The following is a 57,671-nucleotide window of genomic DNA, read 5'->3' as shown; positions in this document are numbered from 1 at the left end:
ACGTGATGCACTTTTAGCCAAAGAACTTTCTGAAGATAAAAAAGAAAATAGTGAACACGTAATGCTGGTTGATTTAGCACGAAATGATTTAAGCCGAAACGGACACAACGTGAATGTTGAAAAATACAGAGAAGTTCAATTTTTCTCTCACGTAATTCACTTAGTTTCAAAAGTGACGGGATATTTGCACGATAAAGCAACAACAATGCAGGTAGTTGCCGATACTTTTCCTGCTGGAACTTTGAGCGGTGCGCCAAAACACAGAGCGATGCAATTGATTGAAGACTACGAAAAAACAAATCGTAATTTCTACGGAGGAGCCATAGGCGTTATGGATTTCGACGGAAATTTTAACCACGCTATTATGATCCGAACTTTCCTTTCTAAAAATCATCAATTACATTGTCAAGCCGGTGCCGGAATCGTAGCAAGTTCTGATGAAGAAAGCGAAATGCAGGAAGTTTATAACAAATTAAGAGCATTGAATACAGCACTTGAAATGGCAGAAAAAATATAAGTTTTCTTTGTTTCAGGTTTCATGTTTCAAGTTGTTGGAACGTACAGCAAACCTGAAACCTGAAACTAAAAACTAAAAACAAAAAACCACAAACTATGAAAAAAGCAGCATCAATTTTAATTTTAATCATTTGCATGACATCTTGTAATTCTGAAAAAACACACAATCCAATTGAAGGAACCTGGCGTTTAATATCAGCTGAAACAACAGAGAAAGATTCGACTTTTTCGACTTTCAATCCAAAAACAAAAATGATAAAAATTATAAATGAAACACATTTCGCTTTTTTCAATCATGATTTAAACAATGGCAAAGATTCGATAAATGCGGTATTTCATGGCGGAGGCGGAAAATACACTTTAAAAGACAGTGTTTACACAGAAAACTTAGAGTACTTCAACAACCGTCAATGGGAAAATGGAAAATTTGAGTTTGTGGTAAAAATTAAAAACGACACCTTAACTCAAAAAGGAGTAGAAAAAGTAGAAAAATTAGGAATCGACCGTATTATTACAGAAAAGTACGTTCGAGAAAAATAGAAAATTTAGTTTCAGGTTTCAAGTTGGTTGAAACGGGAAACTTGAAACTTGAAACAAAAACAACACAATGAAAAAAATATTAGTTATAGACAATTACGATAGTTTCACTTACAATTTAGTACACTATTTAGAAGATTTGAATTGCGAAGTAACCGTTTACAGAAACGATGAATTCGAAATTGATGAAATCGCATCTTTCGAAAAAATATTGCTTTCGCCAGGACCTGGAATTCCAGATGAAGCAGGTTTATTAAAAGCAGTAATCGAAAAATACAGTCCAACGAAAAGTATTCTTGGCGTTTGTTTAGGACAACAAGCCATTGGAGAAGTTTTTGGCGGAACGCTTTCTAACCTTGACAAAGTGTATCACGGAGTTGCAACGAATGTAAAAACGGTTGTTTCAGATGAAATTTTATTTGAAGGTTTAGGAAACGAATTTGAAGTTGGAAGATATCATTCATGGGTTGTTGACGCCAATTTGCCTGATACTTTAGAAGCAACTTCGGTTGATGAAAATGGACAAATTATGTCATTAAGACACAAAAAATTTGATGTAAGAGGTGTTCAGTTTCATCCTGAAAGTGTTTTGACACCAAACGGAAAAAGGATTTTAGAAAATTGGATTAAGAGCTAGTTTTTTTGTTTCAGGTTTCACGTTTCAAGTTGTTGGAACGCGAAACCTAAAACCTGAAACAAACCTTAGCATCTCATAATTTTAGCAACTTAGAACCTTAAAAAATGGAAATAACAATTTCAGAATCCAGAGAAATCAGCATCGAAGACATTTTAGTTTTATATAAAGCAAATGAATGGAGTTCTGCCAGTAAACCGAATGAACTTTACAACGGATTATTAAATTCGGAAACTCTTGTGACGGCTTGGGAAGGAAAAAAGTTAATCGGACTCGGAAATGCGATTTCTGATGGATTTTTAACCGTTTATTATCCACATTTATTGGTACTTCCGGATTATCAGGGAAAAGGAATTGGAAAAATGATTTTGGACAAAATGCAGGAGAAATACAAACACTTTCACATGCAAATGCTGACTGCAGACGGAAGATCAGTTGACTTTTACAAAAAAAATGGTTTTGAACGCGCCGGAAAAACAGAACCAATGTGGATTTATCAAGGCAATGAACATTAAAATTTAGTTTCAAGTTTTATTTGTTTCAAGTTTCAAGTTGTTGGAACGTGAAACTTGAAACCTGAAACAAAACCTTAGCATCTTAGAACCTTAGCAACTTAGAATCTTAAACAAAATGAAAACTATATTAAATAAATTAATCAACCACGAAGTCCTTTCAAAAGAAGAGGCAAAGAACGTTTTGATTAATATTTCAAGCGGTCAATACAATCCAAGCCAGATTTCGGCATTTTTGACTGTGTTTATGATGCGAAGCATTACAATTGATGAACTTTCTGGCTTTCGCGAAGCTTTATTAGAATTGTGTATTAGAGTTGATTTATCAGCTTATAACACGATCGATTTATGTGGAACGGGCGGTGACGGAAAAGACACTTTCAATATTTCGACTTTAGCATCATTCATTTCTGCCGGAGCGGGAATAAAAGTGGCAAAACACGGAAATTACGGTGTTTCATCGATTTCAGGATCAAGCAACGTGATGGAAAAAATGGGAATCAAATTCAGCAACGAACCCGATTTCTTAGAAAAATGTATCGATCAGGCTGGAATTTGCGTTTTACACGCTCCCCTATTTCACCCTGCAATGAAAAATGTTGGACCAATCAGAAAAGAACTAGCAGTAAAAACGTTCTTCAATATGTTGGGACCAATGGTAAACCCATCATTTCCACAAAATCAATTAGTTGGCGTTTTCAATTTAGAATTAGCGAGAATGTATGCCTATTTATATCAAAATACAGATGTAAATTTCACAATCCTGCATTCGCTTGACGGTTACGACGAAATTTCTTTGACCGGACCAACAAAAATCATTACCAGCCATATGGAAGGCATGATCAAACCCGAAGATTTTGGCGTTCGTCTTTTATCTCAAACTGAAATCGAAGGTGGTACAACAATAGAAGAATCGGCTGAAATTTTCATGAATATCATTTCTGGAAAAGGAGACGAAGCGCAGAACAATGTTGTTTGTGCCAATGCCGCAATGGCAATCGCAACGGTTAACAAATGTTCTCCGCAAGAAGGATTTGAATTGGCAAAAGAAAGTCTATTCTCTGGAAAAGGGCTTCAAGCTTTAAAAAAATTACAGGAATTAAGTAAAATTTAGTTTCAAGTTTCAAGTTATTTTGAACGTTCTACAACTTGAAACCTGAAACCTGAAACGTGAAACAAAACAACATGAATATCTTAGATAAAATAATATTAGACAAAAAGCGAGAAGTAATTCTGAAGAAATCAATCATTCCGATTTCTCAATTGGAAGCTTCGGTATTTTTTGGAAAACAAACTATTTCTCTTAGCCAGAAATTAAGAGAAAGTAATTCCGGAATTATCGCAGAACACAAACGCCGATCTCCTTCAAAATCAATTATCAACAATAATTTTACAGTTGAAGAAGTTGTAAAAGGATACGAAAATGCCGGTGCTTGCGGAATTTCTGTTTTAACAGATGGAAAATATTTTGGTGGATCTTTGGACGATTTACTTTTAGCAAGAGCTTCAGTAAATATTCCGCTTTTGCGAAAAGAATTTATAGTTGATGAATATCAGATTTTAGAGGCAAAAGCGCATGGAGCCGATTTGATTTTATTAATTGCTGCTGTTTTAACACGCGACGAAATCAAATCACTATCAGAGTTTGCAAAAAGTTTAGGTTTAGAAGTTCTTTTAGAAGTTCACAATCAGGAAGAATTAGAAAAATCAATTATGCCGACTTTAGATATGATTGGCGTAAACAACAGAAATTTAAAAACGTTTGAAGTAAGTCTGGATTTCAGCAAAGAACTAGCATCGCAAATCCCAAATGATTTTGTAAAAGTTTCAGAAAGCGGTATTTCATCCATCGAAGCCATTCAGGAATTAAAACCTTACGGATACAAAGGTTTCTTAATTGGAGAAAACTTCATGAAAACCGATAACGCCGGCCAAGCAGCTACTGATTTTATTAGTCAGCTGTAGACTTAAAAGTTTGCCACGAATTTCACTAATTTCTACTAATCCAATTTGTACTAATTTGTGTAATTCGTGGCAACAAAAGAAAAAACTTAGTGTCTTAGCGCCTTCGTGGCAAAACAAATAAAAAAAATGAAACTCAAAATATGCGGTATGAAATATCCCGAAAATATCCTCGAAGTAGGCGCACTCCTACCCGATTATATGGGATTTATTTTCTGGGAAAAATCCGCTAGATATTGCAACGGGAATGTTCCCGAATTGATAAAAACAATCAAAAAAGTGGGTGTTTTTGTCAACCAAAGTCAGGAAGAAATTCTGGAAAAAGTAGAAAAATTCAATTTACAAGCCGCTCAGTTACACGGAGAAGAATCAGTTGAATTTTGTGCTGCATTAAAAGAAAAACTTCCAAAGAAAATCGAAATTATTAAAGTATTTTCGGCTGATGAAAATTTTGATTTTGAAACCATTAAACCTTTTGAAAATGTCTGCGACTATTTTCTGTTTGATACAAAAGGAAAACTTCCGGGCGGAAACGGAACAACTTTCGACTGGAGCATATTAAAAAAATACAATTCGAAAAAACCGTTTTTTTTAAGTGGCGGAATCGGGATGAACGAATTAAAAGCCATTGAAGAAATTTCGAAAACCAAACTACCTATTTATGCTGTTGATGTAAATAGCAAATTTGAAATCGAACCCGGGCTAAAAAATAAAAATCTATTAAGCAATTTCAAACGAAAATTTGATGTTGCCAACTTTTAAAATTTAAATAAAATGAGTTTTAACGTCAACGAAAAAGGATATTACGGAGAATTTGGAGGAGCCTACATTCCTGAAATGCTGTATCCAAATGTAGAAGAATTACGTCAAAAGTATTTAAGCATAATGGATGAGCCCGATTTTAAGGCAGAGTTCAATCAATTATTAAAAGATTATGTAGGACGGCCTAGTCCGCTGTATTTTGCAAAACGTTTGTCTGAAAAATACAATACCAAAGTTTATCTAAAAAGAGAAGACTTAAACCATACCGGAGCGCACAAAGTAAACAACACAATCGGACAGATTTTGTTGGCAAAACGTTTAGGCAAAAAAAGAATCATTGCCGAAACTGGCGCTGGTCAGCATGGTGTTGCAACGGCAACGGTTTGCGCTTTAATGGGAATTGAGTGTATCGTTTATATGGGTGAAATCGACATTGCGCGTCAGGCACCAAACGTGGCTCGTATGAAAATGTTGGGCGCAGAAGTTCGTCCGGCACTTTCGGGTTCTCGTACTTTAAAAGATGCAACAAACGAAGCTATTCGTGACTGGATCAATAATCCTGTTGATACACATTATATTATCGGATCGGCAATTGGACCGCATCCTTATCCAGATATGGTAACGCGTTTTCAAAGTATTATTTCTCAAGAAATCAAATGGCAGTTAAAAGAAAAAGAAGGACGTGAAAATCCGGATTATGTTGTAGCCTGCATTGGAGGAGGAAGTAATGCTGCCGGAACGTATTATCACTTTTTACACGAGCCGGAAGTTGGAATTATTGCCGTTGAAGCAGCCGGAAAAGGTGTTGACAGTGGTCATAGCGCAGCAACAAGTAAACTAGGAAAAGTAGGTGTTATTCACGGTTGTAAAACGCTTTTAATGCAAACTCCAGACGGACAAATTACAGAACCGTATTCTATTTCTGCAGGATTAGATTATCCGGGAGTTGGGCCTTTGCACGCGCATTTGGCACAAACAGGAAGAGGTGAATTTTTCTCTGTGACCGATGATGATGCGATGAATGCTGGTTTGCAATTAACTAAATTAGAAGGAATCATTCCGGCTATTGAAAGTGCACACGCTTTTGCAGTTTTGGATCAAAAGAAATTCAAACCAACAGATGTTGTGGTAATAAGCCTTTCAGGGCGCGGCGATAAAGATTTAGATAATTATATCGACTATTTTAAATTGTAATAAAAATCGTAATTTGGGCGTTCCCTACGGTCGGGCTGTCCGCTATATTCCCGATTAACAAAAACTACGGCTAAAAAGCCTTGTTTTTCTAAATCGGGAGATGCCGCTCCCATCCCTAACGCATACAAATAACGAGAAAAATAATAATTATGGAACAGTTATTCTCTTACGGAACCTTACGTTCAAAACAGATTCAAATGCAGGTTTTCAATAAAGTATTAACGGGCACTGCAGATCAATTACTGGGTTACAAATTAAAAAGCCTTCAAATTGAGGAAGAATTTGGAATGGCCGATTATGTTGTGGCGGTAGCAAGTGAAAATCCTTCTGAAATTATACATGGTATGGTTTTCAATGTTACTCTAGCAGATTTAGCCAAAGTTGATTTATTTGAATCTAACGCCTACAAAAGAGTTCAGGTAACGCTAAAATCTGGAACTGTGGCTTGGATTTACATGGAAAATTAATTTTATAGAAATGATTTTAGCTGCGGCACAAACCAAACCAAAACGCGGAGATATATCTGCCAATTTATTGAATCATTATCAGCTTATTGAATTGGCTGCTCAAAATGGCGCCAATTTGATTGCTTTTCCGGAATTGTCAATTACGGGTTATGAAAGAGAAAATGCGGCACCGCTAGCTTTTACAAAAGACGATTACAGAATTGATCATTTAAAAGAATTGGCTGTCAAAAACAATATTATCATTATTGCCGGAGCACCTATTCAAGTTGAAAATGAAATGTTTATTGGGGAATTTATAATTTCTCCGGACAATTCGGTTTCTATTTATACGAAGCAGTTTTTACATGAAGGCGAAGATGAATTTTTCCAATCGTCTTTCCATTATAATCCAATGATTACGATTGAAAATCAGAAAATCTCATTTGCAATTTGCGCAGATATTGATAATCCGAAACATCCGGAAAATGCTAAGAACAGAGATACAGATATTTACATTGCCAGCATTTTCTTTTCGCCAAACGGGATTCCGAATGCGTATAGAGACTTGCAAAATTATGCTCAAAAACATAAAATGAATGTTTTGATGTCGAATTTCAGTGGAGAATCCTGGGGATCGCCATCGGCAGGACAAAGCGCATTTTGGAACAATAAAGGAGAATTAATTGGCCAAATGAATTATTCAGATTCCGGATTATTATTGGTTGAAAACAAAAATGATACTTGGACAAGTAAGGTTTTAAAATTTTAAAAAAATAGGCCACAGATTTTACAGATTTTCACAGATTAAATTATTCAAAAATCATTGAAATCTTTTAATCTGTGGCACAAAAAAAAATATAATGATGAATAGAATAACTCAAAAATTACAAGAAGATAAAAAGATATTATCAATTTATTTTTCTGCAGGATATCCTAGTTTGAATGATACAGTTCAAATTATACAGGATTTAGAAAAAAACGGAGTGGATTTAATTGAAATCGGACTTCCGTTTAGTGATCCTTTGGCAGACGGGCCAACAATTCAGGCGAGCTCGACGCAGGCGCTTCATAACGGAATGACAACTCAAATTCTTTTCGATCAACTAAAGAATATCCGCGAAAGCGTAAAAATTCCGTTGATTATTATGGGGTATTTTAATCCGATGTTGCAATACGGCGTTGAAACTTTCTGCCAAAAATGTGCTGAAATTGGGATTGACGGTTTAATTATTCCAGATCTTCCGGTTGATGTTTATGCTGATGAATACAAAGCGATTTTCGAAAAATATGGTTTAATAAACGTGTTTTTGATTACGCCTCAAACTTCTGACGAACGTATTCGTTTTATCGACAGCGTTTCAAACGGATTTATTTACATGGTTAGTTCTGCAAGTGTTACGGGTTCGCAATCTGGTTTTGGAAACACTCAGGAAACTTATTTTGAAAGAATTGGAAACATGAATTTGAAAAACCCACAAATCGTAGGTTTTGGAATTTCGAATAAAGAAACTTTTAATCAAGCAACAAAATATGCAAAAGGTGCTATTATTGGAAGTGCTTTTATCAAACATTTAAGTGAAAAAGGAAGCGGAAAAATTGAAGAATTTGTTGGTGAGATAAGATAATTGTTTCTTTCAAAATATTCAATAAACGTCTGTTTAGTAATTCCTAAAATGACAAAACATACTAAAAAAGCTGAAATACTAATGTATTTCAGCTTTTTTTTGCTCAAAATCATCGAAACCGTTTTACGTTAATATTATGTTAAAATAAAATTAAACAAGCGTTTAAATTAAACAACTGTTTAATTTTGTACTCGATTAGAAACAATACCATGTCAAACATCGAATTAAACGATAAAAAAATTCAGATTCTTGAAGTAGCAGAAAGTCTTTTTTCTGAGAAGGGATTTGAGGGGACGTCCATTCGGGACATCTCAAAAGAGGCAAAAATCAACATTGCCATGGTGTCCTATTATTTTGGGTCAAAAGAACGGCTTCTGGAAGCTTTAATTCTTCATAAAACCACCGATTTAAAATTACAACTCGAAAATTTATTGCAGGAAAACATTGAACCGCTTGACAAAGTCAATAAATTAATCGAAATTTACATTAACAGAATTTGCCTTAACAAAGGCATTTACAGGGTTTTACATTTTGAATTAAACAATAAAAAAAGAGAAAAAAGCCTGAATGCTTTTACAGAACTTAAAAAAGGAAATTTAAAATCTGTTGAAAGTATTATTAAACAGGGACAAGACCAGGGCGTTTTTAGAAAAGATGTAAATATTCCGCTCATTACGCCAACGATTATTGGAACCTTTTTCCACTTTCATATGAATCGTTCTTTCTTCGAAGAATTATTGGATTTAAAAACCGAGGAAATGTTTAACAATTACATTAAAAACAATCTTACAAAGCACATTCAACAAACTATAAAAGCGCTACTTGTTTATGAAAATTAGTCAATTAATGCTCTTTGGAGTTTTCTTCATCGGAATATCTTCAATTGAAGCACAAGAAAAAACAAGTTTAACCTTGGACGAAGCCGTTAAAATGGCTTGGGAAAAAAGTAACGAAGTTACGCTTGCCAACACTAAGGTAAACACAAAAAAATACGAACTAAAAACCGTAAAAAATAATCAATATCCGGACATTAAGGTTTCTGGTCAATATCAGCGACTTACAAAAGCTTCGATTGATATGCCAAATCAGGGCGAAAGTGCTTCTTTAGCATCTCCTGACAGAGCTATGTTGGGTATGGCAAATTTAAGTCTTCCAATTTTTGCCGGATTTAAAATCCAAAACAGCATCGACGCCTATGATAACATGTACGAAGCTGAAAGTGCAAATGCGGAAAAAACTAAAGAAGACGTTGCTTTAAAAGTAATTACTTATTATACTGCATTATACAAAGCTCAAAAAACTTTAGATGTTTTAAATGAGAATCAAAAAAGTGCCAAACAACGTGTTACTGATTTTATAGAATTAGAGAAAAACGGAATTATTCCGAGAAACGATTTATTGAAAGCTCAGTTATTGGTTTCAAAAACGCAATTATCTATTGATGAAGCAAATAACAACATCAATAATATCAACTTTTATCTTACTACTTTACTAAAATTAGATCCTTCTGTAAAAATTGAGGTAAATGAGCAGGATTTCTTTAATCTAAAAACAACCAACTCAATAACATCTGACGCTGTTGCATTGGAAAGCAGAAAAGATTTGGAAGCAATTAGATTACAAGGAAAAGCTTCAGAAGCTAATGTTAAAATAGCAAAAGCTGGATATTATCCTTCACTCTCATTACTTGGAGGCTATACAGCATTTGATCTTAAAGACATTATTACGGTAAAATATGCTATGAACTTCGGGATTGGTTTATCGTATGACTTATCTGGAATTTTGAAAAATAACGTTCATGTAAAAGAGGCAGAAAGCAGAGCTTTGGAAGTAAAAAATACTGAAGCTATTATGACGGACCGCATTAAAGTTGAAGTTCAAAAATCTATTGAAGATTATGATTTGGCAATCAACCAAAGTGTAGTTTATGAAGAAGCGCTTCAGCAGGCAGCGGAAAACTACAGATTGGTAAAAGATAAGTTTGACAACGGACTTTCAGACACTAATGACTTGGTTGAAGCTGACGTAGAACATTTAAATGCCAAAATTCAAACTGCTTTATCTAAAGCAACTATTATTCAAAAATATTACGAATTACTTTCAGTATCAGGACAATTATCACAATCATTCAATCTTTCTAAAATATAATCGATAGCTCTCATGGAAAAGAAAAAGACAAATACAAAATTCATCATCATACTTGCAGTTCTGATTTTAGGAGGCGGTAGTTACGGAATATCAAAATACTTACACTCTCAGGCACACGAAGAAACGGATGATGCTCAAATCGAGAAAAAAATGAATCCGATTATTCCTAGAGTATCAGGATATATCAGTAAAGTTTATGTAAAAGACAATGATTATGTAAAAAAAGGAGATACTTTATTTACTATAGACAAGAGAGATTATCAATTAAAAATCGATGAAGCAAACGCTGCATTACTAGGTGCCGAAGGTCAATATGAGGCAGCTAAAGCAGATATTGGAAGCGCTTACGCAAGCATCAATGTTTCTGATGCTCAAATGAAATCTGCAAGCGGTTCTATCGAAAGTGCTAAAATCAGATTGAGACAGCTTACGAACGATTATAACCGTTACAATAACTTGTACAAAACGCACACCATTACAAAACAACAATATGAGCAGGCTTTAACAGCAAAAGAAGAAGCTGAAAACCAAGTACGTGTTTTAGAACAACAACAAAAAGCTACTTCTTACCAAAAATCGGTTATTCAGTCAAAATCTAAAGTTTCTGATAAACAAACAGAAGTTGCAGCTGCAAACATTAAAAAAGCACAAACAATGCTTGATGTTGCTAAATTGAATCTTACTTATACTGTGGTAACTGCAGCAATTGATGGTCAGGTTTCTAAAGTTGATATCCAGCCAGGACAGTTGGTTCAGCCAGGACAATCTTTATTTTATATCATCAATAATAACGAAGCTTGGGTTGTAGCTAACTTTAAAGAAACGCAATTAAACAAAATGGTTGTGGGACAAAAAGTAAGCTTAAAAGTTGATGCTTATCCTAATTATGAGTTTAAAGGAATTGTAACTTCTTTTTCTCCAGCTACTGGATCTCGTTTCTCTTTATTGCCTCCTGATAACGCAACAGGAAACTTCGTAAAAACAATCCAGAGATTACCAGTAAAAATTAGTTTAGATCCTTCAAACGATCCTGAAAAAGTAAAATTATTACGCCCGGGAATGAATGTTGATGTAGACGTACATTTGAAATAAAATAAATGGCAACAGCAGTACAAGCAGAAGACGATTTAGTAGAATACGGCTACAGACGTGTGATCATTACGATTACGGCAGTACTTTGTGCACTGTTGGAAATTGTAGATACAACGATTGTAAACGTAGCGCTGACAGATATGCGAGGAAGCCTTGGCGCTACCCTGACTGATGTCGCGTGGGTAATTACAGCATACGCAATTGCGAATGTTATTGTAATTCCGATGACGAGCTGGTTATCACAGCAATTTGGAAGACGTAATTATTTTGTGGCTTCTATCATATTATTTACGGTTTGTTCCTTTTTATGCGGAAACGCCAGTAATATTTGGGAACTTGTAGCCTTTAGATTCTTTCAGGGAATGGGTGGAGGTGCGTTACTTGTAACCGCACAAACAATTATTACCGAAAGTTATCCGGTTGCAAAACGTGGTATGGCACAGGCAATCTATGGAATGGGTGTAATTGTAGGTCCAACTTTAGGTCCGCCATTAGGAGGATATTTAGTAGATAATTACTCTTGGCCTTACATTTTTTACATCAACATTCCATTAGGAATTATTGCCACAATTTTAGCGCTTACTTTTGTAAGAAGTCCGAAATATGGTGAAAAACTAAAAGCAAACCAGGTTGACTGGTGGGGCATTATCTTATTGAGTGCCTTCATTGGTTCATTACAATTTGTTTTAGAACACGGACAACAAGACGACTGGTTTAATGATTCACTAATTGTAACATTAAGTGTTGTAACCGTTCTTGGATTGGTATTGTTTATTTGGAGAGAGCTTACCTACAAACATCCAATTGTAAATTTAAGTGTTTTAAAAGATGGAAATTTAAGAATTGGGACAGTTTTATGTTTCATTCTAGGTTTCGGTTTATATGGATCAACTTTAATTATCCCAATTTACACGCAATCTATTTTAGGATGGACCGCAACTGATGCAGGTTTATTATTAATCCCAGGGTCGATTACGACCGCGATTATGATGCCATTTGTGGGTAATATGATTCAGAAAGGTGTTCCGCAAGGTTATATGGTTGGAGTAGGATTTTTAATTTTCTTCTTCTTCACTTTTATGATGCAGACACGAATGACGCCCGATACAGGTGTAGAACATATGTACTGGCCGTTGATTTTAAGAGGAATTGGTTTAGGATTGCTTTTTGTTCCTATTACCACACTTTCACTTTCAACTTTAAAAGGAAAACATATTGGTGAAGGAGCAGCTTTCACCGGAATGATGAGACAATTAGGAGGTTCTTTTGGTATTGCAATTATTACCACTTTTATAACACGTTTTAGTCAGGAACACAGAGTAAATCTGATTAATAATTTGGATCCTGCAAAATTCGATGTTCAACAACGCATTTCAGGAATGCAGCATGCTTTTATGGCGAAAGGCTATAGCGCCGATGTGGCACTCAAAAAAGCTTATCAGGCAATAGATTACTCTATCATGAAGCAAAGCACCGTAATGTCTTACATGGATATTTTCATGTATTTAGGAATTATGTTCTTATGCTGTATCCCAATCATCCTTTTTATTAAAAAAGGAAAGAACAAAATTAGTGCAGCCGACGCAATGCATTAATAATAATAATTTTATAATACGCAGAAACGCCGAATTCATCTTTAGAATTCGGCGTTTATTTTTTAGTTTAACCGCAAAGCACGCAAAGAATTTATTCTAAAAGGTTAAAAAAAACGCAAGGTTCGCAAAGCTTTATGTAAAAACTTTGCGAGCCTTGCCTAAATCATTGCGCCTTTGCGGTTAAAAACCTTAGTCCCGATAGCTATCGGGATAGCCACTTAGAACCTTAGTATCTTCAAATTACCTTGTAAAAACCAAATGATTCCCTTTAGAAAGATTAGCATCAAACTGATATCCTTCGTAATTAAAACCTTTTAAGTCATCAATTGTTTCAGCATTTGTATCGATTATATAACGAACCATCATACCTCTCGCCTTTTTCGCAAAAAAACTGATCATTTTTAATTTTCCGTCTTTATAATCTTTAAAATCTGGAGTAATTACCGGAACTTTCAAGGCTTTTACATCGACAGCAGAAAAATATTCGGTGCTTGCTAAATTCACGAATAATTCACCTTTTTTCAATTCCTTATTCAACGCTTTAGTAACCGTTGGTTTCCAAAAATCGTGTAGGTTTTTAAACTCGGCAACTGGCATTTTAGTTCCCATTTCTAGACGATATGCCTGCATCAAATCAAGCGGTTTTAAAAGTCCGTAAAGTCCTGACAAGATTCTTAATTTATCCTGCAAAACATCTAATTTTTCTAACGGAATTGTATAAGCATCTAGTCCTGTATAAACATCGCCGTCAAAAGTATAAACCGCCGGGCGCGCATTTTCAGGTGTGAAAGGTGTTTTCCATTCCTGATTTCTTTTCCAGTTTAAATCGGCTAGTTTGTCTGAAATTGACATTAATTCTGATAATTCAGCTGGCTTTTTTTGTTTAACCACTTTGTGAACTATTCTCGCTTCTTTTAAAAAAGAAGGCTCAGTATATTGAGATGTTGGTAATTCTTTTTCGAAATTCAATGATTTCGCTGGCGATATAACAATTTTCATTTGTACGTTTTTCTATGTTTCAAAAATACAAATTGAATTTCTAAAAACAGATTACCTCAATTGATTTGTTCTATTGTTGCATTTTTTTTCGCCACTCCCGATAGCTATCGGGATCACGAATTTTCAATAATTATTGTTTGACTCAGATTGCGAGGATTTTTTGCCACAGATTACAAAATTAACGCAGATTTTTTAATCCTTTCAATCTTGTAATCTGTGGCAGAAAAAAAATAAATTCGGGTAATTAGTATAATTCGTGGCAAACCTTTTGTCTTTTCACAAAAATCAACATCAAAAACTATTAATTTCTTCAAAAAAGTGTGCTTCAGATTATAATAGGCATTTTCTATGTTGTAAATTTGCATGCATTTTATTTCATCTGAAATTCAAATTGCATTTTTACTCAAAAATTAGTGAATTCGTGGCTATACAAACAAATTATAAATCTGCTTTACAAAACAAAATCTTCGATATCATTTCGAAAGCTTCTCAGGAATTAAACGTTGACTCTTATGTTATAGGAGGATTTGTTCGTGATTTGCTTTTAAACCGAGGTTCTAAAAAAGACATCGATGTTGTTGCTGTTGGAAGCGGAATCGAATTAGCTTTAAAGGTTTCTGATTTACTTCCGAACAAACCAAAAGTTCAGGTTTTTAAAACTTACGGAACGGCAATGCTTCGTTTTGAAGATACTGATATTGAATTCGTAGGCGCCCGAAAAGAATCCTATAACCGCGACAGCCGAAATCCAATTGTAGAAAACGGAACACTTCAGGATGATCAAAACCGTCGTGATTTTACAATAAATGCGTTGGCTTTATCTTTAAATGAAAATAATTTCGGAGATCTTTTAGATCCTTTTGACGGTTTAGCCGATTTAGAAACCAAAACAATCAAAACGCCTTTGGATCCGGATATTACCTATTCTGATGATCCTTTACGAATGCTTCGCGCGATTCGTTTTGCAAATCAATTGAATTTTAAAATTGAGGAGAATTCCTTAAATGCAATCACAAAAAATGCAGAGCGCATCAAAATTATTACAGGCGAAAGAATTGTAGACGAATTGAATAAAATTCTTTCTACAGATAAACCTTCAACAGGATTTTTACTTTTATACAAAACCGGACTTTTAGATTTAATTTTACCTGAATTAACTGCGTTGAATCAGGTGGAAGAAATAGAAGGCCATACGCATAAAAACAACTTTTATCACACTTTAGAAGTTGTAGATAATATTTGTCCAAATACTGATGATGTCTGGTTACGCTGGTCGGCTTTATTGCATGATATTGGAAAAGCGCCAACAAAACGTTTCAATAAAAAACAAGGTTGGACTTTTCACGGACATGAATTTCTTGGTGGAAAAATGGCAAAAAAAATCTTCGAACGTTTGCATATGCCTTTGAACCAAAAAATGAAATTTGTGCAAAAAATGGTCATTATGAGTTCGCGTCCAATTGTTTTGGCGCAAGATATCGTCACAGACAGCGCCGTTCGCCGTTTAGTTTTTGACGCCGGCGAAGATGTAGAAAATTTAATGATTTTATGCGAAGCCGATATCACGACCAAAAATCCTGCGAAATTCAAAAAATACCATAAAAACTTCGAGCTTGTCCGCAAGAAAATTGTTGAAGTTGAAGAACGCGATCATGTCCGTAATTTTCAGCCACCAATTTCCGGTGAAGAAATTATGGAAATGTTTAATTTGAAACCCTCGCGCGAAATCGGAATTTTGAAAGAGGCCGTAAAAGAAGCAATTTTAGAAGGTGATATTCCGAATGAGTATCAGGCGGCTTATGATTTTGTGATTAAGAGAGCTGAAAAGTTAGGCTTAAAAAAAATAGAGAAATAAGTATTTTAATAAAATGAAAAAAGAGAATAAATCAGTAATCATTTGGTTACTATCAGGTTGTGTTTTATTATTTTTAATGGTTGTCGTGGGCGGAATCACGCGTTTAACCAATTCAGGTTTATCAATGACCGATTGGCATTTGGTAACCGACACTTTCCCGCCTTTAACAGAGGCAAAATGGCAAGCCGCTTTTGATGAATACAAGAAGTTTCCTGAATATCAAAAAATTAATATTCACAACGATTTTCAATTAGCCGATTATAAATTTATTTACTTCTGGGAATGGTTTCACCGTTTCATTGGCCGTATTATTGGTTTGGTTTTCTTTGTGCCTTTTGTTTACTTTTTATTCAAAAAGAAATTAGATACAGATACAATCAAAAAATGTGTTGTGCTTTTAGGAATGGGCGCTTTTCAAGGTTTTCTTGGTTGGTTCATGGTTCGAAGCGGATTAATTGACAATCCAGATGTGAGCCATTTTAGACTTTCATTACACCTTACTTTTGCCTTTATCACTTTCGCGTACACACTTTGGGTAGCGCTGGATTTGATTTATCCTGAAAGAAACATCAATAAAATATTACCGCTTCGAAATATTGCTCGTTATGCTTTAGCTGCTTTATTAATCCAAATTATTTATGGCGGATTTGTAGCGGGACTAAATGCCGGATTAATTCACAATCACTGGCCTTTAATGAGTGATGGCGAATTTATTCACGAATCGGTTTTTATTGAGCAATCATCTTTGATTAAGAATTTAATTGAAGGAAAAAGCGGCGTTCAGTTTGTGCACCGAACTTTTGCTTATGTAGTTGTGGCAATTATTCTTTTTCTTTTCTTCAAAAGCAAAAAATACACGCTTACCGCTACTCAGACAAACGGAATCAAAACACTTGTAGCATTTGTTTTCATTCAGTTTTTGCTTGGTGTTTTCACTTTATTATACAGCGTTCCGTTGGCTTTAGGATTAATTCACCAAATTATGGCATTTTTCCTTTTGAGTGCAATGACGTATACTTTGCATAGATTAAGTAAATAATTTAAAATTCAAGACATAAAAAAATCCTTCAAAATGAAGGATTTTTTTATGTTTTTAAAATAAATTATCTTGGTCCGACCGGATTAAAATCCTACCCTACAAAATGAATCGAGCCACTGGCTCTTTATTTGGATGGTTTTAAAAAAGATTAGATCTTAAAATGAGGAAAATAATTTACCCCAACCAAGCCTTAAAATCCTGTACTTTTTCACGACTCACAATCACCTCATCTTCTTTATAAGATGGCAAAATAACTTTAAGTCGGGAATTAGTATATACCTGAATTTCTTTTATTGCCTGAAGCGGAACAATAAATTTTCTGCTTACGCGAAAGAAATCCTTCATATCTAATTCCTGTTCCAGAATTTCCAGAGTTGAATCAATCAAATAATTTCGATTGTCGAAAGTATGAATATAAGTTCCTTTGTTTTCACTGAAAAAACATTCGATTTCATCTGTAGTAATTACTTTTAAATGCTGTCCTATTTTAACTGTAAAACGTTTTTTGAACGTTTTCTCAAAAGGATTTGACAGCATTTTTCGTATTTGTTCAAAATCAAGTTGCAAATTACTGCTTTCTGATTCCGGTTTAGGAAGTCGGGTTTTGAATTTCGTCACTGCAACTTCAAGATCATCTTCATCAATTGGTTTTAAAAGATAATCGATGCTATTCAATTTAAAGGCTTTTAATGCATATTCATCATAAGCAGTTGTAAAAATTATAGCGCTTTTGATATCTATTTTTTCAAAAATTTCAAACGACAAACCATCAGAAAGCTGAATATCCAAAAATATTAAATCGGGATGCTGATTATTGGCAAACCAATCAACAGATTCTTCAACAGAATGCAGCATGGTTTCTACAGCAATATTTAATTTTTCTAATTTTCGTTGTAATAATCTTGCAGCTGGTTTTTCGTCTTCTATAATTAATGTGGTCATTTATTGAATGAAAAAATTAAAAATTTGGTTTTGGTTATAGTATTGGTAAAATTACTCCCATTTATTGGTATTTTGAGCTTCTTTGTTCATATACTTCTGAATTTTTTTCTTTTCCCATTCACTGCCAAAAAAGACATCTGGTCCAAAAACAGAAAAAGCATGGATTAACAATGCTATTCCCCAATAAAAAGCAGTAGAATAAGTATGCCAGTCTGATAAACCGTTATAAATTATATCTTTTCCAAAGACATCACGGTTCAAATTTGTTATTATAATTATGGCATTTACAATAATGTAAACTCTTAAATGCGAATAAAAGTCTTTTATTCTTTTGACTTTTCTGTAAGCGATATTAAAGTTTTCGTCTTTACTATATTCTTCGCCATATTCTTCAAAAATGTTTCTTCCAAAACGTCTCATTTTATATGTCTTTTAAATTATTGCCATTTATTTGCTTTCGTAGACTCCTGATTCATATATTCCTGAATCTTTCTTTCCTCCCAGTCATCGCTGAAAAATACATCGCGCCCGAAAACTGACACAGCGTGCATTACTAATGCAATTCCCCAATAAAAAGCTGTTGAATAGGTATGCCATTCAAATAAGCCACTATCATTAAAATGGCTTCCGATAAACTCTCTGTTCAAACTCGAAATGATAATAATTGCGTTCACAATTAGATATACTTTTAAGTGCGAATAAAAACCTTTTATTCTTCTCACTTTTCTGTATGCAATATTAAAGCGTTCATCGCTCGAAAATTCGTTTCTGTATTCTTCATACATACGTGTTCTTAAACGTCCCATTTTTTTTATCTTTTAATGATTATTGCCATTTCTTTTTGTTCTCTTTTTCCTTTTCCATAAGTTCTTTTATCTTTTTTTCTTCCCAGTCTTTTCCAAGAACCGGAAATACTTCAAAAACCTTTAACCCGTGAAAAAGAACTCCAACGCCCCACCACATTAATGGCCAATAAAACCAAAGATGATTTGGTGAAGTCATTAAATTTATAACAATCAAAACTATGTTTACTGAAATATAGGCCGTTAAGTTTCCATAAAAACCTTTAATATTCTCGACTTTCTTTTTAGCCAAGTAATATTTATCCTCGTCATTAAAATTTACTTCCATGATTACTCCCATTTTTGTTTTTTTACTTTTTTATCTAAAAGGCTTTTCATTTTTCGCTCTTCCCATTCTTCATCAAAAATCTTATATGAAGCAAATAAATCGATCAGCGATACTAAAAATACACTTGTCCAAATTACCATTACAACACTATTTAAATATCGTACCGGAAAGAAATTCAGTGAAACTCCATAAAATTCTTTTAAAATATAGATCATCAATCCAATCGTGTAAATAAATGCATGTACATATAAAGATCTGAATTGAACAGATTTTTTGCTGAAAATTTTTTGAAACTCAAATTTCCCCCGGTCATTATTACAATTTGTTTCCATAATTATTTCCAAGTTTGTTTATTTTTTTCTTTTTCTAAAATTTCTTTTATTTTTCGCTCCTCCCATTCTTTACTAAAAGCAGGTGAAATTTCAAAAGTTTTTAGACCATGTATTACTACTCCTATTCCCCAGCCGAACACACACCATATAAACCATAAATATTCGGGCGAAGTCATCAGGTTTATAACAATCAGGATTACAGTTACCAGAATAAAAACGGTTAAATGCTCGTAAAACCCTCTAATCTCTTTAACTCTTTTTTGAGCTTTCTGATAACGTTTTGCTTCAGTATAATCTGGTTCCATAGTTATTCCCATTTCTGTTTTTCGTTTTCTTTTTCCAAGATACTTTTTACTTTACGCTCTTCCCATTCGGTTCCAAAAATTTTAAAAGAAGCAAATAAATCTATTGCGTTAATTAAAAATGCTGTTGTCCAGATCGCCATTACAAATCCGTTGATATATTTTATGGGCAAAAAATTAAATGGTACTCCAAAATATTCTTTCAATACATAAATTACCCATCCAATAAAAAAGACAAATGCGTGTGAATAAAATGATTTAAGTTTCTCTATTTTTCTTTTAGCAAACTGTTGTAAATCATAATCCTCCCGATTATTATTGAAATTCGTTTCCATTATTTCCAGGTTTGTTTGTTGTTTTCTTTTTCTAAAATCTCTCTGATTTTACGTTCTTCCCAATCTGAGCTGTAACCAAAAACTTTAAAAGCATGCATTACAACTCCAAACCCCCAGCCCAAAGCCGAAAACCAAAACCACTGAAATCCAGGAGAATACCTCAAATTTATAAAAATTAAAAACGGAATTACACAACAATACGAAATTACATTTCCATAAAATCCTTTTAATTCCTCTACTCTTTTTTTAGCTCTGAAATAAGCTCTGTTTTCATCGCTATAGTCTGCACTTGTTTCCATAACTGTTATTTGTTTTGTTAAAATCGGAATCTTAACTGTGAATGTTTCTTCATTTTGTTCTACTAAAACTTTTCTGTTGGTTACGATTCCGTATCGGTTTACGATATTTTGTAATCCAACTCCTTGTCTGTCCTGCAAAACTTCTTTCTTTTGAAAATCATTTTGAATCGCGAGATAATCTCCGTCAATAAAAATTCTGATATGCAAGGGTTTTTGTTCGCTTACAACATTGTGTTTTACGGTGTTTTCTAATAAAAGCTGTAACGATAACGGAACCACTTTTGCATCAGGATTAATGGCTGTTGAAGGCAATTCATAAAACAAACTATTTTCGAAACGCATTTTCAGCAAATTCATGTACGTTTTTGCAAATGATAATTCGTCTTCTACAGAAACCAATTCTTTATCTTTTTGCTCCAAAACATAGCGGTAGATTTTAGATAAGGAAGTGGTAAATCGTTGTGCATTATCTGGATTTTCTTCAATCAAAGAACTTAATACATTGAGACTATTAAAAAGAAAATGCGGGTCAATTTGGTTTTTTAAGCTTTCGAATTTTGCATTTGCTGTTCCGGCGATAATCTTTTGTTGCGTGATTTCAAATTTTGATGCCTGTTTCCATTTCACCATAAAACTTCTGGCTTGCATGAAAGTTGAAACTCCTAATGATAAAATGATGTAAAAAAGATGAACCCAAATCATTCTTTCACTAAAGAAATTTCTAATTGGTACATCTTGAATCACTACGAAAATGATATAATTGATGGCTAAAACAGCTGGAACAGTGTATAAAACAGTAACTAATATTCCGTAATATACTCTCAGATTTGTATGTTCCAACCAATCCCATTTTCGATCTAAAAGAACACTTAAAAAACCGTTCCCAAAACCGAGTCCGAATGAATACAGACAACTCAAACCAAAGGTTATCAAAACATTTTCTATTGTTAAATCGGCTCCCAAAAAGGCTGAGAATATTATCGTGAAAACCATAGAGATCTTAAAACATACGATAGTGCCGCTTTTTAAATCTGAAAATGTATTTCTGTAATCCTTCATTCTAAATCAGCTTAAATTAGTTTTATTTTTTGCAATTCTTTTGTGCTTCTACTGCTCTTTCCAATCCCCATTTTGGTGAAAAAGGTGTTGCAGGTTTAAATGTAGCAAAAAGTTCAATAGCTTTATCAACTTGCGCACAAAGTGGTTTTGTATCAACTCCTGTCCATTTTGCGCCACCTAATTGGTAGTCAGCTTCTCCAAAAACTGCTCTTGGATTATTTGGATCGATTGCTTTTGCTTTTGCGTAAGCTTCCATTACTTTTCCAGAATATTTCATTCCGTTTGTCATTGGATCAGCTACTACATATCCTGTGTAAATTAAAGCTTGCATAACATATAACTCGGCATTGTTTTGATCTTTAATCATTTCCTGGTCTAAAGCATCTTGTGCTTTTGTCAACAGTAAATCAATTTTTGTTTTGTCTTTTTCAGAAAAAACTGCTGTCGCATTAATCAAGGCTACATAATAATTAGGCAGATAACTTGTTTTTTCTGCCGCAGCGATTCTTTCAAACAGTGCAGAAGCTTCTGCATTTTTTCCTTCTTTCCAAAGCCCGAAAGCTTTTCCCATTCCTTGTTCAAATTGTGTTTGTGCTGAACTTATTACTACTACAAATAATGCGATTAAAGTGATGATTTTTTTCATTTTATAATTTATTTAATGGTTTGTTATATGGATTAGTTATTTGCTTATTAAAATTTAATTTCGACTTTTGAATCTTTACTGACATTAAACTTAGCGTCCGCATACGCCGGAGGTCCCATGAATCCTTTTGCATTGTTTGAAGCGGCATATTCTTCTGATGGAATTCCCATTGCATTTCTGTCAAGCTTTCCGTTAATGTTTTCATCATGATAGGTTGAGATCGCATATTCTCCCGCAGGAAGATTTTCAAAAGTTACAACCGCCTGATTGTTTTTAATTTCAGAAGCAAGACTTTTGTAAGTTGTTTTAAGAAAAGTTCCGTCTGAATTATATAATCCTACTTTAACAACTCCTGTATCATTTTTTAAGCCTGAAACAGCAACAGTTAATTTTACATTTTGTGCAGACATTAAGCTGCAGATAAATAAAATAGTTATGGTAATAATTTTGGTCATGATTTCTTTTTTTTTAAGGTTCTAAATTACTAAGGTTCTGAGGTTCTAAGTTTTTTATTGATGATTAAAACTCTGTTGTTAATTTATACTTCAAAAGTATGTTGGTTTTTACTCTTTAAAAATTAAATGATACCGAGTTGTCGAATTTGATGACTGAATTGTTTTTTTAAGCTACTAAGGTTCTAAGCTATTATCCCGATAGTTATCGGGACTAAGTTTTTTTCTTAGCACCTTAGAACCTTAGCATCTTAGCATCTATAAATTTTTCAACTGATTCTCATTTTTATTCTGGCTGATAGTCCAGAAGAAACCTACGAAGAAGAATCTATCAGCTGTAGGCACAATAGCTTGTCTTTGATATACTCCGTTTGGATCTGGCAGTTTTGCATAATCATATCCAAATATATTTTGTGTCCCTAAAATGTTTGAAACAGAGAAATAAAGGATTTTTTGCGTTGTCAGCAAATACGCCCAGTTGAAACTCAAACTATTGTATGATTTTGTTTTTCCGTTCATAAATTGCGTTTGGTTTGGATCATTGTACGGACGTCCTGAACTGAAACTGTTTGTAAAGCCAATTTGCGATTTCCAGTCGGTAATAAAATATTTAGTTACGACAGACAAACTGTGATTAGCAACAAAACTTGGCGTCGCCATATTTGGAAAGTTTTTATATTGTCTTTCTGAATCGATATAAGAATAAGAAATCCAGTACTCTAAGTTTTTATACAAATTACTGTCTCTCCAAAACAAATCGATACCTTTTGCATATCCTGAACCGTTGTTATTGAATACTGAATTGTATTGAATATCTCTCGTATCATATTGCACTAAATTGTCATACTCTTTATAATAAGCCTCTGCTCTAAAAGTCTGTCCTGGTTTTGTGAATTGATAATTCAGGATATAATGTCTTGCTTTTTCACTTTCAAATTGATGGTATTTTGAATATTTAATATAATCAACAACAGGCGTTTGCGAAAAATCTCCGTAAGCAAAAGAAAACTGGCTGCTTTTTGAAACTTTGTATGCCAATGAAGCTCTCGGCGCAATATTATTTTCGTTTAGCAAACTATTATTTGAATATCTCAATCCGACTTTCATCGCCAGTTTTTTAGAAAATAGAATATCTCCTTCGGTATATGCTGCAAAAATGTTCGAATCGTATCCGTTTGCCACATCAATAGAAACATTATCATTTACATTTTCATTGAACTTTGTTATGAAATAATCTGTACCAAAAGACAATTTAAAATAGTTTGAAACTTTTTTCTGCAATTTTAATTTCAGCTGAGCAGCATTTTCGTTGTTGTCAACATCAGTGATATTGTATGTGATTTTATTTTTGCTGTAACCATAGCTAATTCCAGAAGTCAATTGCCAGCCAGTTCCAAAAGTTCCTTTATAAGAAGAATTCAAATAAAAGTTATTGTTGTTCATATCTGTTCTAATTGGATTTTCAAAATTGATATTCTTCTGATTTAAATCGAATTTTTCTGAATCGAAAGAAGCATATAATTTGAAAATTCCATTTGTAAAATTATACCTGTAAACCGTTTCTCCTCCAAGCGACTGATACGGATTATTCCAATCTACATTTTGAGGAATTACAGCCTGATAAGGCGCCAAGTTCACATACATCATATTTACACTCAAAGAACTTTTCTTGAATTTTTGTGTATTTCCTAAGCCCAAACCAACAGTCATAAATGAAATATCTGTTTTTTCATGATCTTCTTCATCATTAGTATTCAAAAGCAAAACACTTGATAAAGCTTCACCATATTCTGCAGAGTAACCTCCGGTAGAAAAAGCAATTCCGCTGAACAAGAAAGGAGAAAATCGGCTTCTTGTAGGCAAATTATTTGTTGTTGCTCCGTAGGGTTGCGCAACGCGAATGCCGTCAACAAAAGTCTGCGTTTCGCTGGCTTCTCCACCACGCACAAACAAACGTCCGTCCTCACCTACATTCTGTGTTCCAGGCAAAGTCTGCAAAGCTGCTATAATATTTCCAGCAGAACCTGCTGTAGTTACAATATCTAAAGGTTTCAAAACCGAAACTCTCGCTTTATCACCAGATTCTAATGTTCCGGCAGTAATAACAACAGCATCGAGCGTGTTAACATTTTCTCTTAATTTGATTGTTTGGTCTTTGTAATTCGCAACATCAATTTCTTGTTTGAAAGTTTCAAAAAGTAAAAAACTTACCACAATAAACTTATTTCCTGTTTCACTGGTTTGAAAAGAAAAGTCTCCCGTTTCAGAACTTGTTGCTCCGTCATAAGTTCCGTCAATATAGATATTTGCGCCAGCAACCGGTTTTCCTTTTTGGTCTACCACTTTTCCTGAAATAGTACTTTGGGCAAAAGAAAAAATGCTTGTTAATAATAAAATAAAAGTAATTCTAGTTTTCATGATATTGGTTTTTGATGGAGCAAATGTATTTTAACATTTCTTGTTAAAAAATATTAAATAACCCAATTGTAGAATTTCGGGGATGAGTTGTAAAATACTTATTTGTATCTTAGCTGTAGTGTTTCTAAAACTATTAACTATGTCAGAAAGTAAAAGAGTTTCGAATTTATATCAATCCATTTATAATGGAAATCCGTGGCTTGAAGTTACCTTAGCAGATACTTTAAAAGATATAACTGCAGCTCAGGCTTATAAAAAAATCAACCCTAATTTAAACACAATTTGGGAAATTGTCAATCATTTAATACAATGGAGAAGAAACATTTTAAAACGTGTTCAAGGAGAAATAATTACAACTCCCGATCATAATTATTTTGTGCCAATTTTAGATTCATCTGAGCCAGCTTGGGAACAATCACTACAAAGTTTGGCAAAATCTCAGGAATTATGGAATGATTGTCTGAGTAATTTTAATGATGCCGATTTTGATAAAATAGATCAAAATAATAATCATAACTTTTATGAAGATATTCACGGAATTATTCAGCACGATGTTTATCATTTAGGGCAAATTGTTATTTTGAAGAAACTGCTTTAATTTAACTCTAACACATAGAAACATAAATTTTTATAAACTATAAAGAGAATTTTTAAAAATCTAGATTTTACACATTGCTATGTGCATTTATGAAAATAAAATTCCTTTACTACGTTCGAAAGCTATGTTTCTATGTGTTAAACAATAAAAATATCATGAAAAAATCAATACTATTATTTGCATTTTTACTTTTAAATGCAATCGGATTTTCTCAAGAAACTGAAGTAAAATATGATGAAGCTTTAGCCAAATCTCTTCATGCCGACGAATACGGAATGAAAAAATATGTTTTCTGCTTATTAAAATCAGGAACCAATACAACAGCTTCAAAAGAAGAAACTAAAAAATTATTTGAAGGTCATATGGCAAACATCGGCAAACTTGCCAAAGAAGGAAAACTAGTTGTTGCCGGACCTTTCATGAAAAACGACCGAAATTATCGTGGTATTTACGTTTTTAATGTAGAAACTATTGAGGAAGCAAAAGCACTTGTTGCCACCGATCCGGCAATAAAAGCAAATTTACTCGAAGCCGAATTAACGCCTTGGTACTGCACCGCAGCTTTGCAGGAAACTGTGAAAATTCATGAAAAGATTGCCAAGACGAAAATGTAAATAATGAAAACAGAAAAAGAAAAAATGATCTCTGGCGAATATTACAATGCCTTTGATCCAGAATTACTTAAAGGTCGAAGAGCTGCAAAAAACCTTTTGCATAGCCTAAATGTAAAAGAATATCGGGTTACTAAAAAAGCAAAAGAAATTTTAAAAGAACTGATTCCGAATGCGGGAGCTGGTCTATATATTGAACCTCCTTTTCATTGTGATTACGGTTATAATATTTTCTGTGGAGAAAACGTTTATTTCAATGTAAATTGTGTTGTTCTGGACTGTGCGCCGGTAAATATTGGCTCAAATGTATTTATTGCGCCAAATGTTCAAATTTATACTGCCTCACATCCGCTTGACGCTGAATTAAGGAAAACGCTTGAAAATGCTTATCCTGTTACTATTGGAGACGATTGTTGGGTTGGCGGAAATTCAGTTATTTGTCCTGGCGTAACAATCGGAAAAGGTTGCGTTATTGGCGCTGGATCTGTCGTAACAAAAGATATTCCAGACAATTCACTTGCTGTTGGAAATCCGGCAAAAGTTATTCGAAAATTAAATCAAGAACCTGAATCTACTAAATAATGCTTACCCTTAATAAAGTTCATCATATTGCCATTTTATGCTCTGATTACGAAAAATCGAAATATTTCTACACTCAGATTCTGGGTTTAACCATTATTCGCGAAATTTATCGTGAAGAACGCCAGTCTTATAAATTAGATTTAGCTTTAAATGGTTCTTATGTTGTTGAATTATTTTCCTTTCCAAATCCGCCACAAAGACCTTCAAGACCTGAAGCTGTTGGTTTGCGACATTTGGCTTTTGAGGTTATTAATCTAGAAGAAACTATTGCTTTTTTAAACTCGAAAAATATTGAATCTGAACCGATTAGAATCGACGAAACAACTGAAAAGCGTTTTACTTTTATTGCAGATCCTGATTTGTTACCGATTGAGTTTTATGAGCGCTAAATTTTTATAGGAACAAAGCGACAAAGAGACAAAGTTGCAAAGGTTCCTCTTTCATTTAATGATTAGTTAAGCGCAATTGTCATTTCTCGTTCCTCGAAATGACAAGTTTGGGTTTAATTCCTAGTTTTAAGAGAAAAAACCTTTGCAACTTTGTCACTTTGCAACTTTGTCCCCAAAAATAAGCGATATTCAACAAAAAAACAAAGAAAGAATTTTCTTGCTTTAATAATTTTAACATATATTAAAGACCGATTATTATTAAAAAACAGATTTGATTGTCTAATTTTGTGAAATCGCAAATAATATCTTGCGACTACAAAATTACTTCTGATGAACAAAACGGCGCAAATCAAAAAAAATCATCAATTAATCAAACTCAGAAAATTAGTTATTGTTTCTATTTTAATTGGCTTTCTTTCTGCTTTCCTCGGAATTTCATTAAAAAAAATAACAGAGTATTACGAAGAAATTTTCTTTCATGAAGTAACTATTCATCCGATATTTTATATCGTATTTCCCGTTTTTGGTTTATCGGTAATTTATTTTTTAAGACAATATCTTTTCAAGAAAAAAGAAAATAAAGGAATTAAAGAGGTTTTTGAAAGTACAAATTCAAAATCTAAAAACCTTCCTTCGTATAAAATTCCATCACACTTTATCAATGGATTATTAACAGTTATTTTCGGAGGCTCTACAGGAATCGAAGTTTCTACTGTTGTTGCTACAGCGACGATAGGCTCAGTTGCTCACGAAAAAGAAAATGTTTTTCGTCAATACAAAACCGAATTAATCTGCGCCGGAGTTGCAGCCGGTGTTACAGCACTTTTTAGTAGTCCAATTGCGGGAGTTTTATTTGCACTTGAAGTAATTTCCAGAAAAGTGACACGAGCTTTTATAATTTCAAATGTAATTGCAGTTTCAATTGCTTTTGGTTTATTAACCATTTTAAAAGAAGAACCATTATTTGCCGTTTCAATCGAAACATGGAATTTAAAAGCAATTCCATACTTCATTCTTTTAGGAATCTTGGCCGGAATTAATTCTGTTTATTTAACACGTTGCGTATTATTCTTCAAATCACAATTTGGAAAAATTGATACACATTACTATAAAATTCTAATTGGTTCAGTTGTTTTGAGCGTTTCCTTGTTTATTTTTCCTCAATTATATGGTGAAGGTTATCATGCAATAAAAGGAATTTTTGGTAATTCAAACCAGCTTCCGTTGACTATAACTTTAGCCTTAACATTTATCGGAATACTAATTCTAAAACCAATTGTTACCTCAATTACATTAGCTTCTGGTGGAGATGGTGGCGTTTTTGCGCCAAGTTTATTTATAGGCGCTTTTTTGGGATTATTATTAGCATCCACCTTAAACAGCTTTTTCCATGTAAATGTAATTCCGATTAATTTTATGATTATTGGAATGGCAGCAGTTTTGAGTGCGAGCATTCATGCACCTTTTACTGCAATTTTCTTAGTTTGCGGATTAACAAATGATTATACTTTATTTTTCCCAATTCTTGCAGTTTGTCTGATTTCAAAATACACTGCAAAAATGATTTATCCTTATACCGTATATAGTTATTCGCCAAGTTTAGTTAAATAATTTCCAAACTAAATCTAGAGATTAAAAACATCTACCAAAATATATTTAAAAGCATAACGAGCAAAATAATACCACATTATGCCAACTGAAAAAATTAAAAGAAGCTACCGCAAAACACGCTACATTCTATACAAAGAAACATTAATCGATTATAAAGAACATTTCTGGTCCTTTTTAGGATCATTTGTTGGAATTGGAATTTTAGCATACGTTCAATCGATGCATTTTTCGGGAAGTGATGCTGTTTATTTGATTGGTTCTTTTGGAGCTTCGAGCGTTTTAGTTTACGGAATTATTCAGAGTCCGTTTTCTCAACCCCGAAATTTGATTGGCGGTCATTTAATCTCCGCACTTGTTGGTGTCACGGTTCATAAATTGGTTCCCGATATTATGTATATCGCCGCTCCACTTGCCGTTTCGATTGCCATAATTTTAATGCAGATTACCAAAACACTTCACCCACCTGGAGGAGCAACAGCTTTGATTGCTGTTATTGGAACCGAAAAAGTAAAATCTTTAGGTTATATGTATGTCATTTCTCCGGTTCTAGTTGGTGTTTTGATTTTGTTTTTAACGGCTTTGGTATTTAATAATATGACTTCCAGCAGAAGTTATCCGAGTCACAGTACTTATCACAAACATTATCATAAAATTCGAAAAAGGTTAGCGAGAAAGTAATTTTATTTTTATAGTTTTTCACCCTGAGCGATCTCGAGACTTTGGGAGAAAGGTTTTCCTATTGGATTTAGGCTTCGAGTTCGCTAAGCCTGACAAACTAATTGAAAATCAATTTTTTAAAATCTTTTCAACAAATCTTAATTCATAATTCGTATTTCGTTTTTTATATTTTACCTTTGACCTCTCAATAAAAACAAAGATTATGGTTTATAAATTTAGAGTTATTCTAGACGCCGAAGAAGATATTTTCAGAGACATTGCTATTCTTGAGGACGATACACTTGAGGATTTACACAATGCAATCTTCAACGCTTTTGGTTTTGACGGATCAGAAGTGGCTTCATTTTATACTTGTGATGATACTTGGAATCAAGAAGATGAAATTCCTCTTTTTGATACAGGAGATGTTCCTGGAGAAATGAGAACCATGAGCGATTATCCATTGTCTAGTATTTTAGATAAAGAAAACACAAAAATTATTTACGTTTACGATTTCATCAGTATGTGGACTTTCTTAGTAGAATTGGCTGCGGTTGAAGATGAGACGGTTGGCGCAACTTATCCTGAAACTTTATTCTCTCACGGAGAAATGCCAGACGAAGCTCTTGAAAAAAACTTCGAAGCCGATGACATGCACAATGATATCTACGGAGAATTTGAAGACGATTTAGACGAAGACGATCTTGATATGTTTAAAGGCGATGACAGCTTCGAAGATTATGGATTTGAGGAGAATTGGAACTAATTTAAGGTTCTAAGGTTCTAAGATGCTAAGTTACTGAGGTTTTATTTTGAAAGTTTTTTCTTATTTTTAATTCTTCGAATTAAAAATATTAAATATGAGTAATTTTAGAAATCTTCTTATTTGGCAGAAATCAATTGCCTTAACAACCAAAATTTATTTTTCAACAAACAATTTTCCTAAAGAAGAAATCTTTGGATTAACTTCACAAATTAGACGCAGTTCAATTTCTATTCCCAGTAATATTGCAGAAGGATTTGGTAGAGAAAGCGATAAAGATCTTTTACGTTTTTTAAACATTTCTGTTGGATCACTATTCGAAATGCAGACGCAATTAGAGATTGCAAAAAATATATCTTATATAAAAGAAGACGATTTTAACAAATTATATGAGGATAGTCGAGAGGTCGAAAGAATGTTAGTTTCTTTTATAAAAAAAGTAAAAGATAGAAACTAAACCTTAGTACCTTAGCAACTTAGAACCTCAGCACCTATACACACATGATAAATCTTTTCAACACCCACATCGACACGCTTTCGATACACCGCGTAGGAAACAAAAGCCGTAATGAAGCTATTTTTTTATCAGAGCAACCATTTAATTTAAATGATGAGATTGTTCCTTTGATAAAAGAATTCTTTTTTAAGCCTTTTAGAGAGAAAGAAGAAAACTACTATCAGTTTGCACACGAAGTGGACTTGGACTACAACGACATGTTTAAATATGCAACTGAGATTTTTGATAATCCGTCAAATGTTCATGAGGTTTCTAAAAACATCACAAAACATTTATTTGAACAGTCAAATCATCCGCATATTAAAAACGGAGAAGTTTATGTAACGTATTTGACAAACCTAAGTATCGATAATAATGTTGTCGATGCAATCGGAATTTTCAAAAGCGAATTACAAGCCGACTTTTTACAGTTTGAAGAAAACGGAAGCAACCTTGAAATGATTTTACAACAAGGAATCAACTTGAGTAAATTAGATAAAGGATGTTTGATTTTTAACTACAAAAAAGAAGAAGGATACAAAATCCTAACTGTAGACAGCAACCGTTATGATGCGCGTTACTGGTTAGAGCACTTTTTATCTGTTGATGCTTTTGAAGATGAAAATTTCATCACTAAAAAATATTTAAAATTCTGTCAAAACTTCGCAAAAGACGTTGTTTTGCCTGCAGAAGACAAGAAAGAGGAAGTAATGTTTATGAACCGATCTGTGAATTATTTTGCTAAAAATGATCAGTTTGAAGAGCAGAATTTCTTGAATGAAGTATTAGACAATCCTGATTTGATTCCAGAATTTAAAAACTATAAAGTTGATAAAGGAGAAAAATACAGCATCGAAGATGTAACCTCATTCCCAATTGCTAACGCAGCTGTTTCTGACGCTAGAAAATCGATTAAAAATGTGATTAATTTAGATACTCACATTCAGATCAAAATGGATTTCATCAATCCTGAAAGTGCAGAAAAATTTGTTGAAAAAGGCTGGGATGAAGAAAAACAAATGTATTACTACTTAGTTTACTTCAACAAAGAAGAAAAAAGCTAAGAAGTTTTCATTTTCTATTACTTACTTACTAAAACAGAAAACGGCAGTTATAATTATAACTGCCGTTTTTTTATTGAAATTGATTTTCTAAAATAAAGCGAAAATCGATTTTAAAATATCATCATAGACTTGTTTGTCTCTCTCGCCTGCTCTTGCCAAAACCCGGATTCCAGAATAATTGTTAAAAATAAAACGAGCTAAAGATCGAGCTTCTTGCTTATCGGAAATCTGTCCAGACTCCTGCCCTTTTTTTATGGCCTGATAAAAAACTTCTTCAACCGCTTTCTGATTGTCATGAACAATTTTTCCAATTTCAGGATCATGCATCGCCAATTCAACCGCTGAGTTTACCATAAAACAACCTTTTGTTATTCGATCCTGAAGGCTTTCTATAACGGCTTGTTTAAAAATTTCAGTTAAAGCAGTTTTAATATTTTCAGCATTTTCAAAAAGCAATTTAAGACTCTCCTCATTTTGCTGCTGATATCGTTGCAATGACTTCACAAAAAGCTTTTGCTTATCGCCAAAAGTGTCATACAAACTAGAACGGCTTAAACCTAAATGCGTTACCAAATCCTGAGCAGAAGTTCCGTTGTAACCTTTGTGCCAAAAAATCTCAATTGCTTTATCTAAAGCCTGATCTTCGTTAAATTCTTTCGTTCTAGCCATCGCTTCAAAGTTAAATTCTCTTCCAAAGATACAAAAAATACGGAACAATCGTTCCTGAATTGGTCAAAAAAATTATAATACTGTATTTACAGTAAGTCCACCGTCAACAACAATTTCAGTTCCTGTTATGAATGAAGCATCATCAGAAGCTAAGAAACTGATTGTTTTTGCAACTTCAGTAGCTTGTCCAAAACGTTTCAATAAAATCTTTTGTCCTAAAGCTGCTCCTAAACCTTCAACTTCTTCTTTTTCTAAACCAACTTTACCGTATAAAGGAGTTTCGATTGGACCAGGAGAAACTGCATTTACTCTGATTTTTCTTGGTGCTAATTCTGCCGCAAAAATTCTGTTTAATGATAAAACTGCTGCTTTACTTGCTCCATAAACACTTGAACCTGGCATTCCTAATTGCGCATTTACTGAAGTATTAAAAATAATAGAACCACCATCGTTTAAAATTGGCAACACTTTTTGAACAGTAAAATAAACTCCTTTTACATTCACATTCATAATACTGTCGTAATGATCTTCTGAAGCAGAATCAACTGGAGCAAAAGCTGCAATTCCGGCATTTAAAAACAGAATATCTACTTTTCCGAATTTTGATTTTACTTCTTCAACTAAATTATCAATTGATTTTAGATCGGACTGATCTGCAACGATTCCGGTAACGTTCAATTCTGTTTCAGCTTTTGCTAAAGCTTCTTTATTTCTTCCTGTTACAATTACCTTTGCACCTTTTACTACTAAATCAGCTGCTGCTGCATATCCAATTCCACTGTTTCCTCCTGTCACGATTGCCACTTTGTTTTCTAAATTTTTCATTTTTATTTGTTTTTAAGTTATTGATTATTCAATTATTATGGTACAAAGATACAATAACGGAACGATCGTTCCGTTATTGTTTTTGTTAACATTTAGTTAAAGTTTTAAAGATTCGTTTTCAACCCCTTATTAATAAAGGAAATACCTATCACACCATAAGCGAAAGAAATTATAAAATGTCGGCGATTCTTAATATTTGCTTAATTTTGTAATTCCTAAAAACAAAAACACATGGAACGTCTTTTACCACATGAAAGCCCTTTCGAAACCATAATCTCATTCCATAAATTAATTGAGTCCTTTGAGGAGATTGCTTTATCAGATGTCGATTATCGATCTAACTACGCCAAAGCGATTTTAAAAGAAGTTGAGCCATTTCCGGAATTCAGAACTGGAATTCATGATTATAATATCATTAAAAACAACGAAGGATTAATCAAAAATATAGTAGCCGATTTATTTCCAACTGCATTAACGCATAACGAAATAAAAGCAATTACAATTCCGTTTCAAAACGTGTCTTTCAATTACACAGAACGTTTCAAAAAAATTCTGCGTAATGCCGGAGATGAATTCTATATGGAAATTCGTGATTTTGATGATCATCAATTTTACATCAACAACTGCTGTTTAATATTGGCCTATTATTACAATCAGAAAATTGATTTCAACAAGCCTTTCTTTTATGATATTCCAGATGAACAAGGAATTGAAAAGCACTATAGAATTCTCTACAATGCTGATTTCATGGAAATCACTCCAACAGAAAGAGCCGTAGAATTAACGCAGGACGATATTGATCAATTAATTGATAATTACAATGATATCGATTTATGGAAATCTAAATTTCCAAAACGAAGCTGGATTCTAAAAGGTTTTGGAATGGTTTCTTTATTTGATGCAACAACCGAAAGTGCTATTTCAAATCTGAAAAGTAATTTATTAAAACCTGATTCTGAAGCCGCTTCTTCAAATGAAATCATACTTGCTATTTTTAAATCTATTTTTAAAATTCCAAGTCTAAAAGTAGGTTTCATTATTTATAATCCTGAAGAAGAAAAATTCATTAAGCCTGTAAAGTTTGATAATCAGATGCAAAGTTTTCTTTTGAACACAGATGAAGAAGTCGATTGTAAAAATGCTTTTTTTGGCTGCTCATTTGAAAATCTTTTGCACAATAAAGAACCTTTTGTGATTTCGAATGTTGAAAAATTCATTGAGGAATCTCCAAATAAAAGACTTGGCGAGCATTTACTAAAACAAGGCATCAAAAGCTGTGTTTTTGCGCCAGTCATGAAAGACGAACAATTGTTGGGTGTTGTAGAATTAGTTTCTGAGCATCCAAGAGATTTAAATAGTGTCAATGCGACAAAACTAGAATTAATTCTTCCGTATTTAACCGATACTATTGATCGTTATAATACCGATATGCAGCATCAGATTGAGGCTATTATCCAGCGTGAATATACCACGATTCACCCTAGTGTTTATTGGAAATTCCGAAAAGAATCACAGAATTATTTTCAAAATATCAATCACACAAAAGATTATATTTTTAAAGAAATTGTTTTTAAAAACGTGTATCCGTTATACGGACAAATCGACATTAAAGGCTCATCTGAACATCGAAATGAAACCGTAAAAATTGATTTAAAAAATCAACTTACGGCTCTTTTGGAAATTTTCGACAATCAAAAACCAAATACGAATCTGGTACTTTTGGAACAAAGAAAATTTGAGTTGGAATCACTCCGAAGCGAATTAGATTTTCCTTTAAAAGCAGATACTGAACAACATATTCAACGTTATATCGAAGAAGAAATTCATCCGATACTAAAAAACACAAATAGCAATGCCAAAAACGAAAAATTAGAAGCTTTGTACTTTGAAAGTCTTGACGAAAAAACGGGTCTGTTTTATCAGGAAAGAAAAAAGTTTGATAACGCAATGTCGATCATCAACAAAAAATTAGCTTCAGTTTTAGATAAAAAACAATTAGATGCACAACAAATTTATCCGCACTACTACGAACGTTTTAAAACGGATGGCGTTGAGCATAATTTATACATTGGAGCTTCAATTTCGCCTACAAAACCTTTCGATATTATGTATTTGCACAATCTGAGATTATGGCAATTACAAACGTTATGCGAAATGGAATTGGAACATCATCAACTTAAAGAATCGCTTCCATACGAATTGGATGTGACTTCTTTGATTTTGGTTTTTAGTTCTCCGCTTTCAATTCGTTTCAGAATGGATGAAAAACGCTTTGATGTTGACGGAACTTATAATGCAAGATATGAAGTCGTGAAAAAACGAATCGACAAATCAAACATTAAAGGAACTAAAGAACGAATTACCGAGAAAGAAAAAATTACGATTGTGTATTCTCAAAACAACGAAGAAACCGAATATTTGAAGTATATCAAATACCTACAGCACAAAAAAATACTTGAACCTGCCATCGAGCAGTTTGAAGTAGAAGATTTGCAAGGTGTTTCAGGCTTGAGAGCCATTCGTGTAAAAGTGATCAATAATACTGCAAATCCAACAGCAAAAAAAATCACTTATCAGGATTTATTAGATGAGCTCAACTAAATTAGTTGAGCTTTTTTTTATATGCTAACCTCTTTAAAAGCAATTACAAAAGCGATTACAGTAATAATTATTCCTATCATAAAAAGATTGTAGGCAATACGCAATAAATTATATTTTCGCTGCAAAACCAATCCCAGATAATACAAATCTTTGATCATTGTTGAATATAAATAATCTCTGTCCTTCATCATTTCATTCATTGCCCAGTCATATTCTTCAAAAGGCATTTTGTAGAAATTCCCAAAAAACATCAAATTCACTTTTTTAGCTTCGACATCGTCGCGCGTAAAAAAACCTGAAGTTACTTTCGGTCTTGTAGAAAGAATGGCAAAAATAATTGTGATTACGCTTGATATAAGCATTATAAATGTCGGAATTACCAAATGTGCATTTTTAGGGCTATCTAATTTTGGAATAATTGACGAAAGTGCAATCGAAATAATAATGGCATTTACAGATAACAAAATATTTGCTTTACTGTCGGCAATGCCACTTAAACGTGTATGATTTCCAAGCGTAACGCGAAACAAAGTGTCAATTCCACGTTCTGGTTTTTCGGATTTTTCAGCCTTTTCTTTCTTTTTATTTTCTTCATCAATTGCCGAAGCGGCTTTCAATTCCTGTTTGTTGATTTTTTTCTGAATTAAAATCAGGTTTTTTTCTTTTAAAGGCTGCCATTTCCTTAAGGCATAATCAGTATAAAAACGGTGTTTATTCAAAAGAAAATTAAAATTCTCTTTTGTCCATTCCGAATTTGAAAAACTTGCAATACCTGTATTTTTTAGTTCTAAACGAAGCAATTCGCAAGTAGTAACATATTCTGCTCCCATTAAATGGGCGTAATCAGCATCTTTAATAATTTTTTCCAAATGCGTTGTAGGCACATATTCTTTGGTCGTCGCCAAAATTAAGCTGGAAACTTTCGCAATAAATTCTTCTGATTGTCCTTTTTCTTTTAAAAAAGCTTCAGCAATTTTCACACTTTCTTTTTCGTGATGCTCATAACCTTCAATATATCCCGTATCATGAAACCATGCAGCTGCTAAAAGCGCTTTTTTATCATCGTCATTAACATCTTCTTTTTTACACAACTCTTTTACCGCAGTAACTACAGTTAAAGTATGGTTAAAATTATGATAAGAATATAAATTAGAAAGTTTATCTTTGAGTAAATTACTGACGAAGTCTTCGCATTGTTCTATTAGATTCATAAAGAATATTTTTAATACCACTAAATTATGAAATTGTTTTTGGATAATCATTTTATTGCCAAGATTAAAAACTTTTCTTTGGCAATAATCGCCATAACCCTCCTATATTCTTGTGCAACACGCAAGGCACAATACGGAAAAAATGTAAGCGCCAACGAAACAGAAAACGCTACTGATACTATAAAAATTGCCCATACCTTCTATTTAGTTGGAGATGCAGGAAACGCCGATGAAGAACAAGCCCAGCAAACGCTAGAGCTTTTGCATCAGAAGCTAAAAAAATCGGGTAAAAAATCAACGCTCTTATTTTTGGGAGACAATATTTATTCGAAAGGTTTTCCGAGTGAAAAAAATGCAGATGAAGAAGATTTAGCCAAAACGAAATTAACCAATCAGCTAAAATTAACTGAAGGTTTTAAAGGAAAAACCATTTTTATTCCCGGAAATCATGATTGGTATAGCGGCATCAAAGGCCTGGAACGTCAAGCTGATTTTGTAACTAAATATCTAAATGACAAAAAAGCATTTCTGCCAAGAAAATCCTGTCCTATTGAAGATGTGAAAATTGACAGTACTGCAACGTTGGTTACTATTGATAGTGAATGGTTTTTAGAAGACTGGAACAATCATCCAACCATAAATGACAATTGCGACATTAAAACCAGAGAAGCTTTTTTTGATGAACTCGAAAACATTTTAAATAAAAATCAGGAGAAAACTGTAATTCTGGCGATCCATCATCCGTTATTGAGCAACGGAACGCACGGCGGACAGTTTTCAATGGAAAAACAATTATTTCCGCTAGAGAAAAAAATTCCACTTCCTATTATTGGTTCTTTCATTAATTTATTGCGAAAAACATCTGGCGCAAGTCCGCAGGATCTTCAAAATAAGCAATATACAATTTACGCAAAAAGAATAAAAACACTTTTGCAAAAACAGAAAAATGTTATTGTCGTTTCTGGACACGATCATAATCTGCAATACATTAGCAAAGAAAATATTCAGCAAATTATAAGTGGTGCAGGATCAAAATCAGAGGCAGCGCGAGCTATTAGTGAAAATGATTTTTCATATGGCGGAAATGGGTACGCAACGTTGACTTTATTTAAAAGTGGCGACGCTAAAGTTTCTTATTTTGGAAATGAAAACAACAAAGAAAAATTGCTTTTTGAACACGAAATCATAAAAGCGAAAGAGATTAACTGGGCAGCCGATATTCCGAATACTTTCCCGCCAAAAATTACGACTTCGATTTACACAAGAGATATGACGGATAAAAGTATGTTTCACAGATTTTTATTCGGACAACATTATAGAAAATATTACAGCACACCTATAGAAGCCAGAGTTGCTACTGTAGATACATTGATGGGCGGTTTGAAACCGATTCGCGAAGGGGGCGGACACCAATCTATTTCGTTAAGAATGTCAGATCCTAAAGGACGTGAATATGTAATGCGAGCCATGAAAAAAAGCGCAACAGTATTTTTACAATCCGTTGCCTTTAAAGATCAATATATTGTAAACGATTTTGAAAAAACCTATACCGAAAACTTTTTATATGATTTCTATACGACTTCACATCCTTATGCTCCCTATGTAACAGGAAGTATGTCGGATCAAATTGGACTTGCTCACACGAATCCGATTTTATATTATATTCCGAAACAAAAAGGACTGAAAGAGTTTAATGCCAGTTTTGGAGATCAGCTGTATATGGTTGAAGAACGTCCGGCAGATAATCATTTGGATGCGAAGAATTTTGGAAATCCATCCAATATTATCAGTACAGATGATATGATGATGAATCTTCACAAAGATGAAAAATACTCCGTCGATCAAAAAGAATATATAAAAGCCCGTTTGTTTGATATATTGATTGGTGACTGGGACCGACATAGTGATCAATGGCGCTGGGGCGAATATAAAGTAGGTGACAAAGTTATTTACAAGCCAATTCCGCGTGACCGTGACCAGGCTTTTGTGAAATACGACGGCGCTTTACTTTCGCTTATTATGAATATGCCACCACTTCGTCATATGCGAACTTTTAAAGGCGACAGAATCAATGTAAAATGGCTTGGAAGAGAACCTTATCCAATGGATTTGGCTTTTTTAAGAACGGCTGAAGAAAAAGACTGGATCGAACAAGCAAAATATATTCAGGAAAATTTATCAGATGCTGATATTGATGCTGCATTTAATAACATGCCAAAGGAAGTTCAGGACGAGACAGTTGATGAAATTAAACAGAAATTAAAAAGCAGAAAGAATGACCTTCAAAAATACGCTTCTGAATATTTTGATGTTTTGAGCCGCACGGTAATGATTGCAGGAACAGATAAAAAAGACAAATTTGTAATCAATCACAATGCTAAAAAAAGCATCGAAATTCAGGTCTTCAGAATTAAGAAAGAAGGTGACGATTTGGTTTACACCAAAACAGTAACTGATGATAAAACCGTAAACTTATGGGTTTATGGTTTGGACGATAATGATATTTTTGAAGTAAAAGGAAATCATAAATCGAATATTAAAATTCGTTTGATTGGTGGACAAAACAATGACACTTACAATATCGAAAACGGCAGAAAGGTTATTGTTTATGATTTTAAATCAAAAGAAAACACATACAATTTTTCCCGAGGCCTCGGAACTAAAGCTCAAACACAGCTTACAGATGATTATGATGTGAACTTATATAATTATGAAAAACCAAAATATAATGTCATTTCCGGTTTGCCAAATATTGGATATAATCCAGATGATGGCGTAAAAGTGGGTATTAACTTAAATTATACTGTAAATAATTTCAAACAGAATCCTTATACGCAAAAACATACTGTTAACGCCTTTTATTACTTCGCTACCGGAGGTTTAGAATTTAACTATGCAGCGCATTTTCCAGGATTGCTAGGGAAATGGGTTATTGATGTTGATGCACAATATACAACGCCAAACTTTGCGATGAATTATTTTGGTTACGGAAACGAAACTGTAAATAATGACGAGGAATTTGGAATGGATTATAATAGAGTGCGAATTCGAAAATTTAATGTTGCAGGTGCTGCAAGGCACGTGGGGCGTTTTGGAAGTGAATTCAGCATACAGCCAATTCTTCAAAAAATGACTGTCGAGGAAACTCAAGACCGATTTATTGATATTCCGGGAATTGTAAATCCGAATGTATTTGACAGTCAAACTTACGGTGCCTTGAGAGTAAAATATGTTTTCAAAAATTCTGATTTTGTGGCAAAACCTACTTTGGGAATGTATTTTATGCTTTCAGGAATGTGGACTACAAACTTAAGCGACACCAAGCAGAATTTTCCAACTCTTGAAAGTATCTTAGGCTTTACCCATAGAATTGATCATAACGGAAAATTGGTTTTAGCAACATTTCTTAAAGGAAAAGCAATTTTAAACAACAATTTCGACTTTTATCATGGTGCAGCTTTAGGAGGTGACACTGATTTACGTGGATACAGAAACGAACGCTTTTTAGGAAGTTCTTACTTCTCTCAAAGCAGTGACTTGCGTTTCACTCTTGGAAAAATCCACAAAACTGTTGCTCCATTAACATACGGAATTCTAGGTGGTTTTGACTACGGAAGAATTTGGCTTGACGGTGAAAATTCAAGAAAATGGCATCAGGATTACGGCGGAGGATTATGGTTGAATGCTATTAACCTAATAACGGCAAGAATTTCTTATTTCCAGTCTCCTGATGAACCGGGGAGAATTATTTTTGGAGCGGCGTACAGCTTTTAAAAAAAGAGGCTAAGGTTCGAAGTTTTTTCTTAGAGCGCATTAAAAAACAGCCAGGAATTTATGAATTCCTGGCTGTTTTTTTCAAATAAAAACTTAATCCTTAGCACCTTAGAACCATAGAAACTCAATTCCTTAGAGCTTAAATTCATACACGTTTCCTCCTATTTTATCGGCTTTTTCATCGGCGATTAGAAGCGTATTGTTGTCTCTAAAAACTGCAGCTTCTTTTTGTGAAAAGTGATTTAGGCTCACTTCTGTCTGTTTTCCTTTGTGGAATAAATCGCCTTTGAAATCTTTAAATAAAACAATTTTATCATGGCTCAACAAGGCTACTTTTTTGCCGTCGGGGCTAATTGTTGCACTGGTGAGTACACAATGATTGTAATTGCTGCAGGTTTTGAATTCGCCAATTTTAACTGCTTTTTGAGTTCCTTTTGCATTTTTTATTTTGTAAATAAAAGCAGTTCCGTCAAAACCTTTGCTTCGGTTTTTTGTAAAAAGATAAAAATAGCCTCCTTTTTCAAAAAAGCCTTCAACATCATAAAACATTTCTTTTTTCTTTGGTGGAAATTCCGTTTGTTCGGGATACGAAAAAGAAATTTTATATTCGGCGGAAGCCAGATCTTTATTCAGCTGATTTTTTGCGATTTTATAAATACACAAATCTTTTCGTTTGTTATCATTATTTCCAAAATCTCCAATGTAGATATTTCCAGATTTATCTTTTGTAATATCTTCCCAATCAACATTTGTGGCATTTGAAATCGTAATGGTTTTGGCTAATTTCCCTTTAGAATCGATTGCATAAATGGCATTTTTATTTCCACTATCTTCTAAAGTATAAATCATATCTGTTTCTGGAAAATAGGTTATTCCCGAAACTTCTTTTAATTTTTTTGGAAGTGAATAAAGCGTTTTCAAATCACTGTTTGTCTGTTGCTGACAAGCTAATAAAATAATGGAAACGGCTACTAAAAAGGATTTTTTCATAAGATTGCATTTTTATTTTTTGCCACAGATTTCGCAGATTAAATGGATTTTTTTTTCAATTCTTTAATCGGTGTAATTCGTGTAATCTGTGGCAAAAACTTTTAAACTAAATTAGTATTTTTAAAATTGCGAGTAATAAACTCAAAGGCAGCTTGCATGATATGTCCCATTGATTTGGCGTTTTTGAATTTCATATCATTAGTATATCGGTACAATTCCATTTTAAGCTGATTCAAATGTTCTTGTGTTGAAATCGTATCGTGACACATTATATTCAATAATTTTTTAATTCTAGTTTCGGCAGAATGGATACGTTTTGCCAAAATTGCTCTTTCTTCATCTTTGTATTGAATTATCGAACGTTCTTCTAATTTTTCTTTAATCAGCTGAATCATTGGATAATTTTCCTTGAAAAACTGCGGACGATATACTTTGAAATTGCCTTCATAACATTGCTGATCAAAATCAATCGGGCGAATTTTGTAAACTACCTGATCAAAATCGTGAATTGGTACAATGACATAATTATAAGCCCGCATATCGCCTAACAAACGAATCATACAACGCTCATTAAACTTTACAAACTCCTTTGCTATTTGCGCTTTTTCCATTTCGGTACATTTATCCAGCAAAGTATCCATAAAAACATCACCAGGAATTCCGATAATATGCTCTTCAATCAAAGTATCATTATAAACCAAAAAATTGATTTTATCAGGCGAAAGAATATCTTCCAGTTCCAAACCATAAATTCTGGAAGCATCGGCTTTTTTGATATAAAAATGAACGTAATTGTCATTCAGAATATTTCGAACCTTAATTCTAAAAGGCTTCGAATTTCCGAAAGTACAGTAATCAATAGCGTCAATATTTAAAAACTGAATAATTTCAATATTTCCATCCGAATGTAAAAGCGAATAAATTTTCTTCAGATTCAGATCAATTTCATTTCTTTCAAATTCGTTGTAATACACGCGAATCCACAACGTATCCGTTTCATTCTTATCATAAACATTGATTGAGCCAGAAAATCGCAACAAGTCATCGTAAAAAACAGAAACTTTCGAAATACGTTCGTATCTGTCCAAATAACTTAAAAGCGTTTGTGTTAAAGGGTATGTCGGTTTTTTTAAAACCATCAAAGGCTCGCTCATTTTGAATATCTTTAGTACAAATTTACATTAAATAAAATTTAGCGTAACAATATTAAACTTGATTCGTCATACTAAAAACTAAAACCGAAAAAATTTGGAAACCATCCTTACCATCGAAAATCTCAGCAAACAATACGGGCGCATTCATGCACTCAAAAATGTTTCTTTCAGCATTCAAAAAGGTCATGTTTACGGAATTCTTGGCCCTAACGGAAGCGGAAAATCAACTACTTTAGGAATTGTACTGAATGTTGTAAATGAAACAACAGGCAGTTATAAGTGGTTTGACGGAAAAATGCAAACACATGAAGCCTTAAAAAAAGTAGGCGCCATTATCGAGCGTCCAAACTTTTACCCTTACATGACAGCTGAAGAAAACCTGAAATTAGTCTGCAAAATTAAAAACATCAATTATTCTAAAATTGAGGAAAAACTGAATCTTGTTGGTTTAACCGAAAGAAAAGACAGCAAATTCAGCACATTTTCATTAGGAATGAAACAGCGTTTAGCAATTGCTTCGGCATTGTTGAATGATCCTGAAATCCTAATTTTAGATGAACCAACAAATGGTTTAGATCCGCAGGGAATTCATCAGATTCGTGATATTATCAAAGAAATTGCATCGCAGGGAACAACCATTTTATTGGCTTCGCATTTATTAGACGAGGTCGAAAAAGTATGCTCACATGTTGTTGTTTTAAGAAAAGGCGAAATTTTATATTCAGGTTCTGTTGATGCAATGTCGGCAAATGAAGGCTTTTTTGAAATTTCTTCGAATGACAATCTGGTTCTAAAATCAATTTTGAATGATCATCCGGCTGTTGGACAAATTAAGGACGAAGACGGAAAAGTTTTGGTTTACCTAAAATCAGATTTATCCGCTTCCGATTTAAATCAGTTTTTATTCTCAAAAAATATCGTTTTAAATCATTTGGTAAAACGCAAAAACAGCCTGGAAGCACAATTTTTAGAATTAACCAAAAACGCCACCATCCAAAAAAACTAAACCATGAACAGACTTATCTCTATAGAACTTCAAAAAATCTGGAAAAACAAAGCCAGCAAAATTCTCACTTTGGCTTATTTTATTTTACTCTCTTTTATAGCCTTGATTGCTTCAATAAAATTTGACATTGGTCCTTTCAAATTTCATTTAGCCGAAATGGGAATTTTCAATTTTCCTTTCATCTGGCATTTTAATACCTATGTTGCAGCCTGGTTAAAGTTTTTTCTTGCCATTGTAATTGTTTCAATGATGGCGAACGAATATAGCTATGGAACTTTGAAACAAAATCTAATTGATGGTTTAAGTAAAAAGGAATTTATATTATCGAAATTCCTGACCGTTGTTCTTTTTGCTTTTATTTCGACCGTTTTTGTTTTTGTAATGAGCTTGATTCTCGGATTAAGTTTTTCATCTTACAATGAATTTGGAATCATTTTTTCTGATTTAGATTATCTTTTAGCCTTTTTTGTAAAACTTACAGGATTCTTTTCATTCTGTTTGTTTTTAGGAATTTTAGTAAAACGTTCGGCTTTTGCTTTAGGATTTCTTTTAGTTTGGAATATAATAGAAGGAATAATACGAGGTACATTGGCATTTAAAGTTTTCCCAGACAGTAATACCGATGAGAAAATTACACAATTTCTACCATTAGAATCAATGTCTAATTTAATTGTTAACCCAGCCCCAAGATTATCTGTAGTTAAAAGTATTGGCACACAAATGGGAATTGAAACAGATATTGATTATAGTGTAAGTTATTCTGCAATTCTGATCGTTTTAATCTGGACATTTTTATTTATATATTTTTCTTACAACTTATTAAAAAAACGAGATTTGTAGTATATTTGCTGGGCTATGAATCATATAAAAGTTTTTTTATCTATTTTCATTTTATGTTGTTTATCTCTCAAGATGAACGCTCAATATATTAACATAGATGACCAAAGAACGCCTCAGCAACTTATTGAAAATGTATTAGTCAACAGCTCTTGTGCTACGACATCAAATTCTTCAGGAAAAGGAGACACTTTCACAGCGGGACAGCAGAGTTTTGCTTATTTCAATGCTGGGTCAAGCAGTTTTCCTTTTGCTGAAGGTATTATTTTAACAACTTCACCAAGTAGACAAGCAGTAGGACCTTACGTTAGTAATAATGGCGGAGGAAATGTTAACTGGACAGGCGATGCTGATTTGAATAACATTCTCGGAATCAATTCAATAAACGCAACTGTTTTAGAGTTTGATTTTGTTCCTTTAACGGATGTCCTAAGTTTTAATTACATTTTTGCTTCTAATGAATATCAGTCTTTTTTCCCTTGTGAATACTCCGATGGGTTTGCATTTTTAATTAAAGAAGTCGGAACTTCCGATCCGTATAAAAATTTAGCTGTATTGCCGAATAGTACAATTCCGGTTTCTTCAACAAACGTTCGACCAAAAATTGAACCCGGAGTTGCATCAAACGGAGACCCTTATCCGGGATGTCCTGCTGTTAATCAAAATTATTTTAACGGTTTAAACAACAATACAAGTCCAGTAAATTATGCCGGACAAACTATTGTAATGAATGCCCGAACTAATGTAGTTGCCGGAAAAAAATATCACATAAAACTTGTTATTGCAGATGATAAAAACCAATATTATGATTCGGCAGTTTTTTTACAAGCCGGCAGTTTTTCATCAAAAATTGATTTTGGCGCTGATCAAACGGCATTATCCGGCAATCCTTTATGTTTTGGAGAAGAAGCAATATTAGACACAAAATTATCCGCTTCATATGATTTTAAATGGTATAAAGACGGCGTGCTTTTACCAGGTGAAAAAAGTCCAGTTTTACATGCCACAACATCTGGAGTTTATAAAGCAGATGTTACACTAACTCCTTCTACTTGTACTTTGACGGGAGAAGTCAAAATTGAAGTTGCTCCTGAAATTCTTTCAACAAATACAACATTGGTTCAATGCGATGATAATAATGACGGTATAAGTGTATTTGATTTAAAAAAAGTTGATAATCTGATTAAAAATAATGCATCAGATATTACAAATAGCGGTTATTATGAAACTCTAACCAATGCGCAATCCAAATCAAATCCGATTGCGAATCCAGAAAAGTACACAAATAAGAGCGTAAATCAAACTGTTTATGGAAGAATTGAAAACAAATTTGGCTGTTTCAAAATTGCCGAAGTAAAACTTCAAATTTCAAATAATACACTTTCAGCTCAAAATCCAGTCAAAACTTGTGACAGTGACGACAAACAAGATGGTCTTTACCAATTTGATCTTCAAGCACAAGTAACTCCACAATTAACAACTGGTATTCCAGCTGGTTTAGAAGTGCATTATTTTTTAAGTTCAAATGATGCTTTTACAGAAACAAATGTTTTACCTAATATTTTTAAAAACACTACTGCTTTTACGCAAACCATTTATGCACGAATTATAAATGGAGCTGATTGTTACAGCATTTCACCAGTTACACTTGTTGTAAACACTTTTGATCCGCCAAATTTTGAAGATGAATCAAAATACATCTGTAAAGGCAGTGATATTGTATTGACTGTTGCTCCAGGTTTCAATAGTTATTTATGGAGTCCCGGAAGTGAAACTTCAAATTCAAAAACAATAACGGCACCTGGCGATTATAGTGTGACAGTGACGGATGCAAACGGCTGTCAGAAAACAAAAAAATTCAAAGTGATTTTATCAGAACCTGCTATTATTACAGAAGCAGTAGTAAAAGATTTTTCCGGTACTGACAATTCGGTTTTAATAAAATATACAGGCTCTGGGGATTATGAATTTTCATTAGATGGAAATGTTTTTCAGAATGATCCACAGTTTAATGAAATAGAACCTGGCATTTATTATGCTGTCGCCCGAGATAAAAATGGTTGCGGCCTTTCTAACCGTTTTTTAGTTTATGTTTTGGATTACCCAAGATTCTTCACTCCAAATAATGACGGCTATAACGACTTATGGGCAATTAAAGACATTAATCAGATGCCCGGTTATACAATTCGGATTTTTGATCGTTACGGAAAATTTATAAAGGAAATGAACCAAAACAGCACTGGCTGGAACGGATTATATAATGGTGAGCAATTACCTGCCGATGATTATTGGTTTACGCTTCTTTTTGTCGATGGAAAAAGCGTTAAAGGCCATTTTAGTTTGAAAAGATAAAAACGCCTTATTACTTCCGTCTTTTTTTCTTCAAAAAATAGAATTCGGAAACAAGTAATCTTCAAAAAATACTAAATTTCAAATAATTAGGGATAAAAACCACTCAATTTCTCGAAGAAATTAAAATAAAACTTATTTTTGATTGGGGCGATTCAATTCTGTATACAGCCATTAACCAAGCCAATGAAAAAAACTTTACATTTCCTATTGTTTATTTTTTGTACGATAAATTGTTTCTCGCAATTTAGCAAAACACATTATATACCACCATTGATTTGTAATCCTGCATTATTAGTCAGCGATCAATATTTATACATTTCAACTCCAAGCGTTGCCAATGTAAATTTTAAAATTATTGCCAATGGAGGAAGTGTCATAAACGGCACCGTAAACAGCAATAATCCCTATCGATATTATATTGGAACAGGCCCTGGCACACAATTATTTGCACCTTTATTAAGTACTGGAGTTGTATCAAACCGAGGTTATGTAATTGAAGCCGAAGATCTAATTTATGTAAGTGCAAGAGCGAATGCTGTACCTGCTCAAAACGGAACATTTAATCACGCTGGAGGATTAGTCTCTAAAGGAAATAGTGCACTAGGTACCACTTTTAGATTAGGTGCAATGTTAAATCCGCTTTCTGATCCAACTTTAGCCAATTTTACATCTATAATGGCAACAGAAAACGGCACAAAAATTACCATTTCAAATATCCAGAACGGAACCAAACTTTCTGACGGGACAACTGTTAACGGACCAATAACTGCTACATTGAACAAAAATGAAAGTTACATACTCTCTTTATTCAATAACAATACAAGCGAAACTCCATCAAATAGCTCTAAGCTAATTGGAGCATTGGTTATGTCTGATAAACCAATTGTAGTCAATACAGGTTCTTTTGGAGGAAGCAATAGTACAGAAATTGGCATGACTCAAAATGGTGGCACAGCTCCTTTGGGAAGAGATGTGGGTTTTGACCAAATTGTTTCGTTAGAAAAAACAGGAAAAGAATACATTTTTATAAAAGGTCTTGGAACAGACGAATTGGAGCGTATTTTACTCGTAGCACATTACGACAATACTGAAATATTTATTAATGGTTCTACTTTTCCATATAAAACGCTAAAGAATGGCGAATATGCCGTTATCGACGGAAACCAATTCAACAATGGAAGTTTGTATGTAAAGACATCTGCCAATGTTTTTGCCTATCAAAGCATTGGAGGAACAAATCATCCGGCAAATCAAAATTTATTTTTTGTTCCGCCAATAAATTGCGCAACGCCAAATACAGTCGATAACATTCCACAGATTCAATCTATTGGCAATAATACTTTTAACGGATTTCTGAATATTGTAACCGAAACCGGAGCTATCGTGTCATTAAATAATAGTCCAATCACATCTGCTCCAATAGCAATTGAAGGAACAACAGATTTTGTTCGCTACAGTGTATCGGATTTATCTGGAAATATAGCTGTAAAATCAACAAAACAAGTATATGTTTCTTATTTTGGAACCAATGGAGCAGCAACTTATGGAGGCTATTATTCAGGTTTTGATTTAAAGCCTGAAATTGTCAGCGGTAAAATAACATTAAATAATTCCTCTTGCATTCCAAATGTATCTTTAAAAATAAATACGCTTTCTTCTTATGATACCTTTCAATGGTACAAAAACGACGTTTTAATTCCCGGCGAAACTAAAAATAATTTCACTCCATCAGAACCTGGTTTTTATCAGGTAAGAGGAAGTATCTCTGGCTGTGTAAGTGATGTTTTCTCAGATAAAATTCCGGTAAGCGAATGTCCTATAAATATTGATAATGACTTAGCCAATGACAATATTGATGTTGATTATGATAATGACGGAATAACAAATTGTACTGAATCATACGGAGATATGCCAATTAATATCTCAAATCCAAGTTCAGGTTTGGTAAAAACAGGAACTTATTCTAATTCTTTTATGGGTACCGTTACAACCAACTCAACGGCCGCTCCTGTTCCTTTTACAGGAAATGCAGATGGAAGTTTTATTACCGATGTCATGCCGGGAAAAGGTTTTTCTGTAGACTATAAACTGATTTTCTCAAAACCAATAAATATTCGTTTAGAATATAGCAACAATGCCAATGTAACTGATTTATTAAACTCAGATTCAGAATACATTATCAATTCAGATATTGATAAAACAGTTACCATTTTAAATCCTGATAATCAATTATTAATTGATACAAATTATGATGGAATTTATGAAAGCGGCGTTACTCAATTTTCTTCTTTTGAAATTCGATTCCGTTTAAATGGAAGTGTTCCATTGCCAGCAGGAACGGGAACATTCAAATTTCGGTCTTATCAAACACAATCATTTAAAATCACACATAAAAACCTATTAGACACTGCTGGAAATAAAGCAACATTTAAACTTACCGCGACTTGCGTTCCAAAAGATACGGACGGCGATGGGATTCCGGATCAATTAGATTTAGATTCTGATAATGACGGAATCACTGACATAATTGAATCACAACTTAAACCGATTCCTTTATCAAATACCGATTCTAATTTAGATGGTCTCGATGAAATTTTTAATGTTACAGCAACAACAATTGATATTGATAATGACGGAATTCCGAATTATCTAGATTTAGACAGCGACAATGACGGAATATATGATTTGACCGAATCAGGAAGCAATGCTCCAGATGCAAATCGAGATGGAATAATTGATACGATGACTTTTGGATTTAACGGCTTATCAGATGCTTTAGAAACCAATCCAGACAATGGAATTTTAAAATATACCGTTTTAGATTCGGATAATGATGGAATAAAAAACCACACCGAAATTGACAGTGACAATGACGGCTGTAATGATGTTATAGAAGCTGGATTTTCTGATCCAAATTTTGATGGGCAATTAGGAAATCTACCGGTTAATGCAAACTCTTTCGGAATTGTAACTAGCAGAACCGATGGTTATACTGTTCCAAATGGCAATTATATTATTGCAACTCCAATTATAATTACTAAACAGCCCGAAAATCAAACCGTTTGTGAATTAGAAAAAGCTATTTTCAATATCGAATCGAATGCTGATACTTTTCAATGGCAATCTTCTAGCGATGGCGGAAATACTTGGAATGCCTTAACCGAAAACGCAACTTACACAGGAACTAAAACTTCTTCCTTAACCATTCAAAAAACAAATAAAACAATGAATGGTTATCAATATCGCGTGCTTTTAAACAGAAACAACAATGCCTGTGGATTAACTTCTGCAAATTCGGTAAAACTTACACTTTATACTTTACCAGTTTTAAATTCCCCAATTACATTAATTCAATGTGATGACAATACTGATGGAATTTCTAATTTTAATCTAACCGAGAAAAACAGTTTTATTTCAGCCAATTCAGCCAATGAAACATTTTCTTATTATACTACTTTGGCAGGTGCAAATACCAAAGATCCTAATGTTTTAATTTCAAATCCTCTTGCATTTACGAGCAGTAACAAAAATATCTGGACTAGAGTTGAAAATTCAAATGGATGTTTTTCAGTTGCTCAATTGAATTTAATAGTTTCAACAACACAAATAGATCCTAAATTTAAAAGATCTTTTACGATTTGTGATGATTTTGTCGACGCTGTTAATGATGACAAAGACGGAATTGCTAGCTTTGATTTTAGCAGTGTAACCGCTGACATTCAGGCGATGCTTCCTTCAGCTAGCACAAATTATTCTATAAAATATTTCGCAAATGAGGCTGATGCTTTGGCAGAAACTAACGCAATTGCAGATCCTTCAAATTACCGAAATACAACACCAAAACAACAAGAAATCTGGGTTCGCGTTGACAGTAATCTGGACAATGCCTGTTTTGGATTAGGAGCTTACATCACACTTAAAGTAAATCCGAAACCGAATATTGATATCAACATTGATAGAAATGCTGATCAATTAGTATGCTCTAATTTGCCTACGTTTTTTGTCAAACTTGACGCAGGAATTATTGGAAACATTGACCCTAGCACTTATTCTTATATTTGGTCGAAAGATGGAAGTGTTATTCCTGGAGAAACTAATGCAACTTTAGATGTCAACGAAGAAGGAAACTATACCGTAGAAGTTTTTACTAAAGATGCAATCAGCTGTAGCAGAATCCGAAGTATTAACGTAACAGCTTCAGATATTGCACATCTTGATTCCGTTTTCATCTCCGATTTATCAGATTACAATACTGTTGAAGCAAATGTTTCAGGAGCTGGAAATTATGAATACAGTTTAGACGATCCTAACGGTTCATATCAGGAATCCAGCTTATTTGAAAATGTCCGACCAGGCATACATGATCTTTATATAAATGACAAAAATGGATGCGGGAAAGTTTCAAAAACTGTAGCAGTACTTGGAATTCCGAAGTTTTTCACACCAAATAATGATGGATATAATGATTACTGGAACCTTCAGGGAGCAGATGACACTTTTAATTCGGGTGCCAAAATCCTTATTTTTGATCGATATGGTAAACTAATCAAGCAACTTACAACTTCAGGTGATGGTTGGGATGGCACTTTCACAGGTAATCCGATGCCAGCAGATGATTATTGGTACACTTTAAAACTAGAAGATGGACGAGAAGCAAAAGGTCATTTTAGTTTAAAAAGATAAAAATTAAAATTTCAAATTTTGGAAATTCCAAATTTCAATGTTTTAAACAAGATAAACTGAACAAAAAAAAATCCCAAACTCCGATTGGAATTTGGGATTTTTTATATTGAGAATTAAAATCAATTAGATTTTATATCTTTTTCTATCAGTTTCACTCAAATAAATCTTTCTCAAACGAAGAGATTTTGGAGTAACTTCAACGTACTCATCTTTTTGAATGTACTCTAAAGCTTCTTCTAAAGAGAATTTGATAGCTGGAATAATTCTAGCTTTATCATCAGCTCCAGAAGAACGTACGTTAGAAAGTTTTTTCGTTTTAGTAACGTTAACCGTCATATCGTCGCTACGAGTATTTTCTCCAATTACCTGACCTTCGTAGATATCCTCGTTAGGATCAACGAAGAATTTTCCACGATCTTGTAATTTATCGATAGAGTAAGGAATTGCTTTTCCGTTTTCCATAGAGATTAATGAACCGTTGTTACGTCCAGGAATTTCTCCTTTGTATGGTTCGTATCCGATGAAACGGTGTGCCATAATAGCCTCACCAGCTGTAGCAGTAAGCAATTGATTTCTTAAACCGATAATTCCACGAGATGGAATATTAAATTTAATAATCATACGCTCTCCTTTACCTTCCATAGAAAGCATTTCACCTTTACGGATTGTAACGAATTCAACAGCTCTACCTGAAAGGTTTTCTGGTAAATCGATTGTTAATTCCTCAATTGGCTCACATTTAACACCATCAACTTCTTTGATGATAACTTGTGGCTGACCAATTTGAAGCTCATATCCTTCTCTTCTCATTGTTTCAATAAGAACAGACAAGTGAAGTACACCACGACCAAAAACCATGAATTTATCAGCAGAATCAGTTTCACCAACTTTCATTGCTAAGTTTTTCTCAAGCTCTTTTGTTAATCTTTCACGGATATGACGAGAAGTAACAAATTTACCTTCTTTACCAAAGAAAGGTGAATCGTTAATTGTGAACAACATAGACATTGTTGGCTCATCGATAGCAATAGTTTGTAAAGCTTCAGGATTCTCAAAATCAGCAATTGTATCACCAATTTCAAATCCTTCAATACCCACTACAGCACAAATATCTCCAGCAACAACTTCTTCAACTTTTCTACGGCCTAAACCTTCAAAAGTGTGTAATTCTTTAATTCTTGATTTGATAACTTTTCCATCTCTTTTTACTAAAGAAATTGGAGATCCTTCTTTTAAAACACCTCTTTCAAGACGTCCAATAGCGATACGGCCTGTAAAAGAAGAGAAATCTAAAGATGTGATCAACATTTGTGGAGTTCCTTCTGAAACTTTCGGAGCTGGAACATTAGCAATAACCATGTCTAATAATGGCTCAATGTTTTCTGTTTGATTTTTCCAATCATCAGACATCCAGTTGTTCTTAGCCGAACCGTAAACAGTTGGGAAATCCAATTGTTCTTCAGTAGCACCTAATTCAAACATTAAGTCAAAAACTTTCTCATGAACTTCTTCAGGAGTACAGTTTTCTTTATCAACTTTGTTAATAACTACGCAAGGTTTAAGACCTAAGTCAATCGCTTTTTGTAATACGAAACGCGTTTGTGGCATTGGACCTTCAAAAGCATCCACTAGCAAACATACACCATCGGCCATGTTCAATACACGTTCAACTTCACCTCCAAAATCCGCGTGGCCTGGAGTATCAATAATATTGATTTTCGTTCCTTTATATTGAACTGATACGTTTTTAGAAGTAATAGTAATACCTCTCTCACGCTCTAAATCATTATTATCTAGAATTAAATCACCTGTGTTTTCGTTTTCACGAAATAATTGACAGTGATACATAATTTTATCAACCAAAGTTGTTTTACCGTGATCGACGTGGGCAATAATTGCAATGTTTCTAATAGATTCCATCTGTGATTTTTAATGGGCGCAAAGGTACACTTTATTTTTTAATAAAAAACGTTTCTAACATAGTTTGCGTATATACAATCAATTAGTTAATACAAAACATCAAAATAGAGACCTCAAAATGAACTTTACTTATTACTGAGTTATAGTTAATTTAACTATATTTGAGGTAATGAAAAGTAAAACTCTCCAAATTACTCTAGTTTATATTCTAGTATCATTATTTATGGCAATAGTCTGTCATAAAATACTTACCACTTATTTTTCGGACATAAAATATTTTAACCTTTTTTTTCTTAAAGATATTTTTTTCATCTTAACCACCGCATTGTTTTTCAAATACATAGTTTCAAAAAACGAAAAAAAGAATGTCACTGTCTTTAAAAAATTAAAAGAGACAAACGAAGAAATTAAAGAATCAAATGAAAAGTATGACATCGTAGCAAAAGCAACGAGCGACACCATTTGGGACTGGAAAATTCAAGAAGACAGCATAAATTGGAATAAAGGAATCGAAGTGATTTTTGGATACAATCCTAACGAGGTTGGAAAAACATCAAAATGGTGGTTTGACAAAATTCATCCTGAAGACAGCATCAGAATGTCTATAAAACTATACTCTTTTATTGAGCAAAAAACCGAAAAATGGCAAGATCAATATCGCTTTAGATGCGCAGATGGAAGCTATAAATATGTCTTAGATCGTGGTTTTTTGTTAAAAGACGAAAACGGAAGAGCCATTAGAATGATTGGAGCCATTCAGGATATCACCAAGCAAAAAGAAGAAGAACAGCGATTAAAATTATTAGAAACAGTAATCACTCAATCAAAAGATTCTATTTTAATTACCGAAGCCAATTCACAGGCGCGAAAAATTCCAAAAATTGTTTACGTAAATCCAGCTTTTTCACAAATGTCGGGATACCTATCAAACGAAATTGTTGGTAAATCTCCGAATATTTTCAAAGGACCTAAATCAGATTCAGAGGAATTAAAAAAACTATTAAGAGCTATCAAAAATGAAGAAGAATGTCTGATAGAAACTATTAGTTACACCAAACAAAAAGAAGAATATTGGGTCAGATTCTCTATGATTCCAATTTTTAACAATGAAGGATCAATCTCACATTGGATTTCAATTCAAAGAGACATTACTGAAGAAAAAAAGCTCGAAACCGAAAAAGAGCATCTTATTCGAGAACTAACTCAAAACAATAAGGACTTAAAACAATTTTCATACATCACTTCCCATAACTTAAGAGCTCCATTATCTAATTTAATTGGACTTCTGAATCTTATCGAAGATATCCCGATCGAAAATCCTGAACTCGAAGAGATATTAGCCGGGTTTACTAAATCGACCCATTTATTAAATGAAACAATTAATGACTTAGTAAAAGTTATAATCATCAAAGACAATCCTTCAATGCAAAAAGAAGAAGTATCTTTGAAAGAAGTCTTCGAAAATGTTTTTAGCCAATTATCTTTTCAGATAGAATTACACAAGCCTATTATCAAACTAAAATTTGAACGTGTACCACTACTTAACACCAACAAAGCATATATTGAAAGTATTTTACTTAATTTGCTCACCAATTCTATCAAATACAAATCGGAAAACAGGAAATTAAAAATATCCATTATTGCAGAACAATTAGACAATAAAGCGATATTAACATTTAAGGACAATGGAATTGGAATTGATTTAGAAAGAAACCGCGACAAAGTTTTTGGACTATATCAAAGATTTCATAATTACCCCGACAGCAAAGGACTTGGCCTATATCTTGTAAAATCTCAGGTTGAAACCATGGGAGGAACAATCAGCATAGAAAGCGAGGTCAATAAAGGGACTACCTTTACAATAACATTTAAAAATTAAATATCATGCTCGAGCAGATCTTATGCATTGACGACGACCCAATCACGTTGATGCTATGCAAAAAAGTAATTTCGAAGTCACAAATTTGCCATGAAATTATTACAGCTCAAAATGGTGAAGAAGCCCTTCATCATTTCAATACCTTAAAATATACCAACAACAAGAACAAAGACAGCAAAAAACCCGAACTAATCTTTTTAGATTTAAACATGCCTGTTATGGGAGGCTGGGAGTTTTTAGACCATTTTACCTCTTCAGATTATACTGAATTCAACACCGCAAATGTTATTGTACTCTCTTCCACAATTGATCCTGAAGACTTAGCCAAAGCAAAAAAATATCCTATAATAATCGATTTCCTTTCAAAACCAATTACACAGCCTATGCTGGAATATCTTAAAAAGAAAATAGATCTCTAAATAAAAAATTCCAATCCGGAAACCTCAGAATAAAATCCAAATTCATTTTTTATTTAAAATTGAAATTTGGATTTTTTTTGTGCTCTTAAATTTCCCATAAGAATAATAGATACAAAAAAAGTCCTCATAAAGAGGACTTTTATATATTCTATAAATTGTCTTTAATTACAATTTAGCAACATGTTTTGTTAATTTAGACTTCAAGTTAGAAGCTTTATTATCATGAATGATGTTCTTTTTAGCTAATTTATCAATCATAGAGATTACAGTTGATAATTTTGCAGCAGCATCAGATTTATCTGTAGCTAATCTTAACGCTTTGATAGCATTACGAGTAGTTTTATGTTGGTATCTGTTAAGAACTCTTCTTTTTTCGTTACTTCTGATTCTTTTTAATGCTGACTTATGATTTGCCATTTTCTTTAATTTTAGATGTAATAATAATTATAAATACTAGTTAAAAAAGAAAAACCTCCCACAATTGCTAAACAACCACTTTGGTTTTAACTAATAAAATAAAAACCGAGACACCAATTTTTATTTTACAAAACTTATTTACAACTAATTTGTAGTCCGTAGGGGAATCGAACCCCTGTTACCAGGATGAAAACCTGGCGTCCTAACCCCTAGACGAACGGACCATAATTCTCCTAAGTTTGGAAACTTTTCAATATGTAATATAACTTGTAGTCCGTGGGGGAATCGAACCCCCCTTACCAGGATGAAAACCTGGCGTCCTAACCGATAGACGAACGGACCGTGCTTCTGTATTGCGGATGCAAAGATACATCTATTTTTTAGTTGCACAATAGTTGAAGCAAAAAAAAATATTTTTTTTTAATATGCCTTCGCAAACAGCACTCTTTTAGAAGAAGGATTCCCAGTAAACACACAGGTTCCTGCCTCTTCAACAGCATCCAAAGGGATACAACGAATTGTCGCTTTTGTTAGATCTTTTATCTTCTCTTCTGTTGCAGCAGTACCATCCCAGTGAGCAGATATAAAACCACCCTTACCTTCTAAAACTTCTTTAAATTCCTCAAAATTATTTACTTCCGTAATGTGAGTATTACGATAATCCAATGCTCTTGTAAATAAATCATTTTGAATTTGCTCTAATAAATCGTTTACATATTCAACGATTTTTTCACTAGCAACAACTTCTTTTGACAAATTATCACGTCTTGCAACTTCAAAAGTTCCATTTTCTAAATCTTTTGGCCCAACAGCAATTCTAACCGGAACACCTTTCAATTCCCATTCAGCAAATTTGAATCCTGGTTTTTGAGTTGTTCTATCATCATATTTCACTGATATCTTCAGCTTTCTTAATTTCGCAGTTAATTCATTAACCGCTGCAGTAATTTGTGCTAATTGCTCATCAGTTTTATGAATTGGAACAATCACAACCTGAATTGGTGCTAAATTTGGAGGCAATACCAATCCCTGATCATCAGAATGTGTCATAATTAAAGCCCCCATTAAACGAGTAGAAACTCCCCATGAAGTCCCCCAAACATGTTCTTGTTTCCCTTCTGCATTAGCAAACTTAACATCAAAAGCTTTTGCAAAGTTCTGACCTAAAAAGTGTGAAGTTCCAGCTTGTAAAGCTTTTCCATCCTGCATCAACGCTTCAATACAATAGGTCTCATCTGCACCTGCAAAACGCTCTGTTTCAGTTTTAAAACCTTTTACAACAGGAATTGCCATAAAGTTCTCTGCAAATTCAGCATATACATTCATCATTT

At 33.5% G+C, this 57,671-nt stretch carries 54 protein-coding genes and 2 tRNA genes (2 of these 56 running past the window's edge); 34 read left to right on the top strand and 22 right to left on the bottom strand.

The window, feature by feature from the left end; genetic code table 11:
• The 15 genes from ACWA1B_RS11190 to ACWA1B_RS11120 form a co-directional block, all read left to right on the top strand.
• A protein-coding gene (locus ACWA1B_RS11190) for an anthranilate synthase component I family protein (protein ID WP_456906858.1) crosses the window boundary here: on the top strand, positions 1 to 517 show its 3' portion. 884 nt of this gene lie to the left of the window's left edge; 517 of the gene's 1,401 nt are visible here — the last part of the coding sequence; the start codon falls outside the window, past its left edge; its stop codon occupies positions 515 to 517.
• Positions 518 to 612: 95 nt separating this feature from the next.
• Positions 613 to 1,056, top strand: coding sequence for a hypothetical protein (locus tag ACWA1B_RS11185; protein WP_456906856.1), 444 nt, complete (start codon positions 613 to 615; stop codon positions 1,054 to 1,056).
• 67 nt (positions 1,057 to 1,123) lie between these two features.
• Positions 1,124 to 1,690, top strand: coding sequence for an anthranilate synthase component II (locus ACWA1B_RS11180; protein WP_456906854.1), 567 nt, complete (start codon positions 1,124 to 1,126; stop codon positions 1,688 to 1,690).
• 104 nt (positions 1,691 to 1,794) lie between these two features.
• Complete coding sequence (locus ACWA1B_RS11175; protein WP_456906852.1) at positions 1,795 to 2,202, top strand: GNAT family N-acetyltransferase; 408 nt, start codon at positions 1,795 to 1,797, stop codon at positions 2,200 to 2,202.
• A 115-nt stretch (positions 2,203 to 2,317) separates the two neighbouring features.
• Positions 2,318 to 3,313, top strand: a complete 996-nt coding sequence (trpD, locus tag ACWA1B_RS11170; RefSeq protein WP_456906850.1) for an anthranilate phosphoribosyltransferase — start codon at positions 2,318 to 2,320, stop codon at positions 3,311 to 3,313.
• A gap of 71 nt (positions 3,314 to 3,384) precedes the next feature.
• Complete coding sequence (gene trpC, locus ACWA1B_RS11165) at positions 3,385 to 4,164, top strand: indole-3-glycerol phosphate synthase TrpC (protein WP_456906848.1); 780 nt, start codon at positions 3,385 to 3,387, stop codon at positions 4,162 to 4,164.
• Positions 4,165 to 4,290: 126 nt separating this feature from the next.
• Positions 4,291 to 4,923, top strand: coding sequence for a phosphoribosylanthranilate isomerase (locus ACWA1B_RS11160; protein WP_456906846.1), 633 nt, complete (start codon positions 4,291 to 4,293; stop codon positions 4,921 to 4,923).
• A gap of 12 nt (positions 4,924 to 4,935) precedes the next feature.
• Positions 4,936 to 6,117: a tryptophan synthase subunit beta gene (trpB, locus tag ACWA1B_RS11155; protein ID WP_456906844.1), complete on the top strand. Its 1,182-nt coding sequence runs from the start codon at positions 4,936 to 4,938 to the stop codon at positions 6,115 to 6,117.
• 149 nt (positions 6,118 to 6,266) lie between these two features.
• Positions 6,267 to 6,584, top strand: a complete 318-nt coding sequence (locus tag ACWA1B_RS11150; RefSeq protein WP_142451118.1) for a gamma-glutamylcyclotransferase family protein — start codon at positions 6,267 to 6,269, stop codon at positions 6,582 to 6,584.
• Positions 6,585 to 6,594: 10 nt separating this feature from the next.
• Positions 6,595 to 7,332: a carbon-nitrogen hydrolase family protein gene (locus tag ACWA1B_RS11145; protein WP_456906842.1), complete on the top strand. Its 738-nt coding sequence runs from the start codon at positions 6,595 to 6,597 to the stop codon at positions 7,330 to 7,332.
• A gap of 94 nt (positions 7,333 to 7,426) precedes the next feature.
• Positions 7,427 to 8,188 carry a tryptophan synthase subunit alpha gene (gene trpA / locus ACWA1B_RS11140; protein ID WP_456907037.1) on the top strand — a complete coding sequence of 254 codons (762 nt, stop codon included), beginning with the start codon at positions 7,427 to 7,429 and terminating at the stop codon, positions 8,186 to 8,188.
• Positions 8,189 to 8,397: 209 nt separating this feature from the next.
• Positions 8,398 to 9,027 carry a TetR/AcrR family transcriptional regulator gene (locus tag ACWA1B_RS11135; RefSeq protein ID WP_035647661.1) on the top strand — a complete coding sequence of 210 codons (630 nt, stop codon included), beginning with the start codon at positions 8,398 to 8,400 and terminating at the stop codon, positions 9,025 to 9,027.
• On the top strand, positions 9,017 to 10,336 hold the full coding sequence (locus ACWA1B_RS11130; RefSeq protein WP_456906839.1) for a TolC family protein: 1,320 nt from the start codon (positions 9,017 to 9,019) through the stop codon (positions 10,334 to 10,336). The genes ACWA1B_RS11135 and ACWA1B_RS11130 overlap by 11 nt, the downstream gene beginning before the upstream one ends.
• 12 nt (positions 10,337 to 10,348) lie before the next feature.
• Positions 10,349 to 11,428, top strand: coding sequence for an HlyD family secretion protein (locus ACWA1B_RS11125; RefSeq protein ID WP_456906837.1), 1,080 nt, complete (start codon positions 10,349 to 10,351; stop codon positions 11,426 to 11,428).
• 5 nt (positions 11,429 to 11,433) lie between these two features.
• Entirely contained in the window at positions 11,434 to 13,023 is a 1,590-nt protein-coding gene (locus tag ACWA1B_RS11120; RefSeq protein WP_456906835.1) for a DHA2 family efflux MFS transporter permease subunit, read from the top strand.
• 240 nt (positions 13,024 to 13,263) lie between these two features.
• Here the strand turns inward: ACWA1B_RS11120 and yaaA are convergent, their stop codons facing one another.
• Positions 13,264 to 14,022: a peroxide stress protein YaaA gene (gene yaaA, locus ACWA1B_RS11115; protein WP_456906833.1), complete on the bottom strand. Its 759-nt coding sequence runs from the start codon at positions 14,020 to 14,022 to the stop codon at positions 13,264 to 13,266.
• A gap of 421 nt (positions 14,023 to 14,443) precedes the next feature.
• Here yaaA and ACWA1B_RS11110 point away from each other — a divergent pair, with 421 nt between their 5' ends.
• Both ACWA1B_RS11110 and ACWA1B_RS11105 read left to right on the top strand, forming a co-directional pair.
• On the top strand, positions 14,444 to 15,877 hold the full coding sequence (locus ACWA1B_RS11110; RefSeq protein ID WP_456906831.1) for a CCA tRNA nucleotidyltransferase: 1,434 nt from the start codon (positions 14,444 to 14,446) through the stop codon (positions 15,875 to 15,877).
• A 13-nt stretch (positions 15,878 to 15,890) separates the two neighbouring features.
• Positions 15,891 to 16,916, top strand: a complete 1,026-nt coding sequence (locus ACWA1B_RS11105) for a COX15/CtaA family protein (protein WP_456906829.1) — start codon at positions 15,891 to 15,893, stop codon at positions 16,914 to 16,916.
• Positions 16,917 to 17,090: 174 nt separating this feature from the next.
• Here ACWA1B_RS11105 and ACWA1B_RS11100 read toward each other — a convergent pair whose 3' ends face one another.
• From ACWA1B_RS11100 to ACWA1B_RS11050, 11 genes are all read right to left on the bottom strand, one after another.
• On the bottom strand, positions 17,091 to 17,858 hold the full coding sequence (locus ACWA1B_RS11100; RefSeq protein ID WP_035647681.1) for a LytR/AlgR family response regulator transcription factor: 768 nt from the start codon (positions 17,856 to 17,858) through the stop codon (positions 17,091 to 17,093).
• 51 nt (positions 17,859 to 17,909) lie between these two features.
• The gene (locus ACWA1B_RS11095; RefSeq protein ID WP_456906827.1) at positions 17,910 to 18,278 is read right to left on the bottom strand and encodes a 2TM domain-containing protein; all 369 of its coding nucleotides are present in this window, start codon (positions 18,276 to 18,278) and stop codon (positions 17,910 to 17,912) included.
• A 17-nt stretch (positions 18,279 to 18,295) separates the two neighbouring features.
• A complete protein-coding gene (locus tag ACWA1B_RS11090) occupies positions 18,296 to 18,664 on the bottom strand; it encodes a 2TM domain-containing protein (RefSeq protein ID WP_456906825.1) in 369 nt (122 codons plus the stop codon).
• Between the two features lie 19 nt (positions 18,665 to 18,683).
• Positions 18,684 to 18,989, bottom strand: a complete 306-nt coding sequence (locus tag ACWA1B_RS11085; RefSeq protein ID WP_238567963.1) for a 2TM domain-containing protein — start codon at positions 18,987 to 18,989, stop codon at positions 18,684 to 18,686.
• Positions 18,990 to 18,991: 2 nt separating this feature from the next.
• The gene (locus tag ACWA1B_RS11080; RefSeq protein WP_456906823.1) at positions 18,992 to 19,321 is read right to left on the bottom strand and encodes a 2TM domain-containing protein; all 330 of its coding nucleotides are present in this window, start codon (positions 19,319 to 19,321) and stop codon (positions 18,992 to 18,994) included.
• 2 nt (positions 19,322 to 19,323) lie between these two features.
• Positions 19,324 to 19,626 carry a 2TM domain-containing protein gene (locus ACWA1B_RS11075; RefSeq protein WP_035648153.1) on the bottom strand — a complete coding sequence of 101 codons (303 nt, stop codon included), beginning with the start codon at positions 19,624 to 19,626 and terminating at the stop codon, positions 19,324 to 19,326.
• A gap of 2 nt (positions 19,627 to 19,628) precedes the next feature.
• Positions 19,629 to 19,958: a 2TM domain-containing protein gene (locus ACWA1B_RS11070; RefSeq protein ID WP_456906821.1), complete on the bottom strand. Its 330-nt coding sequence runs from the start codon at positions 19,956 to 19,958 to the stop codon at positions 19,629 to 19,631.
• A complete protein-coding gene (locus tag ACWA1B_RS11065) occupies positions 19,958 to 21,316 on the bottom strand; it encodes a 2TM domain-containing protein (protein ID WP_456906820.1) in 1,359 nt (452 codons plus the stop codon). Before ACWA1B_RS11065 ends, ACWA1B_RS11070 begins: the two co-directional genes overlap by 1 nt.
• A gap of 22 nt (positions 21,317 to 21,338) precedes the next feature.
• Complete coding sequence (locus ACWA1B_RS11060) at positions 21,339 to 21,962, bottom strand: hypothetical protein (RefSeq protein WP_456906818.1); 624 nt, start codon at positions 21,960 to 21,962, stop codon at positions 21,339 to 21,341.
• Positions 21,963 to 22,009: 47 nt separating this feature from the next.
• On the bottom strand, positions 22,010 to 22,417 hold the full coding sequence (locus ACWA1B_RS11055) for a DUF2141 domain-containing protein (RefSeq protein ID WP_208749473.1): 408 nt from the start codon (positions 22,415 to 22,417) through the stop codon (positions 22,010 to 22,012).
• Positions 22,418 to 22,672: 255 nt separating this feature from the next.
• The gene (locus tag ACWA1B_RS11050) at positions 22,673 to 24,832 is read right to left on the bottom strand and encodes a TonB-dependent receptor (protein WP_456906816.1); all 2,160 of its coding nucleotides are present in this window, start codon (positions 24,830 to 24,832) and stop codon (positions 22,673 to 22,675) included.
• A 139-nt stretch (positions 24,833 to 24,971) separates the two neighbouring features.
• Between ACWA1B_RS11050 and ACWA1B_RS11045 the strand changes: the two genes are divergently transcribed.
• The 9 genes from ACWA1B_RS11045 to ACWA1B_RS11005 all read left to right on the top strand — a co-directional run bounded on the left by ACWA1B_RS11045 (position 24,972) and on the right by ACWA1B_RS11005 (position 31,603).
• The gene (locus tag ACWA1B_RS11045) at positions 24,972 to 25,430 is read left to right on the top strand and encodes a DinB family protein (protein WP_456906814.1); all 459 of its coding nucleotides are present in this window, start codon (positions 24,972 to 24,974) and stop codon (positions 25,428 to 25,430) included.
• A 155-nt stretch (positions 25,431 to 25,585) separates the two neighbouring features.
• Positions 25,586 to 26,044 (top strand): YciI family protein, encoded by a 459-nt coding sequence (locus ACWA1B_RS11040; protein WP_456906812.1) that lies wholly within the window; start codon positions 25,586 to 25,588, stop codon positions 26,042 to 26,044.
• A 3-nt stretch (positions 26,045 to 26,047) separates the two neighbouring features.
• Positions 26,048 to 26,623 (top strand): sugar O-acetyltransferase, encoded by a 576-nt coding sequence (locus tag ACWA1B_RS11035; protein WP_456906810.1) that lies wholly within the window; start codon positions 26,048 to 26,050, stop codon positions 26,621 to 26,623.
• Positions 26,623 to 27,012 (top strand): SMU1112c/YaeR family gloxylase I-like metalloprotein, encoded by a 390-nt coding sequence (gloA2, locus tag ACWA1B_RS11030; RefSeq protein ID WP_111378296.1) that lies wholly within the window; start codon positions 26,623 to 26,625, stop codon positions 27,010 to 27,012. The genes ACWA1B_RS11035 and gloA2 overlap by 1 nt, the downstream gene beginning before the upstream one ends.
• 330 nt (positions 27,013 to 27,342) lie before the next feature.
• Complete coding sequence (locus tag ACWA1B_RS11025; RefSeq protein ID WP_456906807.1) at positions 27,343 to 28,623, top strand: chloride channel protein; 1,281 nt, start codon at positions 27,343 to 27,345, stop codon at positions 28,621 to 28,623.
• 78 nt (positions 28,624 to 28,701) lie between these two features.
• Positions 28,702 to 29,301 carry an HPP family protein gene (locus ACWA1B_RS11020; RefSeq protein ID WP_456906805.1) on the top strand — a complete coding sequence of 200 codons (600 nt, stop codon included), beginning with the start codon at positions 28,702 to 28,704 and terminating at the stop codon, positions 29,299 to 29,301.
• A gap of 202 nt (positions 29,302 to 29,503) precedes the next feature.
• Positions 29,504 to 30,046 (top strand): IS1096 element passenger TnpR family protein, encoded by a 543-nt coding sequence (locus tag ACWA1B_RS11015; protein WP_456906803.1) that lies wholly within the window; start codon positions 29,504 to 29,506, stop codon positions 30,044 to 30,046.
• A 94-nt stretch (positions 30,047 to 30,140) separates the two neighbouring features.
• The gene (locus ACWA1B_RS11010) at positions 30,141 to 30,500 is read left to right on the top strand and encodes a four helix bundle protein (RefSeq protein WP_456906801.1); all 360 of its coding nucleotides are present in this window, start codon (positions 30,141 to 30,143) and stop codon (positions 30,498 to 30,500) included.
• A 44-nt stretch (positions 30,501 to 30,544) separates the two neighbouring features.
• Positions 30,545 to 31,603 carry a nucleoid-associated protein gene (locus ACWA1B_RS11005; RefSeq protein WP_456906799.1) on the top strand — a complete coding sequence of 353 codons (1,059 nt, stop codon included), beginning with the start codon at positions 30,545 to 30,547 and terminating at the stop codon, positions 31,601 to 31,603.
• An 87-nt stretch (positions 31,604 to 31,690) separates the two neighbouring features.
• On the opposite strand, the gene ACWA1B_RS11000 is transcribed toward ACWA1B_RS11005, so the two are convergent.
• Together ACWA1B_RS11000 and ACWA1B_RS10995 are read right to left on the bottom strand one after the other, a co-directional pair.
• The gene (locus ACWA1B_RS11000) at positions 31,691 to 32,272 is read right to left on the bottom strand and encodes a TetR/AcrR family transcriptional regulator (protein ID WP_456906797.1); all 582 of its coding nucleotides are present in this window, start codon (positions 32,270 to 32,272) and stop codon (positions 31,691 to 31,693) included.
• A 72-nt stretch (positions 32,273 to 32,344) separates the two neighbouring features.
• Complete coding sequence (locus ACWA1B_RS10995; protein WP_456906795.1) at positions 32,345 to 33,097, bottom strand: SDR family oxidoreductase; 753 nt, start codon at positions 33,095 to 33,097, stop codon at positions 32,345 to 32,347.
• A 231-nt stretch (positions 33,098 to 33,328) separates the two neighbouring features.
• Between ACWA1B_RS10995 and ACWA1B_RS10990 the strand changes: the two genes are divergently transcribed.
• Positions 33,329 to 35,698, top strand: coding sequence for a GAF domain-containing protein (locus ACWA1B_RS10990; RefSeq protein ID WP_456906793.1), 2,370 nt, complete (start codon positions 33,329 to 33,331; stop codon positions 35,696 to 35,698).
• 17 nt (positions 35,699 to 35,715) lie between these two features.
• On the opposite strand, the gene ACWA1B_RS10985 is transcribed toward ACWA1B_RS10990, so the two are convergent.
• A complete protein-coding gene (locus ACWA1B_RS10985) occupies positions 35,716 to 36,909 on the bottom strand; it encodes a Pycsar system effector family protein (protein ID WP_456906791.1) in 1,194 nt (397 codons plus the stop codon).
• 27 nt (positions 36,910 to 36,936) lie between these two features.
• On the opposite strand from ACWA1B_RS10985, the gene ACWA1B_RS10980 reads away from it, so the two are divergent.
• A complete protein-coding gene (locus ACWA1B_RS10980) occupies positions 36,937 to 40,683 on the top strand; it encodes a metallophosphoesterase (RefSeq protein WP_456906789.1) in 3,747 nt (1,248 codons plus the stop codon).
• Between the two features lie 132 nt (positions 40,684 to 40,815).
• Here the strand turns inward: ACWA1B_RS10980 and ACWA1B_RS10975 are convergent, their stop codons facing one another.
• Together ACWA1B_RS10975 and ACWA1B_RS10970 are read right to left on the bottom strand one after the other, a co-directional pair.
• Positions 40,816 to 41,673, bottom strand: a complete 858-nt coding sequence (locus ACWA1B_RS10975) for a hypothetical protein (RefSeq protein WP_456906787.1) — start codon at positions 41,671 to 41,673, stop codon at positions 40,816 to 40,818.
• A gap of 101 nt (positions 41,674 to 41,774) precedes the next feature.
• Positions 41,775 to 42,827, bottom strand: coding sequence for a hypothetical protein (locus ACWA1B_RS10970; protein WP_035647734.1), 1,053 nt, complete (start codon positions 42,825 to 42,827; stop codon positions 41,775 to 41,777).
• Between the two features lie 94 nt (positions 42,828 to 42,921).
• On the opposite strand from ACWA1B_RS10970, the gene ACWA1B_RS10965 reads away from it, so the two are divergent.
• The 4 genes from ACWA1B_RS10965 (at position 42,922) to ACWA1B_RS10950 (ending at position 51,705) form a co-directional block, all read left to right on the top strand.
• On the top strand, positions 42,922 to 43,833 hold the full coding sequence (locus tag ACWA1B_RS10965; RefSeq protein ID WP_456906785.1) for an ABC transporter ATP-binding protein: 912 nt from the start codon (positions 42,922 to 42,924) through the stop codon (positions 43,831 to 43,833).
• A 3-nt stretch (positions 43,834 to 43,836) separates the two neighbouring features.
• A complete protein-coding gene (locus ACWA1B_RS10960; protein ID WP_456906783.1) occupies positions 43,837 to 44,673 on the top strand; it encodes an ABC transporter permease in 837 nt (278 codons plus the stop codon).
• Between the two features lie 72 nt (positions 44,674 to 44,745).
• Positions 44,746 to 47,022 (top strand): choice-of-anchor L domain-containing protein, encoded by a 2,277-nt coding sequence (locus tag ACWA1B_RS10955; RefSeq protein WP_456906781.1) that lies wholly within the window; start codon positions 44,746 to 44,748, stop codon positions 47,020 to 47,022.
• Positions 47,023 to 47,205: 183 nt separating this feature from the next.
• Positions 47,206 to 51,705, top strand: a complete 4,500-nt coding sequence (locus ACWA1B_RS10950) for a T9SS type B sorting domain-containing protein (protein WP_456906779.1) — start codon at positions 47,206 to 47,208, stop codon at positions 51,703 to 51,705.
• Between the two features lie 123 nt (positions 51,706 to 51,828).
• On the opposite strand, the gene typA is transcribed toward ACWA1B_RS10950, so the two are convergent.
• Positions 51,829 to 53,625, bottom strand: a complete 1,797-nt coding sequence (gene typA / locus ACWA1B_RS10945) for a translational GTPase TypA (RefSeq protein ID WP_179002297.1) — start codon at positions 53,623 to 53,625, stop codon at positions 51,829 to 51,831.
• Positions 53,626 to 53,950: 325 nt separating this feature from the next.
• Between typA and ACWA1B_RS10940 the strand changes: the two genes are divergently transcribed.
• Together ACWA1B_RS10940 and ACWA1B_RS10935 are read left to right on the top strand one after the other, a co-directional pair.
• Positions 53,951 to 55,504 carry a PAS domain-containing sensor histidine kinase gene (locus ACWA1B_RS10940; protein WP_456906777.1) on the top strand — a complete coding sequence of 518 codons (1,554 nt, stop codon included), beginning with the start codon at positions 53,951 to 53,953 and terminating at the stop codon, positions 55,502 to 55,504.
• A gap of 5 nt (positions 55,505 to 55,509) precedes the next feature.
• Positions 55,510 to 55,923: a response regulator gene (locus tag ACWA1B_RS10935; protein WP_456906775.1), complete on the top strand. Its 414-nt coding sequence runs from the start codon at positions 55,510 to 55,512 to the stop codon at positions 55,921 to 55,923.
• A gap of 165 nt (positions 55,924 to 56,088) precedes the next feature.
• On the opposite strand, the gene rpsT is transcribed toward ACWA1B_RS10935, so the two are convergent.
• From rpsT to proS, 4 genes are all read right to left on the bottom strand, one after another.
• Positions 56,089 to 56,340 (bottom strand): 30S ribosomal protein S20, encoded by a 252-nt coding sequence (gene rpsT / locus ACWA1B_RS10930; RefSeq protein WP_012026903.1) that lies wholly within the window; start codon positions 56,338 to 56,340, stop codon positions 56,089 to 56,091.
• Positions 56,341 to 56,492: 152 nt separating this feature from the next.
• Positions 56,493 to 56,564, bottom strand: a tRNA-Glu gene (locus ACWA1B_RS10925).
• Between the two features lie 46 nt (positions 56,565 to 56,610).
• A tRNA-Glu gene (locus ACWA1B_RS10920) sits at positions 56,611 to 56,682 on the bottom strand.
• A 78-nt stretch (positions 56,683 to 56,760) separates the two neighbouring features.
• Positions 56,761 to 57,671: the 3' portion of a proline--tRNA ligase gene (gene proS / locus ACWA1B_RS10915; protein WP_456906772.1), read on the bottom strand. Its footprint extends 568 nt past the window's final position; 911 of the gene's 1,479 nt are visible here — the last part of the coding sequence; the start codon falls outside the window, past its right edge; its stop codon occupies positions 56,761 to 56,763.

Source organism: Flavobacterium xizangense (assembly GCF_054075145.1).
This window is presented reverse-complemented; position numbering and strand designations above follow the sequence as displayed.

What these genes read in the sequence shown, in the direction of transcription:
- ACWA1B_RS11185 (WP_456906856.1), top strand. Translation starts at nt 613, where the DNA reads ATGAAAAAAGCAGCATCAATTTTAATTTTAATCATTTGCATGACATCT.
- ACWA1B_RS11180 (WP_456906854.1), top strand. Translation starts at nt 1,124, where the DNA reads ATGAAAAAAATATTAGTTATAGACAATTACGATAGTTTCACTTACAAT.
- ACWA1B_RS11175 (WP_456906852.1), top strand. Translation starts at nt 1,795, where the DNA reads ATGGAAATAACAATTTCAGAATCCAGAGAAATCAGCATCGAAGACATT.
- trpD (WP_456906850.1), top strand. Translation starts at nt 2,318, where the DNA reads ATGAAAACTATATTAAATAAATTAATCAACCACGAAGTCCTTTCAAAA.
- trpC (WP_456906848.1), top strand. Translation starts at nt 3,385, where the DNA reads ATGAATATCTTAGATAAAATAATATTAGACAAAAAGCGAGAAGTAATT.
- ACWA1B_RS11160 (WP_456906846.1), top strand. Translation starts at nt 4,291, where the DNA reads ATGAAACTCAAAATATGCGGTATGAAATATCCCGAAAATATCCTCGAA.
- trpB (WP_456906844.1), top strand. Translation starts at nt 4,936, where the DNA reads ATGAGTTTTAACGTCAACGAAAAAGGATATTACGGAGAATTTGGAGGA.
- ACWA1B_RS11150 (WP_142451118.1), top strand. Translation starts at nt 6,267, where the DNA reads ATGGAACAGTTATTCTCTTACGGAACCTTACGTTCAAAACAGATTCAA.
- ACWA1B_RS11145 (WP_456906842.1), top strand. Translation starts at nt 6,595, where the DNA reads ATGATTTTAGCTGCGGCACAAACCAAACCAAAACGCGGAGATATATCT.
- trpA (WP_456907037.1), top strand. Translation starts at nt 7,427, where the DNA reads ATGAATAGAATAACTCAAAAATTACAAGAAGATAAAAAGATATTATCA.
- ACWA1B_RS11135 (WP_035647661.1), top strand. Translation starts at nt 8,398, where the DNA reads ATGTCAAACATCGAATTAAACGATAAAAAAATTCAGATTCTTGAAGTA.
- ACWA1B_RS11130 (WP_456906839.1), top strand. Translation starts at nt 9,017, where the DNA reads ATGAAAATTAGTCAATTAATGCTCTTTGGAGTTTTCTTCATCGGAATA.
- ACWA1B_RS11125 (WP_456906837.1), top strand. Translation starts at nt 10,349, where the DNA reads ATGGAAAAGAAAAAGACAAATACAAAATTCATCATCATACTTGCAGTT.
- ACWA1B_RS11120 (WP_456906835.1), top strand. Translation starts at nt 11,434, where the DNA reads ATGGCAACAGCAGTACAAGCAGAAGACGATTTAGTAGAATACGGCTAC.
- yaaA (WP_456906833.1), bottom strand. Translation starts at nt 14,022, where the DNA reads ATGAAAATTGTTATATCGCCAGCGAAATCATTGAATTTCGAAAAAGAA.
- ACWA1B_RS11105 (WP_456906829.1), top strand. Translation starts at nt 15,891, where the DNA reads ATGAAAAAAGAGAATAAATCAGTAATCATTTGGTTACTATCAGGTTGT.
- ACWA1B_RS11100 (WP_035647681.1), bottom strand. Translation starts at nt 17,858, where the DNA reads ATGACCACATTAATTATAGAAGACGAAAAACCAGCTGCAAGATTATTA.
- ACWA1B_RS11095 (WP_456906827.1), bottom strand. Translation starts at nt 18,278, where the DNA reads ATGAGACGTTTTGGAAGAAACATTTTTGAAGAATATGGCGAAGAATAT.
- ACWA1B_RS11090 (WP_456906825.1), bottom strand. Translation starts at nt 18,664, where the DNA reads ATGGGACGTTTAAGAACACGTATGTATGAAGAATACAGAAACGAATTT.
- ACWA1B_RS11085 (WP_238567963.1), bottom strand. Translation starts at nt 18,989, where the DNA reads ATGGAAGTAAATTTTAATGACGAGGATAAATATTACTTGGCTAAAAAG.
- ACWA1B_RS11080 (WP_456906823.1), bottom strand. Translation starts at nt 19,321, where the DNA reads ATGGAAACAAATTGTAATAATGACCGGGGGAAATTTGAGTTTCAAAAA.
- ACWA1B_RS11075 (WP_035648153.1), bottom strand. Translation starts at nt 19,626, where the DNA reads ATGGAACCAGATTATACTGAAGCAAAACGTTATCAGAAAGCTCAAAAA.
- ACWA1B_RS11070 (WP_456906821.1), bottom strand. Translation starts at nt 19,958, where the DNA reads ATGGAAACGAATTTCAATAATAATCGGGAGGATTATGATTTACAACAG.
- ACWA1B_RS11065 (WP_456906820.1), bottom strand. Translation starts at nt 21,316, where the DNA reads ATGAAGGATTACAGAAATACATTTTCAGATTTAAAAAGCGGCACTATC.
- ACWA1B_RS11060 (WP_456906818.1), bottom strand. Translation starts at nt 21,962, where the DNA reads ATGAAAAAAATCATCACTTTAATCGCATTATTTGTAGTAGTAATAAGT.
- ACWA1B_RS11055 (WP_208749473.1), bottom strand. Translation starts at nt 22,417, where the DNA reads ATGACCAAAATTATTACCATAACTATTTTATTTATCTGCAGCTTAATG.
- ACWA1B_RS11050 (WP_456906816.1), bottom strand. Translation starts at nt 24,832, where the DNA reads ATGAAAACTAGAATTACTTTTATTTTATTATTAACAAGCATTTTTTCT.
- ACWA1B_RS11045 (WP_456906814.1), top strand. Translation starts at nt 24,972, where the DNA reads ATGTCAGAAAGTAAAAGAGTTTCGAATTTATATCAATCCATTTATAAT.
- ACWA1B_RS11040 (WP_456906812.1), top strand. Translation starts at nt 25,586, where the DNA reads ATGAAAAAATCAATACTATTATTTGCATTTTTACTTTTAAATGCAATC.
- ACWA1B_RS11035 (WP_456906810.1), top strand. Translation starts at nt 26,048, where the DNA reads ATGAAAACAGAAAAAGAAAAAATGATCTCTGGCGAATATTACAATGCC.
- gloA2 (WP_111378296.1), top strand. Translation starts at nt 26,623, where the DNA reads ATGCTTACCCTTAATAAAGTTCATCATATTGCCATTTTATGCTCTGAT.
- ACWA1B_RS11025 (WP_456906807.1), top strand. Translation starts at nt 27,343, where the DNA reads ATGAACAAAACGGCGCAAATCAAAAAAAATCATCAATTAATCAAACTC.
- ACWA1B_RS11020 (WP_456906805.1), top strand. Translation starts at nt 28,702, where the DNA reads ATGCCAACTGAAAAAATTAAAAGAAGCTACCGCAAAACACGCTACATT.
- ACWA1B_RS11015 (WP_456906803.1), top strand. Translation starts at nt 29,504, where the DNA reads ATGGTTTATAAATTTAGAGTTATTCTAGACGCCGAAGAAGATATTTTC.
- ACWA1B_RS11010 (WP_456906801.1), top strand. Translation starts at nt 30,141, where the DNA reads ATGAGTAATTTTAGAAATCTTCTTATTTGGCAGAAATCAATTGCCTTA.
- ACWA1B_RS11005 (WP_456906799.1), top strand. Translation starts at nt 30,545, where the DNA reads ATGATAAATCTTTTCAACACCCACATCGACACGCTTTCGATACACCGC.
- ACWA1B_RS11000 (WP_456906797.1), bottom strand. Translation starts at nt 32,272, where the DNA reads ATGGCTAGAACGAAAGAATTTAACGAAGATCAGGCTTTAGATAAAGCA.
- ACWA1B_RS10995 (WP_456906795.1), bottom strand. Translation starts at nt 33,097, where the DNA reads ATGAAAAATTTAGAAAACAAAGTGGCAATCGTGACAGGAGGAAACAGT.
- ACWA1B_RS10990 (WP_456906793.1), top strand. Translation starts at nt 33,329, where the DNA reads ATGGAACGTCTTTTACCACATGAAAGCCCTTTCGAAACCATAATCTCA.
- ACWA1B_RS10985 (WP_456906791.1), bottom strand. Translation starts at nt 36,909, where the DNA reads ATGAATCTAATAGAACAATGCGAAGACTTCGTCAGTAATTTACTCAAA.
- ACWA1B_RS10980 (WP_456906789.1), top strand. Translation starts at nt 36,937, where the DNA reads ATGAAATTGTTTTTGGATAATCATTTTATTGCCAAGATTAAAAACTTT.
- ACWA1B_RS10975 (WP_456906787.1), bottom strand. Translation starts at nt 41,673, where the DNA reads ATGAAAAAATCCTTTTTAGTAGCCGTTTCCATTATTTTATTAGCTTGT.
- ACWA1B_RS10970 (WP_035647734.1), bottom strand. Translation starts at nt 42,827, where the DNA reads ATGAGCGAGCCTTTGATGGTTTTAAAAAAACCGACATACCCTTTAACA.
- ACWA1B_RS10960 (WP_456906783.1), top strand. Translation starts at nt 43,837, where the DNA reads ATGAACAGACTTATCTCTATAGAACTTCAAAAAATCTGGAAAAACAAA.
- ACWA1B_RS10955 (WP_456906781.1), top strand. Translation starts at nt 44,746, where the DNA reads ATGAACGCTCAATATATTAACATAGATGACCAAAGAACGCCTCAGCAA.
- ACWA1B_RS10950 (WP_456906779.1), top strand. Translation starts at nt 47,206, where the DNA reads ATGAAAAAAACTTTACATTTCCTATTGTTTATTTTTTGTACGATAAAT.
- typA (WP_179002297.1), bottom strand. Translation starts at nt 53,625, where the DNA reads ATGGAATCTATTAGAAACATTGCAATTATTGCCCACGTCGATCACGGT.
- ACWA1B_RS10935 (WP_456906775.1), top strand. Translation starts at nt 55,510, where the DNA reads ATGCTCGAGCAGATCTTATGCATTGACGACGACCCAATCACGTTGATG.
- rpsT (WP_012026903.1), bottom strand. Translation starts at nt 56,340, where the DNA reads ATGGCAAATCATAAGTCAGCATTAAAAAGAATCAGAAGTAACGAAAAA.